At 70.9% G+C, this 55091-nt stretch carries 58 protein-coding genes and 1 pseudogene (1 of these 59 running past the window's edge); 38 read left to right on the forward strand and 21 right to left on the reverse strand.

Annotated features, from left to right (window positions below):
• Positions 1 to 173 (forward strand): annotated as a pseudogene (locus tag OAW74_RS08635) (IS30 family transposase); the annotation flags it as partial.
• 96 nt (positions 174 to 269) lie between these two features.
• Here OAW74_RS08635 and OAW74_RS08640 read toward each other — a convergent pair.
• Both OAW74_RS08640 and OAW74_RS08645 read right to left on the reverse strand, forming a co-directional pair.
• Entirely contained in the window at positions 270 to 602 is a 333-nt protein-coding gene (locus OAW74_RS08640; protein WP_262873961.1) for a carboxymuconolactone decarboxylase family protein, read from the reverse strand.
• The gene (locus OAW74_RS08645) at positions 599 to 1009 is read right to left on the reverse strand and encodes a (R)-mandelonitrile lyase (protein ID WP_262873962.1); all 411 of its coding nucleotides are present in this window, start codon (positions 1007 to 1009) and stop codon (positions 599 to 601) included. The genes OAW74_RS08640 and OAW74_RS08645 overlap by 4 nt, the downstream gene beginning before the upstream one ends.
• Positions 1010 to 1134: 125 nt before the next feature.
• Between OAW74_RS08645 and OAW74_RS08650 the strand changes: the two genes are divergently transcribed.
• Together OAW74_RS08650 and OAW74_RS08655 are read left to right on the forward strand one after the other, a co-directional pair.
• Entirely contained in the window at positions 1135 to 1362 is a 228-nt protein-coding gene (locus tag OAW74_RS08650; RefSeq protein WP_262873963.1) for an antitoxin, read from the forward strand.
• Entirely contained in the window at positions 1359 to 1787 is a 429-nt protein-coding gene (locus OAW74_RS08655; RefSeq protein WP_262873964.1) for a TA system VapC family ribonuclease toxin, read from the forward strand. Before OAW74_RS08650 ends, OAW74_RS08655 begins: the two co-directional genes overlap by 4 nt.
• A 47-nt stretch (positions 1788 to 1834) precedes the next feature.
• On the opposite strand, the gene OAW74_RS08660 is transcribed toward OAW74_RS08655, so the two are convergent.
• The 4 genes from OAW74_RS08660 to OAW74_RS08675 form a co-directional block, all read right to left on the reverse strand.
• Positions 1835 to 2821, reverse strand: a complete 987-nt coding sequence (locus OAW74_RS08660; protein ID WP_262873965.1) for an aldo/keto reductase — start codon at positions 2819 to 2821, stop codon at positions 1835 to 1837.
• A gap of 25 nt (positions 2822 to 2846) precedes the next feature.
• Positions 2847 to 3461, reverse strand: coding sequence for a GyrI-like domain-containing protein (locus OAW74_RS08665; protein ID WP_262873966.1), 615 nt, complete (start codon positions 3459 to 3461; stop codon positions 2847 to 2849).
• A gap of 40 nt (positions 3462 to 3501) precedes the next feature.
• Entirely contained in the window at positions 3502 to 4890 is a 1389-nt protein-coding gene (locus OAW74_RS08670) for an HNH endonuclease signature motif containing protein (protein ID WP_262873967.1), read from the reverse strand.
• A 170-nt stretch (positions 4891 to 5060) separates the two neighbouring features.
• The gene (locus OAW74_RS08675) at positions 5061 to 6350 is read right to left on the reverse strand and encodes an MFS transporter (protein ID WP_262873968.1); all 1290 of its coding nucleotides are present in this window, start codon (positions 6348 to 6350) and stop codon (positions 5061 to 5063) included.
• A 192-nt stretch (positions 6351 to 6542) separates the two neighbouring features.
• Here OAW74_RS08675 and OAW74_RS08680 point away from each other — a divergent pair, with 192 nt between their 5' ends.
• Positions 6543 to 8060, forward strand: coding sequence for an MATE family efflux transporter (locus OAW74_RS08680; RefSeq protein ID WP_262873969.1), 1518 nt, complete (start codon positions 6543 to 6545; stop codon positions 8058 to 8060).
• 34 nt (positions 8061 to 8094) lie between these two features.
• Positions 8095 to 8895: an alpha/beta fold hydrolase gene (locus tag OAW74_RS08685; RefSeq protein ID WP_262873970.1), complete on the forward strand. Its 801-nt coding sequence runs from the start codon at positions 8095 to 8097 to the stop codon at positions 8893 to 8895.
• Between the two features lie 167 nt (positions 8896 to 9062).
• On the opposite strand, the gene OAW74_RS08690 is transcribed toward OAW74_RS08685, so the two are convergent.
• Positions 9063 to 10019 (reverse strand): Gfo/Idh/MocA family protein, encoded by a 957-nt coding sequence (locus OAW74_RS08690; RefSeq protein WP_262873971.1) that lies wholly within the window; start codon positions 10017 to 10019, stop codon positions 9063 to 9065.
• Positions 10020 to 10103: 84 nt separating this feature from the next.
• Between OAW74_RS08690 and OAW74_RS08695 the strand changes: the two genes are divergently transcribed.
• Together OAW74_RS08695 and OAW74_RS08700 are read left to right on the forward strand one after the other, a co-directional pair.
• Positions 10104 to 10613, forward strand: a complete 510-nt coding sequence (locus OAW74_RS08695) for a MarR family winged helix-turn-helix transcriptional regulator (RefSeq protein WP_262873972.1) — start codon at positions 10104 to 10106, stop codon at positions 10611 to 10613.
• A 13-nt stretch (positions 10614 to 10626) separates the two neighbouring features.
• The gene (locus OAW74_RS08700; protein WP_262873973.1) at positions 10627 to 11427 is read left to right on the forward strand and encodes an SDR family NAD(P)-dependent oxidoreductase; all 801 of its coding nucleotides are present in this window, start codon (positions 10627 to 10629) and stop codon (positions 11425 to 11427) included.
• A gap of 34 nt (positions 11428 to 11461) precedes the next feature.
• Here the strand turns inward: OAW74_RS08700 and OAW74_RS08705 are convergent, their stop codons facing one another.
• Both OAW74_RS08705 and OAW74_RS08710 read right to left on the reverse strand, forming a co-directional pair.
• Positions 11462 to 12262 (reverse strand): methyltransferase domain-containing protein, encoded by an 801-nt coding sequence (locus tag OAW74_RS08705; RefSeq protein WP_262873974.1) that lies wholly within the window; start codon positions 12260 to 12262, stop codon positions 11462 to 11464.
• Positions 12263 to 12271: 9 nt separating this feature from the next.
• Positions 12272 to 14167 (reverse strand): amylosucrase, encoded by a 1896-nt coding sequence (locus OAW74_RS08710; protein WP_378733706.1) that lies wholly within the window; start codon positions 14165 to 14167, stop codon positions 12272 to 12274.
• A gap of 87 nt (positions 14168 to 14254) precedes the next feature.
• On the opposite strand from OAW74_RS08710, the gene OAW74_RS08715 reads away from it, so the two are divergent.
• Positions 14255 to 14839: an acyl-CoA synthetase gene (locus tag OAW74_RS08715; RefSeq protein WP_262873975.1), complete on the forward strand. Its 585-nt coding sequence runs from the start codon at positions 14255 to 14257 to the stop codon at positions 14837 to 14839.
• Complete coding sequence (locus OAW74_RS08720) at positions 14836 to 15180, forward strand: amino acid transporter (RefSeq protein WP_262873976.1); 345 nt, start codon at positions 14836 to 14838, stop codon at positions 15178 to 15180. Before OAW74_RS08715 ends, OAW74_RS08720 begins: the two co-directional genes overlap by 4 nt.
• Positions 15181 to 15324: 144 nt before the next feature.
• Here OAW74_RS08720 and purB read toward each other — a convergent pair whose 3' ends face one another.
• Entirely contained in the window at positions 15325 to 16704 is a 1380-nt protein-coding gene (gene purB, locus OAW74_RS08725) for an adenylosuccinate lyase (protein WP_262873977.1), read from the reverse strand.
• 35 nt (positions 16705 to 16739) lie between these two features.
• A complete protein-coding gene (locus tag OAW74_RS08730; protein ID WP_262873978.1) occupies positions 16740 to 17246 on the reverse strand; it encodes a low molecular weight protein-tyrosine-phosphatase in 507 nt (168 codons plus the stop codon).
• Positions 17247 to 17340: 94 nt separating this feature from the next.
• On the opposite strand from OAW74_RS08730, the gene OAW74_RS08735 reads away from it, so the two are divergent.
• Together OAW74_RS08735 and OAW74_RS08740 are read left to right on the forward strand one after the other, a co-directional pair.
• Positions 17341 to 17628: a hypothetical protein gene (locus OAW74_RS08735; RefSeq protein WP_262873979.1), complete on the forward strand. Its 288-nt coding sequence runs from the start codon at positions 17341 to 17343 to the stop codon at positions 17626 to 17628.
• Positions 17625 to 18800, forward strand: a complete 1176-nt coding sequence (locus tag OAW74_RS08740; protein ID WP_262873980.1) for a hypothetical protein — start codon at positions 17625 to 17627, stop codon at positions 18798 to 18800. Before OAW74_RS08735 ends, OAW74_RS08740 begins: the two co-directional genes overlap by 4 nt.
• Positions 18801 to 18804: 4 nt before the next feature.
• Here the strand turns inward: OAW74_RS08740 and OAW74_RS08745 are convergent, their stop codons facing one another.
• The gene (locus OAW74_RS08745) at positions 18805 to 19197 is read right to left on the reverse strand and encodes a phage holin family protein (RefSeq protein ID WP_262873981.1); all 393 of its coding nucleotides are present in this window, start codon (positions 19195 to 19197) and stop codon (positions 18805 to 18807) included.
• A 94-nt stretch (positions 19198 to 19291) separates the two neighbouring features.
• Between OAW74_RS08745 and OAW74_RS08750 the strand changes: the two genes are divergently transcribed.
• From OAW74_RS08750 to rpsN, 15 genes are all read left to right on the forward strand, one after another.
• Positions 19292 to 20404 carry a histidinol-phosphate transaminase gene (locus OAW74_RS08750; protein ID WP_262873982.1) on the forward strand — a complete coding sequence of 371 codons (1113 nt, stop codon included), beginning with the start codon at positions 19292 to 19294 and terminating at the stop codon, positions 20402 to 20404.
• 4 nt (positions 20405 to 20408) lie between these two features.
• Positions 20409 to 21536 (forward strand): thiamine pyrophosphate-dependent dehydrogenase E1 component subunit alpha, encoded by a 1128-nt coding sequence (locus OAW74_RS08755; RefSeq protein ID WP_262873983.1) that lies wholly within the window; start codon positions 20409 to 20411, stop codon positions 21534 to 21536.
• Positions 21533 to 22543, forward strand: a complete 1011-nt coding sequence (locus tag OAW74_RS08760) for an alpha-ketoacid dehydrogenase subunit beta (protein ID WP_262873984.1) — start codon at positions 21533 to 21535, stop codon at positions 22541 to 22543. Before OAW74_RS08755 ends, OAW74_RS08760 begins: the two co-directional genes overlap by 4 nt.
• 14 nt (positions 22544 to 22557) lie before the next feature.
• Positions 22558 to 23907 (forward strand): dihydrolipoamide acetyltransferase family protein, encoded by a 1350-nt coding sequence (locus OAW74_RS08765; RefSeq protein ID WP_262873985.1) that lies wholly within the window; start codon positions 22558 to 22560, stop codon positions 23905 to 23907.
• Positions 23908 to 24175: 268 nt separating this feature from the next.
• Entirely contained in the window at positions 24176 to 25177 is a 1002-nt protein-coding gene (locus OAW74_RS08770) for a metal ABC transporter solute-binding protein, Zn/Mn family (RefSeq protein WP_262873986.1), read from the forward strand.
• Positions 25174 to 26034: a metal ABC transporter ATP-binding protein gene (locus OAW74_RS08775; RefSeq protein ID WP_262873987.1), complete on the forward strand. Its 861-nt coding sequence runs from the start codon at positions 25174 to 25176 to the stop codon at positions 26032 to 26034. The genes OAW74_RS08770 and OAW74_RS08775 overlap by 4 nt, the downstream gene beginning before the upstream one ends.
• On the forward strand, positions 26031 to 26909 hold the full coding sequence (locus OAW74_RS08780) for a metal ABC transporter permease (RefSeq protein ID WP_262873988.1): 879 nt from the start codon (positions 26031 to 26033) through the stop codon (positions 26907 to 26909). Before OAW74_RS08775 ends, OAW74_RS08780 begins: the two co-directional genes overlap by 4 nt.
• 9 nt (positions 26910 to 26918) lie before the next feature.
• The gene (locus OAW74_RS08785) at positions 26919 to 27326 is read left to right on the forward strand and encodes a Fur family transcriptional regulator (protein WP_262873989.1); all 408 of its coding nucleotides are present in this window, start codon (positions 26919 to 26921) and stop codon (positions 27324 to 27326) included.
• The gene (locus OAW74_RS08790; RefSeq protein ID WP_378733712.1) at positions 27313 to 28359 is read left to right on the forward strand and encodes a permease; all 1047 of its coding nucleotides are present in this window, start codon (positions 27313 to 27315) and stop codon (positions 28357 to 28359) included. Before OAW74_RS08785 ends, OAW74_RS08790 begins: the two co-directional genes overlap by 14 nt.
• The gene (locus tag OAW74_RS08795) at positions 28349 to 29188 is read left to right on the forward strand and encodes a TIGR03943 family putative permease subunit (protein ID WP_262873990.1); all 840 of its coding nucleotides are present in this window, start codon (positions 28349 to 28351) and stop codon (positions 29186 to 29188) included. Before OAW74_RS08790 ends, OAW74_RS08795 begins: the two co-directional genes overlap by 11 nt.
• Positions 29178 to 30590 (forward strand): Ig-like domain-containing protein, encoded by a 1413-nt coding sequence (locus OAW74_RS08800; protein WP_262873991.1) that lies wholly within the window; start codon positions 29178 to 29180, stop codon positions 30588 to 30590. The genes OAW74_RS08795 and OAW74_RS08800 overlap by 11 nt, the downstream gene beginning before the upstream one ends.
• Complete coding sequence (locus OAW74_RS08805) at positions 30587 to 31273, forward strand: DNA-3-methyladenine glycosylase (RefSeq protein WP_262873992.1); 687 nt, start codon at positions 30587 to 30589, stop codon at positions 31271 to 31273. The genes OAW74_RS08800 and OAW74_RS08805 overlap by 4 nt, the downstream gene beginning before the upstream one ends.
• Positions 31274 to 31399: 126 nt before the next feature.
• A complete protein-coding gene (rpmB, locus tag OAW74_RS08810; protein WP_228179498.1) occupies positions 31400 to 31636 on the forward strand; it encodes a 50S ribosomal protein L28 in 237 nt (78 codons plus the stop codon).
• Positions 31636 to 31806 carry a 50S ribosomal protein L33 gene (rpmG, locus tag OAW74_RS08815; protein WP_005051772.1) on the forward strand — a complete coding sequence of 57 codons (171 nt, stop codon included), beginning with the start codon at positions 31636 to 31638 and terminating at the stop codon, positions 31804 to 31806. The genes rpmB and rpmG overlap by 1 nt, the downstream gene beginning before the upstream one ends.
• Positions 31807 to 31810: 4 nt before the next feature.
• Positions 31811 to 32116, forward strand: coding sequence for a 30S ribosomal protein S14 (gene rpsN / locus OAW74_RS08820; protein ID WP_262873993.1), 306 nt, complete (start codon positions 31811 to 31813; stop codon positions 32114 to 32116).
• Between the two features lie 122 nt (positions 32117 to 32238).
• Here the strand turns inward: rpsN and OAW74_RS08825 are convergent, their stop codons facing one another.
• Entirely contained in the window at positions 32239 to 33069 is an 831-nt protein-coding gene (locus OAW74_RS08825; protein ID WP_262873994.1) for an alpha/beta hydrolase, read from the reverse strand.
• A gap of 144 nt (positions 33070 to 33213) precedes the next feature.
• Here OAW74_RS08825 and OAW74_RS08830 point away from each other — a divergent pair, with 144 nt between their 5' ends.
• The 4 genes from OAW74_RS08830 (at position 33214) to OAW74_RS08845 (ending at position 37596) form a co-directional block, all read left to right on the forward strand.
• On the forward strand, positions 33214 to 33804 hold the full coding sequence (locus OAW74_RS08830) for a TetR/AcrR family transcriptional regulator (protein WP_262873995.1): 591 nt from the start codon (positions 33214 to 33216) through the stop codon (positions 33802 to 33804).
• A 51-nt stretch (positions 33805 to 33855) separates the two neighbouring features.
• Complete coding sequence (locus OAW74_RS08835) at positions 33856 to 34950, forward strand: alpha/beta hydrolase fold domain-containing protein (protein ID WP_262873996.1); 1095 nt, start codon at positions 33856 to 33858, stop codon at positions 34948 to 34950.
• A 192-nt stretch (positions 34951 to 35142) separates the two neighbouring features.
• The gene (locus OAW74_RS08840) at positions 35143 to 35430 is read left to right on the forward strand and encodes an HU family DNA-binding protein (protein WP_262874455.1); all 288 of its coding nucleotides are present in this window, start codon (positions 35143 to 35145) and stop codon (positions 35428 to 35430) included.
• A 189-nt stretch (positions 35431 to 35619) separates the two neighbouring features.
• Positions 35620 to 37596 (forward strand): bifunctional copper resistance protein CopD/cytochrome c oxidase assembly protein, encoded by a 1977-nt coding sequence (locus tag OAW74_RS08845; protein ID WP_262873997.1) that lies wholly within the window; start codon positions 35620 to 35622, stop codon positions 37594 to 37596.
• 33 nt (positions 37597 to 37629) lie between these two features.
• Here OAW74_RS08845 and OAW74_RS08850 read toward each other — a convergent pair whose 3' ends face one another.
• Positions 37630 to 38709 (reverse strand): hypothetical protein, encoded by a 1080-nt coding sequence (locus OAW74_RS08850; RefSeq protein ID WP_378733718.1) that lies wholly within the window; start codon positions 38707 to 38709, stop codon positions 37630 to 37632.
• A 72-nt stretch (positions 38710 to 38781) separates the two neighbouring features.
• On the opposite strand from OAW74_RS08850, the gene OAW74_RS08855 reads away from it, so the two are divergent.
• A complete protein-coding gene (locus tag OAW74_RS08855) occupies positions 38782 to 40161 on the forward strand; it encodes an ATP-dependent DNA helicase (protein ID WP_262873998.1) in 1380 nt (459 codons plus the stop codon).
• 15 nt (positions 40162 to 40176) lie between these two features.
• On the opposite strand, the gene OAW74_RS08860 is transcribed toward OAW74_RS08855, so the two are convergent.
• A complete protein-coding gene (locus OAW74_RS08860; RefSeq protein ID WP_262873999.1) occupies positions 40177 to 40833 on the reverse strand; it encodes a biliverdin-producing heme oxygenase in 657 nt (218 codons plus the stop codon).
• Between the two features lie 77 nt (positions 40834 to 40910).
• Positions 40911 to 41222, reverse strand: a complete 312-nt coding sequence (locus tag OAW74_RS08865; RefSeq protein WP_262874000.1) for a DUF2470 domain-containing protein — start codon at positions 41220 to 41222, stop codon at positions 40911 to 40913.
• Positions 41223 to 41301: 79 nt separating this feature from the next.
• Here OAW74_RS08865 and OAW74_RS08870 point away from each other — a divergent pair, with 79 nt between their 5' ends.
• Positions 41302 to 42576, forward strand: a complete 1275-nt coding sequence (locus tag OAW74_RS08870; protein ID WP_262874001.1) for a serine hydrolase domain-containing protein — start codon at positions 41302 to 41304, stop codon at positions 42574 to 42576.
• Complete coding sequence (locus tag OAW74_RS08875) at positions 42573 to 43454, forward strand: EamA family transporter (RefSeq protein ID WP_262874002.1); 882 nt, start codon at positions 42573 to 42575, stop codon at positions 43452 to 43454. The genes OAW74_RS08870 and OAW74_RS08875 overlap by 4 nt, the downstream gene beginning before the upstream one ends.
• Positions 43455 to 43472: 18 nt before the next feature.
• On the opposite strand, the gene OAW74_RS08880 is transcribed toward OAW74_RS08875, so the two are convergent.
• The gene (locus tag OAW74_RS08880) at positions 43473 to 44000 is read right to left on the reverse strand and encodes a hypothetical protein (protein ID WP_262874003.1); all 528 of its coding nucleotides are present in this window, start codon (positions 43998 to 44000) and stop codon (positions 43473 to 43475) included.
• A gap of 1 nt (position 44001) precedes the next feature.
• Complete coding sequence (locus OAW74_RS08885) at positions 44002 to 44652, reverse strand: TetR/AcrR family transcriptional regulator (protein ID WP_262874004.1); 651 nt, start codon at positions 44650 to 44652, stop codon at positions 44002 to 44004.
• Between the two features lie 86 nt (positions 44653 to 44738).
• On the opposite strand from OAW74_RS08885, the gene OAW74_RS08890 reads away from it, so the two are divergent.
• Positions 44739 to 45449: a Pr6Pr family membrane protein gene (locus tag OAW74_RS08890; protein WP_262874005.1), complete on the forward strand. Its 711-nt coding sequence runs from the start codon at positions 44739 to 44741 to the stop codon at positions 45447 to 45449.
• Here OAW74_RS08890 and OAW74_RS08895 read toward each other — a convergent pair.
• A complete protein-coding gene (locus OAW74_RS08895) occupies positions 45412 to 46047 on the reverse strand; it encodes a TetR/AcrR family transcriptional regulator (RefSeq protein WP_262874006.1) in 636 nt (211 codons plus the stop codon). The two genes, OAW74_RS08890 and OAW74_RS08895, sit on opposite strands and share 38 nt — an antisense overlap.
• 78 nt (positions 46048 to 46125) lie before the next feature.
• Here OAW74_RS08895 and OAW74_RS08900 point away from each other — a divergent pair, with 78 nt between their 5' ends.
• The 4 genes from OAW74_RS08900 (at position 46126) to OAW74_RS08915 (ending at position 53600) form a co-directional block, all read left to right on the forward strand.
• A complete protein-coding gene (locus OAW74_RS08900; RefSeq protein ID WP_262874007.1) occupies positions 46126 to 48777 on the forward strand; it encodes an alpha-L-rhamnosidase in 2652 nt (883 codons plus the stop codon).
• A gap of 72 nt (positions 48778 to 48849) precedes the next feature.
• Entirely contained in the window at positions 48850 to 50136 is a 1287-nt protein-coding gene (locus OAW74_RS08905; protein ID WP_262874008.1) for an MFS transporter, read from the forward strand.
• 64 nt (positions 50137 to 50200) lie between these two features.
• Positions 50201 to 52372, forward strand: coding sequence for a family 1 glycosylhydrolase (locus tag OAW74_RS08910; RefSeq protein ID WP_262874009.1), 2172 nt, complete (start codon positions 50201 to 50203; stop codon positions 52370 to 52372).
• Between the two features lie 118 nt (positions 52373 to 52490).
• Positions 52491 to 53600 (forward strand): fatty acid desaturase family protein, encoded by a 1110-nt coding sequence (locus tag OAW74_RS08915; protein ID WP_262874457.1) that lies wholly within the window; start codon positions 52491 to 52493, stop codon positions 53598 to 53600.
• A gap of 15 nt (positions 53601 to 53615) precedes the next feature.
• Here the strand turns inward: OAW74_RS08915 and OAW74_RS08920 are convergent, their stop codons facing one another.
• Positions 53616 to 54506, reverse strand: a complete 891-nt coding sequence (locus OAW74_RS08920) for an aldo/keto reductase (RefSeq protein WP_262874010.1) — start codon at positions 54504 to 54506, stop codon at positions 53616 to 53618.
• A gap of 55 nt (positions 54507 to 54561) precedes the next feature.
• Positions 54562 to 55091: the end of an MFS transporter gene (locus tag OAW74_RS08925; RefSeq protein WP_262874011.1), read on the reverse strand. 895 nt of this gene lie beyond the right edge of the window; only the last 530 of its 1425 coding nucleotides appear in the window; the start codon falls outside the window, past its right edge; the stop codon is at positions 54562 to 54564.

A 55091-nucleotide genomic window follows, 5' to 3' on the forward strand; every position in this document is an offset into this window, starting at 1 on the left:
AGTACTTCCCGAAAGGCACCGACCTCGCCGGCTACACCGCCGACTACCTCGACTACGTCGCCACCCAACTCAACAACCGGCCACGCATGACCCTCGACTGGAAAACCCCGACCGAAGCCCTCGAACAACTACTCTCAAACCCACCAGAAACCGGTGTTGCACTGACCGCCTGAATCCGCCCGCTGAAGTGACCTGTGTCGGCGAGATCTCCTGATCTCGCGGGGTGGGGGCTCGGGCGGCAGCAGCAGGGGAGGGCGGATGCTGCCCGCTCAGGAGCCGGCGGCATCCGCTTCTGCGAACACCTCGCGAGCCATGCCGATCGCGGCCATCGCGCGAGGCCAGCCGGCGTAGAACGCGAGGTGGGTGATCGCCTCGACGAGTTCGGCCTCGGTCGCGCCGTTGTCTCGGGCGAAGGCGAGGTGGAAGCGGAGCTGCTCGACGGCGCCGAGGGTCACGAGGGCGGCGACGGTGACGAGGCTGCGGTCGCGCTTGGCGAGCTCTGGACGCTTCCAGACCTCGTCGAAGAGCACGGCATCGGTGTAGTGGGCGAGCGCGGGGGCGATGTCGCCCACCGAGTCCTGCCCTCCGGTCCAGCCGGTCATGCGTCGGCCTTCCCTTCGAACTCGGTCTGGGTGACGTGCTCTTTCCACACGGTGGTGGCGGCGGGGTCGTCTGCGGCCTCGAGCATGGCGTAGTGCTCCATGAAGCACCCCGGCGCCGAGGCGTGCCAATGGTCCTGGCCGGGAGGGGTGTAGAGCGTCTGCCCCGGGTGGACCTCGATGATCTCGCCGTCGCGGGTGCCGAAGCGTGCGACGCCCTGCGTGACGTGCAGGTACTGCCCGCGCGCGTGCGAGTGCCACGCCGTGCGGGCTCCCGGGGCGAACCGCACGCGGGCGACCGTCATGCGCTGATCGCCTTCGTTCGGAGCGGCGATGGTGTCGACCCAGACGTCGCCGGTGAACTGGTCGGGCGAGGCCTTGGTCGTGGGGCGGGTGGGTTCGATATTCATGCGACTGCTCCTTCGGATCTGCGCATGCCCCACGCTAGGCATCGCGGAGCTCGCGCGGGAGGGGCTGGCGGAACCCCTCAGCATCCGCGCTTGTCGAGTGATGCGTGATGCGTGATGCTTGATGCATGCGCACCACAGTGACCATCGACGACGACGTGCTCGCAGCGGCGAAGCAGTTCGCGACCGCGCGGGGCATCACTCTGGGCGAAGCGCTCTCGCAGCTTGCGCGCGCGACGCTCACCGAGCGTCAGCGATTCGGCACGCGCAACGGCATCGTACTGCTGCCGGCCCCGCCGACCGCGGGCCGGCCCACGATCGACGACGTCAACGCGCTGCGAGACGACCTCGCATGACGGGGTATCTGCTCGACGTGAATGCGGTGATCGCCCTGATCGACCCGCTGCACGTGCACCACGATCGCGCGCACCGATGGTTCGCGGCGCGCGACGTCGGCGTATGGCACACCTGCCCCATCGTTCAGAACGGCGTCGTGCGGGTCGTGAGCCACCCGAAGTACCCCAATACTCAGCCGGCGCCCGTGGTGATCGCGAGCCTGTCGAGCCTCGCCGCGCGCGACGACCACGTGTTCCTGCCCGATTCGGTCAGTCTGCTCGACGCCTCGGTGCATACCGAGAGGCTGCTCGCAAGCGCCCAGGTCACCGACACCTATCTGCTGCATCTGGCCGCGTCGCACGACGCTCTGCTGGCCACGTTCGATAGCCGGCTGGTCACCGCGACGATCCCCTCGGGGGCCGCGACGCTGTTCCCCATTCCCTGAGCGGGCGCCCTGTCAGCCGGCGGCACGACCATGGTCGCGGGGGCGTGTCAGCGGCCGACGAGCTCCAGGTGCTGGGCGTTGTAGCGCTCGCCGGCCACGCCGATGCGCGCCGCGAGGGCGTCGAGGTCGGCGTGCTCGTCGGCCGAGAGCGCGACCGTGGTCGCGGCCGTGTTCTCTTCGATGCGCGAGACGCGCCGGGTGCCGGGGATCGGGACGATGAACGGATGCTGCGCCAGCAGCCACGCGAGCGCCACCTGCCCCGGCGTCGCATCCTTGGCGGCAGCGAGCCGGGACACATGCTCGACCAGCGCCCGATTGTGCGCGAGGTTGTCCGCCTCGAACCGCGGGACGGTCCGGCGGATGTCGCCCTCTGCGAACGAGGTCGACGTGTCGACGGTGCCGGTGAGGAACCCCTTGCCGAGCGGACTGAAGGGCACGAACCCGATGCCGAGCTCGGCGAGCGTCGGCAGCACCTCGGCCTCGGGATCGCGGGTCCACAGCGAGTACTCGCTCTGCACGGCGGTCACCGGGAACACGGCGTGCGCCGCGCGGATCGTCGCAGCCGACGCCTCCGACAGCCCGAAGTGGCGCACCTTGCCCTCGGCGACGAGTTCGCCCACCGTGCCGGCGACGTCTTCGATGGGCACCTCGGGGTCGACGCGGTGCTGGTAGAAGAGGTCGAGTGCCTCGGTGCGCAGGCGCGTCAGCGACGCCTCCGCGACGGCGCGGATCTGCTCGGGGCGACTGTCGAGCCCGACGCTCCTGCCGCCCTGGATCTTCCAGCCGAACTTCGTCGCGACGACGACCTCGTCGCGCACCGGCTCGAGCGCCTCTCCGACCAGCTCTTCGTTGACGTAGGGACCGTAGACCTCGGCCGTGTCGAAGAACGTGACGCCGAGATCGACCGCGGCGCGCAGCACCCCGATCATGTCGTCTCGGCTGCCCGGGTTGGGGCCGTAGCTCTGCGACATGCCCATGCAGCCGAGGCCGATGGCCGAGACGCGAAGGCCCTGTCCGAGGGTGCGGGTGTGCATTCGAGGGCTCCTTGAGTGGTCCTGGTCAGGCGCGCGCGACCGGCTGGCGCAAGATGGTCCGAAGCTTCTCGGGGGCCGTGCGGCGGGCGTCGTTGAGGTAGATCTCGTGGTGGCAGCCGCGCAGGGTGAGGCCCTCGGCAGGCAGGAACTCATCGTGCAGTCGGGCGAGCACAGGCGCCTCATCGTCGTACGACCCGACGTGCAGCGTCTGCACGACGAGGCCCTCGTCGAGGGTCTCGATGCGCAGCTCGCGGATGCGGGGAGCATCGCCCTTGCGTGCGACCTGGTCGACGGCCTCGGCGACCTGGTCGGCTGCGATCCAGTCGGGCACGAGGTTCAGCACCGTCCAGCTCCATGCCGACTTGTCACGGGCGGTCGTGAACGCGGCCATGTCGTCCGCCCACCAGAGGGCTTCGAGCGGCATGACGGCGTAGTCGCGGTCGAGCTCGCGTTTGCTGAAGAACTTGAGCCTGTAGGCGACCGGGAACAGGGCCGCGAGGGCGGCGGCGTAGTCGGCCGACGTGTTCGGGTCGCCGTGTCCGTCGATCATGAGGTATTGCAGCGGCGGCACCGTGATGACCTCGAATGCGCCGCGCCGCGCGCTGTAGGCCGGGATCCGCTTCTTCAGATCGAGCTTCACCCGGCCCACGGTAGCCCCACTCCCCGATTCGGCGACAGGTTCAGAAGGGTGGGAGGTGTCCGTCGTGGTGGTAGTCGGGCGGCACGAGCCAGGGTTCGCTGATGAACCGGCGGCGCAGGAGCAGTTCGTCGTCGGGCTCGAACCTGACGGTCGGCTCCGGCCGGTCGGTATGTCGCCGGCCGGAGGGGCTGGTCCACACCAGCACCCCGGCGGAGATCTGCTCGACCGTCCAGGCGGAGGCGCCCTTGAGTGTGTGGTGTCGCCTGCACAGATGAGCCAGGTTGCACACGCAGGTCTCCCCGCCCAGGGCGTGGTCGACGGTGTGGTCTACGTCGCAGCGGTGGACGGGCCGGCGGCATCCGGGAAAGCGGCACCGCTCGTCGCGTGCGGCGAGCATGCGCCGCATCGGCTTGCTCGGGCGGTAGCGATCGACTGAGAGCACCTGGCCCGTGAACGGGTGGGTGAGAAGGCGCTCCCACCAGGGGGCGTTCGCGGCCAGGATGCGGGCGGTGTCGCTGTCGATCGGGCCGTAGCCGGCGAGAAGACACGGCTCTTCGCTCTCGCCGATCATCGTGAGCACGGGAACCGTGACCTGCACGGTCGCCCGGATCGCCCCGGCCGCGTCGCCGGCGACGATCGTGTCGGGCGTGCCGCCCAGCAGCAGATCGGTGAACACGTCGGTGCGCGCCTGCGCGAGCGTGCGGGGATCGGCGTCGGGCCCTTCGCACGCCTGCTCCCCCTCGGCGCTCGCCCCGGCATCCGCGGACTCGCCTTCGTCGGCGGTCTGGGCCAGCACCGCCCGAGCCTGCGCCGTGAGTCGGTCGTCGATGCCGTGGGCGAGGGTGGCGGGCAGCACGGCCATGAGGCTCGCCATGCCGTCGGCCAGGTCGCGCACCTCGACACTGCGGTCGGCGACGGCCTGTGCGTGCCGCTCGTCGAGCGATACCGGGAGATAGCGCTCGGCGAGAACACGAACGATGGGGCCGAGTCGCCCGGGCGTCGTCTCGCGCGCCCGCGCCAGGGCGGCGGTGGTGAAGCGCTCGAGGTCGGCGGTGTCACGGATCGCGGCGCCGGCATCGTGGATCACCGCGACGTGCTGCCGCGAGATCTCGCCGGACTCGAGGGCGGCGACGAGCGGGGCGAAGCGCTCGCACAGATCACGGGCCTCGATCAGCAGTCGGGTGACGGTCCATTCGCTCAGTCGCGCCGCGCACGCGAGCTCGGCCACGAGCGAGCGGCGGGCGATCTCACGCGTGCTCGCTCTGCCGGTCCAGTCGGCGTCGGTCACCACCGTGCCGGCGCGGGCCAGCAGGTGCAGCTCCTGTGCGTCGGCCGCACCGCGCAGTCGCCGCAGCTCGGCGAACCCGTCGATGAACTCCTCGGTGCGCCTCGGGTCGGCCGGATGCGGCTCGGGAAGAGGGTGAGACATGGGAGGCTCCACGGTTCGAGGTGAGAGACCTGGCGCTTTCTGCGCCGCACTCGCCCCCGTGTGTCTTCACTCATCCCTGGACGGATGCTCCCGCATCCATCTCACTCACTCGCGTCTCTCTAGAACAAAACTACCATCCATGAGCGAGATGTCAAGTGCTATAACGCGATTCATCTCGCATCTATCTTCGATCCCACTGGTCTCTCGGGTCGTCGCACCGCGATCGACAGCAGCGCGGCGATGACGCAGAGCGCGGCGCCGCCCCACCACGCGTAGGTGTAGGTGCCGAGGGTGTCGCGCACGATGCCGGCCGCCAGTGCGGCGATCGCCGCGCCCACCTGGTGAGAGGCGAACACCCAGCCGAAGACGATCGTGCCGCGCTCGCCGAAGATCTCGCGACACAGCGCCGACGTCGGCGGCACCGTGGCGACCCAGTCGAGCCCGTAGATCACGACGAACAGCACCATGCTGGGGTGCACGACGTCGCTCAGCAGCACCGGCAGCAGCAGCAGGCCGACTCCGCGGAAGAGGTAGTAGGCCACCAGCAGCAGCCGCGGGTCGAACCGATCGGTGAGCCATCCCGAGGCGACGGTGCCGACGATGTCGAACACGCCGACGACGGCCAGGAGCCCTGCCGCGACCACCGTCGACATGCCGTGGTCGTGGGCGGACGGGATGAAGTGGATGCCGATGAGGCCGTTGGTCGTCGCTCCGCAGATCGCGAACGCCCCCGCGAGCGCCCAGAAGGCCGGGCGGCGCGCGGCGAAGGCGAGGCCCTCGAGCGCCCGACGGCCCGCGTGACCGGTGGGGCGCGGCGGCGCCACGAAGCTCGCGGCATCCGCACCGTAGGGCACCACGCCGCGGTCGGACGGATAGTCGCGCATCACGAGCCAGACGAGGGGGATCACCGCGAGCGCGGCGACGGCCACCAGCAGCGACGCGGGTCGCCAGCCCGCGGTCTCGGCGATGGCGGCCACCGGCGGCAGGAAGACCAGCTGCCCCGTCGCCGACCCCGCCGTGAGCATGCCCATCACGAGTCCGCGGCGTGCGACGAACCACCTGTTCGAGATCGTCGCGGCCAGCACGAGCGCCATCGACCCGGTGCCGAGACCGATGAGCACGCCCCAGAACACCAGCAGCTGCCACGACGCGGTCATGAACACGCTGCCGCCCGCGCCGAGGGCGACGAGGGCCAGAGCGCACACGACGACCTCGCGGATGCCGAAGCGATCCATGAGCGCCGCAGCGAACGGGGCGGTGAGGCCGTAGAGCAGCAGGTTGATGCTCACCGCGAGCGACATGACGCTCGTCGACCAGCCGAACTCGTCGTGCAGAGGCACCATGAGGGCGCCCGGCGCCGCGCGGAAGCCGGCGGCGGCCATCAGCGCGAGGAACGCGACGGCGGCCACCCACCACGCGGGGTGGATGCCACGCGAGGTCTCGGGTGCACGGTCGGTCACGGGGCCTCCTGCCGGAACGGGGTGCGCAATACATCATCGCGGCCCAGGGAGGGAGCGAAAAGCCACCGGGCATGGACAACACCCAGGCGAGTCGTGAGATGATGGAGGGTCAGCATCCGAATCGATTCGACAGTCGTCGAGAACGGACGCTGCCCCTCCTCCTCTCCACGCACGACCTCTCCGGGATCCACCATGTCCAAGACCCTCACGACCGGCAGCCCGTGGCGCGTCATCCTGGTGTTCGCGATCCCGCTGCTGATCGGCAACGTGGTGCAGCAGATGTACCAGTTCGCCGATGCGATCGTGGTCGGCCGGCACCTCGGGGTGAACTCGCTGGCAGCGGTCGGGGCGACCGGCAGCCTGCTCTTCCTCATGCTCGGATTCGTGTGGGGTCTGACGAGCGGCTTCGCGATCCCCACCGCTCAGGCGTTCGGTGCGCGCGACGGGCAGGCCGTCCGGCGCTCGGTGGCCGCCGGCACCCTGCTCACGGCCGGCACGACGCTGCTGCTCACGATCGGCGCGCCGCTGGTGAGCGAGCCGCTGCTGCGGCTGCTGCAGACGCCCGAGGTGCTCATGGCCGAGGCGACCGTGTTCGCCCAGGTGAGCTTCCTCGGCGCCGGCGCGATGCTCTTCTTCAACTACCTCGCCGCGATCATCCGCGCCATCGGCGACTCGCGCACGCCGCTCGTGTTCCTCACGGTTTCGTGTGCCCTGAACGTGGGGCTCGTCATCCTGATGGTCGGCCCGCTCGGCTGGGGTGTCGCGGGGGCGGCCCTGTCGACGGTGATCGCGCAGGCCGTCTCGGTCGTGCTGTGCCTCGAGTTCGTCCGTCGCCGCGTTCCCGCCCTGCACATGCGTCGCAGCGACTGGCGCGTCAGCCGCGCCGACCTCGCCGATCACCTGCGACTCGGACTTCCGATGGGCTTCCAGGCGTCGATCATCGCGATCGGCACGATCGCCGTGCAGGTGGCGCTGAACACCTTGGGCGCCGACGCCGTCGCCGCCTACACGACCGCCTCGCGCGTCGACGGACTCGCCGTCGCCCTGCTGCAGTCGCTCGGACTCGCCGTCTCGATGTTCGCGGCGCAGAACTTCGGCGGACGCCGGCCCGACCGTGTCCGCCGCGGCGTCGTGCAGGGCACCGGCATCGCGATCGTCGCCTCGCTCGTGCTCGGCGCGCTGCTGATCGTCTTCGGCAGCGTGCTCGTGCGCATGTTCATCGGCGACGGGTCACCAGAGGTCGTCGATCTCGCGGCGCAGATGCTCGTGATCAACGGCGCCTCGTACACGGCGCTGGGCGTGCTGTTCGTGCTCCGTGGGGCGCTGCAGGGGCTCGGCCACACGCTCGTGCCCACCGTCACGGGCGTGGTCGAACTCATCATGCGCGTGGGCGCCGCCGTCGTGCTCGGCGGGCTCTTCGGCTACGTCGGCGTCGTCTGGAGCAACCCACTCGCGTGGGCGGGAGCGGCCGTGCTGCTGATCCCGGCCTATATCCGCGAGCACCGGCGTCTCGGTCGCATGCCGATCAGCCCCGACGCACCGACCCCCACGACCCCGATCGCCGTGGTCGGGCCCGTCGACGGCTCGATGGTCGTCGATGCCGTCGTCACCGCCCCCGTGCCGGTCGTGGCGCCGCCTCGGCGAGGCATCGACCGGATGCTGCCGCGCCGCAGCCGCGCGGGCGCCCGCGGCCGCGTCGACTCGCGCTGACGCCCCGGCCCCGATTCGGCGGAAGAATGGGGGGATGAGCGACGCCCTCCCGCAGCTGACGCAGATGCCCGACCCGCAGTACGTGATGGTCGGCGACGGGCATCGCATCGCGACGTACTCCTGGGGCGACGACGACCTGCCGACCATCGTCGTGGTGCACGGCTTCGCCTCGAGCACGAAGGACAACTGGGTCGCCACGGGCTGGGTGCGCGACCTGCAGCGGGCCGGCTACCGCGTGCTCGGACTCGACCAGCGCGGGCACGGCGCGAGCGACAAGCCGCACGATCCCCGCGACTACTCGGTGCGCGCGCTCGCCTCCGATGTCGAGGCGGTGCTCGACACCTACCTCATCGACTCGGCCTTCTATGTCGGCTACTCGCTCGGCGCCCGCGTCGGCTGGGAGGTCGTGCAGGATCTGCCCGACCGCATCGGCCGTGCCGTGCTCGGAGGGGTGCCGGACGGCATCCCGCTCGCGCGCCTCGACATCGACCAGGTGCGCGCGCTCATCGAACACGGCACCGAGGTGACCGACCGGGTGACCCAGAACTACATCGCCCTCACCGAGCGCGTGCCCGGCAACGACCTGCGTGCCCTCTTGGCGATCGCGAGCGGCATGCGCACCTCGCGCACCGTCGACCCCGACCCCGCGCACGCGCCGAGCCAGCCCGTGCTGTTCGCGACCGGATCGCTCGACGCCATCATCGAGGGCTCCAAGGCGCTCGCCGCCGCGTGCCCGCAGGGCCGGTTCGTCGAGATCCCCGGCCGGCACCACTTCAACGCCCCCGGCTCGCGGGTGTTCCGCGAGGCCGCGATCGCCTTCCTCGGCGAGGCCTGACCCGCCGCACCCGCGCTTTCGCGCGCTGAGCCCGCAGCATCCGCGCTTTCGCGGTCGCTGAGCCCCGCAGCATCCGTCCATCTGTCGGAGGCGTGGGGCGGGATGCGGCTGGTGGGGCTGTTGAGGCGCAGGCGGCGCAGGCATCCGACGGATGGACGAGCCGCGGGTCAGGCCATGGCGCCGCGGGCGGCCTCGATGAGGCGCAGCGTGGATGCGGTCAGAGCGTGGTCGCGGGCAGCATCCGCGCCGCCGGCGATGAGCACGGCGAAGCGCTCGACCTCGCCGGCCAGGTCGAGCTCTGGCGCGTCGACGGTGTGCGTCTCGACGGTGCCGTCGCGGCGGACGAGCCGCACCGACCGCGCGCCCGAGACGTGGTCGATCACCAGGGTGCCGTCTTCGCCCTGGATCTCGCTGGGGAGCTGGGTCGTCGAGATCTTGGAGTACTCCAGCGACACGGCGAAGCCGGGGTAGCGGGCCAGCAGCGTGCCCGCGCCGTCGACGCCGGAGGCGACCGGGATCACCTCGGAAGCGACCCGCTCGGGCTCGCCGAAGAGGGTGAGCATGGCGTGGATGCAGTAGACCCCGAGGTCCATGAGACCGCCGCCGGCCATCGCCGGGTCGAACATGTTGACGCGCTCGCCGGCGAGCACGAGGTCGTAGCGCGACGACCGAGACTGGTAGCGCAGCGAGGCGGCGCGGAGCACGCCGACCTCGGGCAGCAGCGACCGCACGAGCGCCGTGCCGCGGTCGTATTCGGTGCGCATCGCCTCGAGCAGCACGACCCCCGCCGCATCGGCGAGAGCCACGAGCTCGAGCCACTCCGCCTCGGTCGGAACCGCGGGCTTCTCGACCAGCACGTGCTTGCCGGCCGCGATCGCGCGCCGGGCCTGTGAGCCGTGCGCGCTGTTGGGCGAGGCGATGTAGATCGCGTCGACGTCGGATGCCGTCAGCACCGCCTCGAGGTCGTCGCTCGCCCATTCCGCCCCGTAGTCGGCCGCGGCCTGTTGGGCCTTGGCGAGGTCGCGCGAGTACACGGCCTGCACCCGCACGCCCTCGACGCGCGAGACGGCCTCGACGAGCATGCCGGTGATCATGCTCGTGCCGATGGTGGCGATGCGGATCATGGGGGCCTCCGTTCGGGTGCTCCCGCGATTCTTTCAGATCCGAACTTGATTGCCGCAGGCAACTATCGGGCGTATCATGACGTCATGAGCGAAGCCGCCCGCGAGACCACGATGCTGGCCGCCCTCACCCGGCTCATCTCGCGCTGGTCGACCGCATCGACGCAGCGCGCGATCGCCGAAGGCGTCGGCGTGACGCTCGACGCCGCCGACATCCGGGCCGTCTACGTGCTCGGACTGCACGGCGGCGCCGCTCGCCCGAGCGAACTCGCCGACGAGCTGTCGCTCACCCGGCCGACGATGTCGAAGCTGCTCGCCCGCCTCGCCGCGGCCGGCCTCATCGACCGCGAAGGCGACCCCACCGACGGCCGCGCGTCGAGGGTCGCGCTCTCGGACGAGGGAGCGGCGGTGTTCGAGCGTCTGTTCGGCGCCGGCGTTCAGCTCGTGCGCGAGGCGCTCGCCGACTGGCCGGCGGCCGACGCCGCCGCGATCGCCACGCTGCTCCCCCGCTTCGTCGACGCCGTCGTCGGCGAGACCCGACTCGTGCCGGCAGAACCCGACACCCGCACCGCGGTCGAGGAGGCCGCATCCGAATGAAGGAGACACACTCATGACCCGCACCTACGTCGTCACCGGCTCGGCGTCCGGCATCGGCGCGACCACGACCCGCATCCTGCGCGAGCGCGGCGAGACCGTGATCGGCATCGACCTGCGCGACGCCGAGGTCGAAGCCGACCTGTCGACCGCAGAGGGCCGCGCCGCGGCCGCTGCGAAGGCGACCGAGCTGGCCGGCGGCACGATCGACGCCGTCATCGCGTGCGCCGGCATCTCGGCGCCGATCCCCAAGACGATCTCGATCAACTACTTCGGCGTGACCGAACTGCTCACGGCGCTGCTGCCCGCCCTCGCCGGCTCGGAGGCGCCGCGCGCCGCCGTGGTGTCGTCGATGGCCTCGCTGCAGCCGAACTCCGCCGAGATGGTCGAGGCCGCGCTCGCCGGCGACGAGCCTCGGGCCCTCGAGATCGCCGAAGGGCTCGCCGCCCAGGGGCCGATGGTCGGCTACCTCGTCTACCCGTCGTCGAAGCGCGCGCTCGCCCGCTGGGTGCGGCGCAGCTCGATCGCACCGGAGTGGGCGGGCGCCGGCATCCCGCTGAACGCCGTCGCCCCCGGCACCGTGCTCACCCCGATGACAGCCGACCTGCTCGCGACGCCCGAGGGCGCCGCGATGGTCGACGGCGCCGTGCCGATGCCGCTGAACTACCACCAGCCGCCCGAGTCGATCGCGCACCTGCTCATCTGGCTCACGAGCGTGGAGAACACGCACATGGCCGGGCAGGTCATCTACGACGACGGCGGGGCCGACGCGACCCTCCGCGGCGACGACATCTGGTCGTGGGCAGACCAGAGCTGATCGCGACCGACGGCGCCGGACGGATGCGGCGGCCTCAGCCGCGGGCGAGCACCTCGCCGTGCGGCATGAGCAGCCAGCCGTCCGGCGCCGCGGCCCACTCCTGCCAGCCCGCGCGGATGCGCTCCAGACGCGCCGTGTCGGCCAGGCCCAGCGCGACGGCGCGCTCGGCGAACGCCGACTGCACGACGCGGTCGGCCCACATGCCGCCCCACCACGCGCGATCGTCGTCGCCCTCGTAGAGCCAGACCGACGCCGACGCCTGCACCTCGGCGAACCCGGCCTCGTGCGCCCACGCCTTGAGGTGCCGGCCGGCGGCGGGCTCGCCGCTCGTGCCGCGGTGCACCGCCAGATACAGCTCCAGCCAGTCGTCGAGGGCGGGAAGCCGCGGGAACCAGATGACGCCCTCGTAGTCCACATCGCGGGCGGCGACGAGGCCCTCGGGCCCCGCCACCCGGCGGAACACCCGCAGTGCGTCGACGGGCCGCTCCAGGTGCTGCAGCACCTGATGGGCGTGCACGACGTCGAACGAAGCGTCGGCCGAGCTGAGCGCGTAGGCGTCGTCGACGGCGAACTCGACGGCCGGCAGCCCCCGCGTCACCCGTGCGACCTCGGCCTGCGCGACGACGTCGGCGGCGGCATCCACTCCGCGCACCCTGCCGGGTGCCACGCGCTCGGCCAGATCGAGCGTGATCGTGCCGGGGCCGGCGCCGACGTCGAGCACGCTCATTCCCTCCCGCAGGTGCGGCAGCAGGTAGGCCGCCGAGTTCTCGGCCGTGCGCCAGCGGTGCGAGCGCAGCACGCTCTCGTGGTGTCCGTGCGTGTAGGCGCCTGTCATCGGCCCAGCCTAGAGGGCGCGCACCCGCAGCCAGCGGAAGCCGTGCGCCGGCAGCCGCACGCCGCGCGCGAGGTCGATCTGCTCGTCGGCGACGGCGTCGCGGGCCTCACGAGCGAACCCCGAGAGGGTGAGCGCGTCGATCGCGACCTCGTGGTCTGCGACGTTGGCGAGCACCAGCATCCGCGTCTCGTCGGCGCCGGGGCGCTGGAACGACACCACCGATGGATGCGAGGTCGTGAAGTCGACGAGGGCGTTGCCGCCGAATTCGGGCGAGGCGGCGCGCACGGCGATGAGCCGGCGGATGCGCCGATAGACGCGGCCGGCGACCGTGTCACGGTCGAAGCGTGCCGCGTAGGCGGCTGCGGGCCGGGCGGGCCGGTGCACCCAGCGACTGTCGCCCGCGCGGTGCTCGTCGTCGGTGAAGCCGTAGTCGTTGAGCTGGGCGACCTCGTCGCCGAGGAAGAGCAGCGGGATGCCGCCGGTCGCCATCGCGAGGGCATGGGCGAGCACGACCCGGTCCTCGCCCCCCTCGTCGCCGCGCTCGATGCCCGCCAGCGACGCCGTCGTTCCCGCCACACGGGCGTCGCCGGTGTCGGGGTTCTCCTGGAAGGGCATGCCGGCGGCGAAGCTGCCGGGGAAGCGGCCGATGTAGAAGTCGTTGAGAAAGCGCCGGTGCGGGTAGCCCTCGATGCCGAGCTCTGCGGCGTCTTCGTCGGCGAAGGTCCAGCCGATGTCGTCGTGGCTGCGCACGTAGTTCACCCACGCGGTGCCGGCGGGCAGCGCGTGGCGGCGCACGAGGGCCTGCTGCAGCAGCCGTGCGTCGCGGGTGGCCAGCGCCTCCCATGTGAGCGCCATCTGCAGCGGGTTGTACGAGAGCTCGCATTCCTCGGGCGAAATATAGTCGAGCACTTCGTCGGGGTGCACGATGGCCTCCGACTTGAACAGCACGGCGGGAGCGGCGATGCGCAGCACCGCGTTGAACGCCTGCAGCAGCAGGTGCGCCTCGGGGAGCGACTCGCTCGGGGTGCCCAGTTGCTTCCATATGAACGCGACGGCATCCATCCGGAGGACCTCGACGCCGACGTTCGCGAGAAAGAGCAGCTCGCCCGCCATCGCCGTGAAGACGGCCGGGTTGGCGTAGTTGAGATCCCACTGGAAGTGGTAGAACGTCGACCAGATCCAGCGCCCGTCGGGCAGCTGTACGAACGACCCCCGGTGGTCGTCGGGGAAGATCTCGCGCGTGGTGCGCTCGTACTGATCGGGCAGGGTTCGATCGGGGAAGATCAGGTAGAAGTCCTCGAAGCCGGGCACGCCCTCGACGGCCTTGCGCGCCCACGCGTGCTCGTTCGAGGTGTGATTGAAGATGAAGTCGATGACCAGCGAGATGCCCGCCGCGCGCAGCTCGGCGGCCAGGTTTCGCAGCTCGTCCATCGTGCCGAGCCGAGGCTCCACCGTGCGGTAGTCCGACACGGCATAGCCGCCGTCGTTGTTGCCGGCGGGGCCCGGGAACAGCGGCATGAGGTGCAGATAGGTGAGCCCGAGCTCCTGGAAGTACGGGATCGCCTCGCGGATGCCGGCGAGGTCGCCCGCGAAGCGGTCGACGTAGCAGACGCCGCCCAGCATCCGCTCCGACGCGAACCACTCGGGATCGGCCGAGCGGCGCTCGTCGAGCGCGACGAGGTCGTCCGCTCTCTCGGCGGCCGCGTCGGCGGCGATCCGCAGCAGCGCCGCGAGGTGCTCGAACCCGTCGGGGTGGGCGCCGTAGAGCTGCGAGAACAGTCCGTGCAGCCGAGGGAACTGCTCGTGCAGGCGCGCGAGCACGTCGGGAGCGGGCTGGGGGTGGTCGCCGCCGAGCCGCGCCAACACGCGGGCCAGGTCGCCGGTCGCATCGTCGAGACGGGTCACGCGCTCAGCCTAGGGGCCGGCGGCAGGGCCTGCGGCGCGCACGACCTAGACTGGAGGGGTCCCTGTCGTGCCGCAGAAATCGTCGTCGTGACCGCATCACCCACCCCCCGCACCTTCGAGGTGCGCCACGTGCAGCTCGTGCGTGCGCTGTTCGCAGCGCTCGCCGCCGTGATGATCACCTTCTCGACCGACCACTCCGCCGCCGTCGGCCTCGCCGTCTTCAGCGGCTTCGCGATCGCGACCGCCCTCGTGCACCTCGTCTCGGTGTGGCTCGTCTTTCCCGCAGACCACCGCTGGCCGTCGGTGGTGCTGGGCATCCTGTGCCTGCTCGCGGGCATGGCCGGCGGCATCCCGGCCCTGCGCAACGACACGCTGTTCTTCGTGCTCGTGATCGTGTGGGCGCTGGCGACCGGCCTGGTCGAGACGATCGTGGGCTGGCGCGCACGCGCCGAGTCGCGCGACACGTTCGTCGTGGGTGTCATCACGCTCGCGCTGGGCGTGGCGATGCTGTTCGTCTCGCCGCAGTTCTCGCTCGCCTACGCGGTCGAAGGCCACGACTTCACGCTCACCGGCACGACCATCGGCGTGGGCGTGTTCGGCGCCTACGCGGCGATCATCGCGGTCTACCTCGGAATCGCCGGGTTCTCGCCGCGCAAGGAGGTGTCGGCGTGACCGACGACAAGCCCACCCGCCGCGACCTGATGAAGCCGGCGCAGCTCGTGGGGCTCGCCTTCGTCGCCGCGCTGTTCGCCGGCATCGTGACGCTCGTGTCGATGGGCTTCTTCCAGTCGCGCTTCGACGGTCAGAACATGCACGCGCTCGTGGTCGCCGGAGTCGTCGCCGGCATCACGTTCATCGTCGTGCTGCTGGGTATCGCGCTGCTGCTGCTGGCGGTCGATCCGGCCGACGTGCAGAAGACGGTCGACCGGCCGGTGCTGCTCGACCCCGAGGCGGGCGGCGAGCCGAAGGCGAAGCCCGAGGCCGGCGCCTCCGGCCACACCCCCGAGCGCTGATCCGCCGCGGGGTTTCGCCACCGCAGGTGGGTTTCGCGCCGAGACCCGCACTGCCGCTCGAGACCCGCGGGCGTGCGAGCGGTCTGAGTGCGGGCGGTGGGTTTCGCGCGCCGAGAGGGGGCTCTCAGCGAGCGGATGCTGGAGTTACAGCTCGTCGACCAGGCGGTCGGCCAGGCCCGTGTAAGTCGCCGGGGTGAGCGCGAGCAGGCGCTCCTTGGCGGCATCGCCGATGTCGAGTCCTCGCACGAACTCGGCGAGCTCTGGTCCGCCGACGCGGCGACCGCGGGTGAGGTCTTTCAGCAGCGCGTAGGGGTCGGTGATCTGCGAGCGGCCGGCGGCGATCTCGGCGCGCACGACGGTCTGGATGGCCTCTGCCAGCACCTCCCAGTTGGCGTCGAGGTCGGCCAGCAGCGCCTGGCGGGCCAGCGAGATCTCGCCCAGGCCCCGCCCGAGGTTGTCGAGGGCCAGCAGCGAGTGGCCGAAGGCGACGCCGATGTTGCGCTGGGTCGTCGAGTCGGTGAGGTCGCGCTGCATCCGCGAGGTGACGAGGGTCTGCGACAGTGTCGCGAGCAGACCGCCCGCGATCTCGAGGTTGGCCTCGGCGTTCTCGAAGCGGATGGGGTTGATCTTGTGCGGCATCGTCGACGACCCGGTGGCGCCGGCGATCGGGATCTGGGTGAAGAAGCCGATCGAGATGTAGGTCCAGATGTCGGTGGCGAGGTTGTGCAGGATGCCGCCGGCGTGGCGCACCCGGTCGTACAGCTCGACCTGCCAGTCGTGCGACTCGATCTGCGTGGTCAGCACGTTGAATCCGAGGCCCAGACCCTCGATGAACGAGCGCGACAGCTCGGGCCAGTCGACGTCGGGCTCGGCGGCGAGATGAGCCGACCACGTGCCGGTCGCACCCGAGAACTTGGCGAGGTAGTCGCCGGACTCGATCTGGGCGGCCACGCGCTCGAGGCGCCAGGCGAACACGGCGAGCTCCTTGCCCATCGTCGAGGGCGTCGCCGGCTGCCCGTGCGTGCGCGAGAGCATCGCGGCATCGCGGTGCTCGACGGCCAGCGCCGAGATCTTCTCGATCACGGCGCGCAGCTTCGGCAGCCACACCTGCTGCACGGCGCGCTGCACCGTGAGGGCGTAGGAGGTGGAGTTGATGTCTTCGCTCGTGCAGGCGAAGTGGGTGAGCTCGGCGACGGCGTCGAGGCCCAGCGTCGAGAGCCGGTCTCGCACGAGGTATTCGACGGCCTTGACGTCGTGGCGGGTCACCGCCTCCTTGTCGGCGAGCCAGTCGATCTCGGCCTGACCGAACTCGAGGTACAGCGCCCTCAGGCGCGCCTTGTCGTCACCCGACAGGGGCGACGCGCCGAACAGCGACCGGTCGGTGAGGGCGATGAGCCACTCGACCTCGACCTCGACCCGCGCACGGTTCAGGCCCGCCTCGGAGAGGAAGTCGGCGAGGCCCGAGACGGCGGCGCGATAGCGGCCGTCGAGGGGGCTCAGGGGCTGGGGGGGCAGAGCAGACACGGGGACTCCGTTCGGAACGCGCCGCGCCGCGGCCCTCAGCGGGCCGTGCGGATCGCGGGTTCGAGCTGCCGGAAGAGCGCCCGGCTCGCGTTCTCGATCATACCGAGCACCTCGTCGAACATCCCCGGCCCCGCGTAGTACGGGTCGGGCACGTCGAGGGTCGTGGCCGACGGGTCGAACGACAGCAACAGCGCGATCTTGTCGGCATCCGCCTCGTCGCGCGCCCAGCCGCGAAGGATGCGCTCGTGACTGCGGTCGAGGGCGACGACGAGATCGTTGCGGTCGAAGTCGGCGTGGGCGAACTGCCGGGCGCGGTGCAGCGAGCCGTTGTAGCCGCGGCGCTCAAGCGCGTCGATCGTGCGGTGGTCGGCGCGCTCGCCGACGTGCCAGTCGCCGGTGCCCGAACTGGTCGACACCACCCGCTCGCCCATCCCCACCGATTCGGCGAACCAGCGGAACACCACCTCGGCCATCGGCGAGCGGCAGATGTTGCCGGTGCACACGAACACCACCCTGAAGGGCTCGGCGCCGCTGGCTGACATAGGCCCATTGTGGGGGGTGGGCGGCCTTCCTGCACAGCCGACGCCCTCGATCAGGTGTGCCCCGATCGGTGCGAGGAGCTCCCACGAGCGCGCCATGCCCTCCACACTCGATGCCGTGACCTCGTTCGACCTGCTCGTCGCGACCGAGATCGCGCTGCGCCGGCTCGCCGATGCACGCGACCTGCTGGCCGCCGCCGGCTGTCGCTGCGCGTCGGTGGCGGCAGCGACTCATTGGGAGTCGGAGGCAGCCAGGGCGTTCGCCCGGCGGGCGGATCGGTGGTGCGCAGACGTCTCGCTGCTCGTCGGCTGCGTCGACGACGCCGTCGACCGGGTGCGCTGGCTGGGCCTGAGCCTGGCCGTGCCGCCGCCCGAGCCGCGATGAGCGACCTCGAGGTGCGCGGCGGCGGCTCCGTCGTCGTCGACCCGGTCACCCTCATGCGGGCCGCCGACGGGTTCGATGCACTCGCGACCGACCTCGACGGGGCGCGGATGCTGGTGGCCACCGCATCCGATCAGCTCTTCTCGGCCGACCGCTCGGCGCTGCCGGTCACGGGGCAGATCATGGAGCTGCTCGACCGGCCGCTGCGCGAGGCCATGGCCGAGGCGCGGGCCATCGCCGCCGATCTTCGGGCGGCCACCTGGCTGTACGAGTCGGCCGACGAGGGCGCGCGGCGCGCCCTCACCTGGTGGAGCGAGCTGGCCGTGCAGGCCGGCAGAGGGCCGACGCTGGTCAGCCCGCTGCTGGGTGCGGCATCGTCCCTCGGCGTCGCGCTGTTCGCGCACGGCCTCGATGCCGGCCGGGCCGGCCGCATCCCCGGCACGGCGAGGCTCGAGGGCCCAGCCGAGCCCGTGCGCCTGCGCGCTCGCCCGACGGCCCAGGCGCGGGCGCCCTCGTCCCTCGCCGAGATGACCCGGCGCATGCCCACCGGCGATGAGCGCGTGCGGGTCGAGCGCTACACGATGCCCGACGGCAGCAGGCAGTTCGCGGTCTACATCTCCGGCACCCGTTCGCTCGCGACCACCGGCGGCAGCGAGCCGTTCGACATGCGGTCGAATCTGCAGCTCTACGCCGGCCTTCGCTCCGCGTCGTACGACGCCGCCCTCGAGGCGCTGCGCCGCTCGGGTGCCCACGCGGGAGACGTCGTGCACATCGCGGGGCACTCCCAGGGGGCGATGGCGGGCGCCCGTGTGGCCCTCGAGGGGCCCTACCGCACCCGCACGCTGATCTCGATCGGCAGTCCGGTGCAGGCAGAGGTCGGCGCCCAGACGCTGAGCGTCGCGCTGCGGCACACCGACGATCCGGTCGCCGCGCTCGCCGGAGGCGGCGGCGACGAGCCCGTCGGGGCACCGGGAAGCTTCATCGCCGAGCGCACGGCGAACCCCGACGACGCCCTGCTCGACCTCGACGGCCACGGCATCGCGGCCTATGCGCAGACGGCGCACCTTCTCGACGCCTCGGTCGATCCCCGCATGGATGCGGTGCGCGAGCTGCTGCACGAGCTCGCCGGCGCAGCATCCGTCGAGGTCTTCTCGTATGCGGCGGAGCGGCCGTGACCTCTCAGCGCCGCGACTGCGGACGCAGCAGGATGCCGAAGACCCAGTTGATGAGCGAGATGATCAGCGCAGCGACCACGCCCCACCAGAAGTCCTCGACCCGCAGTCCCCAGTTCCACCAGTGCGTGAGCCACGCGGTCAGCCACAGCAGGAAGCCGTTGATGATCAGCGAGATGAGCCCGAGGGTCAGGATGTAGAGGGGGAACGCCACGATCTTGATGACCGTGCCGATGATCGTGTTGACGATCGCGAAGACGGCGGCGACGGCCAGCAGGGTCAGCACCAGCTGCAGGGTCTCGCCGGGCGGGAAGGCGATCACGGTCACCGTCAGGGTCGGGATGAGCGTGACGACCCAGATGGCGAACGCATTGACGACGACGCGAATCAGAAAGCGCATAGTGCGCACAGTGTCGCACGCCGCAACCGGCGAGGGAATACATGGCTGGCCGCGGATTTCTTCGTGTCGCGCGAGCCGCTCGTAGACTCGGGGCGTGACCGACGCCGCCGACTTCCCCGTTCGCGTGCGCCCCGAGATCGCCGCGCTCCCGCCGTATCGGCAGGGCAAGCAGGCCGGCGCCGAGGCGTTCAAGCTCTCGAGCAACGAGAACCCGTTCGATCCGCTGCCCGGCGTCGTCGAGGCGCTGCAGGCGACCACGGGCGTCAACCGCTACCCCGACGCCTCTGCCGCGCGGCTGCGGGAGCGCCTCGCCGAGCGCTTCGGGGTGACCTCCGACCGCGTGCACATCGGGGCCGGCAGCGTGTCGATCCTCTACCAGCTCGTGCAGGCGGTGAGCGGCCCCGGCGACGAGATCGTGTTCGCGTGGCGCTCGTTCGAGGCCTACCCGGGGCTCGCCGTGGTCGCCGGCTCCACCGCCGTGCAGGTGCCGCTGCTGCCCGATGCGCGGCACGACCTCGACGCCATGGCCGACGCGATCACCGAGCGCACCCGCGCCGTGATCGTGTGCACCCCCAACAACCCCACCGGCCCCATCGTGACGCAGGCCGAGTTCGACGCGTTCGTCGAGAAGGTTCCCGCCGACGTGCTGGTGATCCTCGACGAGGCCTACGCCGAGTTCGTCACGGCACCGGATGCCGTCGACGGCATGCGGCTGCCGGGCGGCGCCGGCCGCGACAACGTGGTGGTGCTGCGCACCTTCTCGAAGGCCTTCGGGCTCGCGGGACTGCGCGTCGGCTACGCCGTCGGCCACCCGAGGATCCTGGACGCCGCCCGCAGCACCGGCATCCCGCTGTCGGTCACTGCGCAGGCGGAGGAGGCGGCCCTGGCGAGCCTCGACGCCGAGCACGCGCTGCAGGAGCGCGTCGCCGTCATCGCCGAGCGCCGCGACCGGCTCGCGGCGGGCCTTCGCGCGGCGGGCTGGAACGTGCCCGACGCGCAGGGCAACTTCGTGTGGCTGCCCGCGGGCGAGCACGCGCTCGCGTTCGCGGCGGCCTTCGAAGAGGCGGGGCTGATCGTCCGCCCCTTCGCCGGCGACGGTGTGCGCATCTCGGTGGGCGAAGAGGAAGCTGTCGAGAAGATACTGCGGATCGCCGCATCCGTTGTAGACCACCTTCCGGAGGGGCACCCCGGGCGCGGGCTAGCGTAGAGCAATGGCCCACGACGACCCTGGTCTCGTCCGCGTGCTCGCGGCCGACGGGACGCTCGCCCCGACCCCGGCCGCCGAGCCCTATCTGGAGCTCGTCGACGCCCTCACCGACGCCGATCTCGAGCTGTTCTACCGCGACATGGTCTCGATCCGCGCGTTCGACCGCGAGGCGACGAATCTGCAGCGGCAGGGCCAGCTGGCCCTCTGGCCGCCGAGCTTCGGGCAGGAGGCCGCGCAGGTCGGCTCTGCGCGCGCCGCGCGAGTGCAGGACCACCTGTTCCCCTCGTATCGGGAGCACGTGGTCTGCCGCATCCGCGGTGTCGACCCCGTCGACATCATCCGCGTCATGCGCGGACTGACGCACGGCGGCTGGGACCCGTTCGACCCCAAGAACGGCAACACGCACATCTACACCCTCGTGCTGGGCTCGCAGACCCTGCACGCGACGGGCCTCGCGATGGGGCTCGTCTTCGACGGCAGGTGCGGCACCGGCGACCCCGAGCGCGACGAGGCTGTCGTCGTCTACTACGGCGACGGCGCATCGAGCCAGGGCGACGTGCACGAGGCGATGGTGTTCGCCGCGAGCTACAACACCCCCGAGGTCTTCTTCCTGCAGAACAACCACTGGGCCATCTCGGTGCCCGTGGCCACGCAGTCGAAGGCGCCCCTCTTCCGCCGGGGCGAGGGATACGGCATGCCGTCGGTGCAGGTCGACGGCAACGACGTGCTCGCCAGCTACGCCGTCAGCAAGGCGGCCCTCGACGAGGCGCGTGCGGGCGCCGGCCCCCGCGCCATCGAGGCGCTCACCTACCGGATGGGGGCGCACACCACGAGCGACGACCCCACGAAGTACCGCACCTCCGACGAGGAGGAGTCGTGGGCGCAGCGCGACCCCATCGCGCGGCTGCGGGCGCACCTGGTGGCGAAGGGCGCCACCGACGCGTTCTTCGCCGATGCCGAGGAGGAGGCCAGGGCCCTCGCCGACGACGTGCGCACGCGCACGCTGGCCCTCGGCGGCATCGAGGCCGACAGCATGTTCGCCCACGTGTACTCCGATCCGCATCCGCTCATCGATCAGGAGCGGCAGTGGCTCGCCGACTACGAGGCGTCGTACGAGGAGGGGGCGTCATGACCGTGATCGAGACCGCGCCCGCGGCATCCGCCGTGCAGAGCATGCCGCTGGGCAAGGCGCTGAACGCCGGCCTTCGCCGCGCGCTCGCCGAGAGCGACCGCGTCCTGCTGATGGGCGAGGACATCGGCCGCCTCGGCGGCGTCTTCCGCGTGACCGAGGGGCTGCAGGCCGAGTTCGGCGAGCAGCGCGTGCTCGACACGCCGCTGGCCGAGTCCGGCATCCTCGGCACGGCGATCGGCCTGGCGATGGGCGGGTTCCGCCCCGTCGTCGAGATCCAGTTCGACGGGTTCGTCTTCCCCGCGTTCGACCAGATCACGACGCAGCTGGCCAAGATCACCAACCGCCACGAGGGCGCGCTGTCGATGCCCGTCGTGATCCGCATCCCCTACGGCGGGCACATCGGAGCCGTCGAGCACCACCAGGAGAGCCCCGAGACGTACTTCGCGCATACCCCAGGCATCCGCGTCGTGTCGCCGTCGACCGCCAACGACGCGTACTGGATGATCCAGGAGGCGATCGCCTCGAACGACCCCGTGGTGTTCCTCGAGCCCAAGAGCAAGTACTGGCAGAAGGGCGAGGTCGACACGGCCGCCCCCGCGCTGCCGCTGCACGCGTCTCGGATCGTGCGCCGCGGCACCGATGTGACCCTCGTCGGCCACGGCGCGATGGTGACGACCCTGCTGCAGGCGGCTGCGCTCGCCGAGGGCGAGGGGGTCTCGGCCGAGGTGGTCGACCTGCGCTCGCTGTCGCCGGTGGACTACGGCCCCTTGCTCGACTCGGTGCGCCGCACCGGCCGCATGGTCTATGCGCAGGAGGCGCCGGGGTTCGTCTCGCTCGGGTCTGAGATCGCCGCGACCGTCATGGAGAAGGCGTTCTACGCCCTCGAGGCCCCCGTGCTGCGGGTGTCGGGCTTCGATGTGCCGTTCCCCCCTGCCAAGCTCGAGGGCACCTACCTGCCCGACGCCGACCGCATCCTCGAGGCCGTGGACCGCGCCCTCGCCTACTGATCGTTGGAGTGACGATGAGCCAGACGTTCGTTCTGCCCGACGTGGGCGAGGGTCTCACCGAGGCCGAGATCGTGCAGTGGCGCGTCGCGCCGGGCGACCAGGTCGCCGTCAACGACGTGATCGTCGAGATCGAGACGGCCAAGTCGCTCGTCGAGCTGCCCTCGCCGTTCGCGGGGGTCGTCGGCGAGCTGCTCGTCGCCGAGGGCGCGACCGTCGAGGTCGGGGCGCCGATCATCACGATCGCGGGAGCGGATGCCGCCCCCTCCGTCGTCGGCCAGTCCGAGCACGGCGAGCCTGCGGCCGCCGAGTCCGAGGGCGAAGGGGCGGTGCTGGTCGGCTACGGCACCGGCGGTGCCGTGCAGTCGCGCCGCCGCAAGCCCGCCCAGGCGCCCGTGAAGTCCTCGGTCGGGGTGGTGGCAAAGCCCCCCATCCGCAAGCTCGCCCGTGACCTCGGCGTCGACCTGGCCGATGTGACCCCCAGCGGTGCCGCCGGCGAGGTCACGCGAGACGACGTCGTGGGGCACGCGTCGCAGGCATCGGTCTTCCGCAACATCCAGACGCCGGAGTGGCCGCAGGTGCGGGAAGAGACGATTCCGGTCGCGCCGCAGGCGGCAGCATCCGCCCCCGCCTCGGCGGCCGCGGTCGCCGAGGCGAACGGGGAGCGCGAGGAGACGATCCCGGTGCGGGGCGTGCGCAAGGCGACCTCGTCGGCGATGGTGCGCTCGGCCTACACGGCGCCGCACGTGTCGGTGTGGACCGACGTCGACGCGACCCGCACGATGGAGCTGGTCAAGCGGCTCAAGGCCTCGCCCGACTTCGCCGACGTCAAGATCTCGCCGCTGCTGATCATGGCGCGCGCCGTGATCTGGGCCGTGCGCCGCACGCCGATGATCAACGCCGCCTGGATCGACACGGAAGACGGCGGCGCCGAGATCCAGGTGCGCCACTACGTCAACCTCGGCATCGCGGCGGCGACGCCCCGTGGGCTGCTGGTGCCGAACATCAAGGAGGCGCAGAGCCTCAACATGCGCGAGCTCGCGGCCGCGCTCGAGAAGCTCACGCTCACGGCGCGCGAGGGCAGGACGACCCCCGCCGACCAGCAGCACGGCACCATCACGATCACCAACATCGGCGTGTTCGGGATGGATGCCGGCACTCCCATCATCAACCCCGGCGAGTCGGCGATCATCGCGATGGGTGCGATCCGCCAGAAGCCGTGGGTCGTCGACGGCGAGGTGCGGCCGCGGTGGGTGACGACCGTCTCGGGCTCGTTCGACCATCGCGTCATCGACGGCGACGGCGTCAGCCGGTTCGTGGCCGACGTCGCCTCCGTGCTCGAAGAGCCCGCGCTGCTGCTGGACTGACTGTCGCCCGCGTGTCGACGTCGCCGCGCCGCGCCCCGGCCGCCTCCGAGTACCACTTCAGTCGTCACGTATGGCGGCCTGAGGAGCGATGACGTCGCCATCTGTGACGACTGAACTTCAGGCCACCGCGCTCGGTCGTCATATATGGCGACCTGTGGAGCTCTGGGGGTCGCCATCTGTGACGACTGAAGGATCGAGCGGCGAGGCGCCTGGGGTCGGCGTGCAGCCCCGATTTGAGAATGATTATCAATAGACGTAGGGTCGAAGCATGACCTCGCGCCGCCTCGTCGTTCCGGCCGCCCTTGCGGCAGCATCCGCTCTCGTGCTCACCGGCTGCGCCGGCGACGCGACGACGGACGAGACCACCGGCATCTCGGTCGTCACCTCGACGAACGTCTACGGCGACATCGCCTCGGCGATCGGCGGCGACCTCGTCTCGGTCACCGCGATCATCGACTCGGGTGCGCTCGACCCGCACTCCTACGAGGTGAGCGCGCGCGACGAGCTCACGATCAGCCGCGCCGATCTCATCGTCTCGAACGGCGGCGGTTACGACCCGTTCGTCGACACCGCGATCGAGGCGACCGCCGCTGCGGCGCCGCAGCTGCTCGCCGTCGAGTACTCGCACGACTGGCCGGAGAACGAGGGGCACGATCACGACGACGACGCCTCGGCGGGATCGGCGACAGAAGACGCGGACGACGACCACGACCACGACGACCACGCCGGGCACGACCACGTCGAGGGCTTCAATGAGCACGTCTGGTACGACCCGCACACCGTCGAGCACCTCGCCGAGGCCATCGCCGACGAGCTGGGCGACCTCGACCCCGCGAACGCCGAGACGTATGCCGCGAATCTCGCGGAGTTCACCGAGGGTATCGAGGGTCTCGAGTCCGACCTGGCCGACATCGCCGCCGCGCACGGGGGCGAGAAGGTGTTCGTGACCGAGCCCGTGCCGCTGTATCTCACGGCCGCCGCGGAGCTCGAGAACGTGACCCCCGACGCGTTCAGCGAGGCGGTCGAAGAGGGCAACGACGTCGCGCCCGCCACGCTGCTCGAGTCGATGCGGCTCATCGATTCCGGCGACGTCGCCGTCGTCATCGCCAACGCGCAGACCGGCGGTGCCGAGACGACGACGATCACCGACGAGGCGCAGACGCAGGGGATTCCGGTGCTCGAGTTCACAGAGACCCTGCCCGACGGCCAGACTTACCTCTCGTGGATGCAGCAGAACATCGCCGCGCTGATGACGGCGCTCTCGGCGTGAGCGAGGCCCCGCTCGAGATCCGCGGCGCGGCCCTGCGCCGCGAGGGCCGCGAGCTGTGGAGCGGGCTCGACCTCACCGTCGCCCCAGGCGAACTGATCGCCGTGCTCGGTCCGAGCGGGTCCGGCAAGACCACGCTGCTGCGCGCGATCCTGGGCCTCGAACCCCTCAGCGAAGGATCGATCACGGCCCTCGGCGAGCCCGTTCGGCGCAAGGGCAACCGCCGCATCGGGTATGTGCCGCAGCAGCGGCCGCTCCCCCGTGACGTATCGCTGCGCGGGCGCGACCTCATCGGACTCGGCGTCGACGGGCACCGGTTCGGCTTTCCCGTGCATCGCAAGACGGATGCTGCCCGCATCGACCGGCTGATCGACGCCGTCGGCGCGCGAGACTTCGCCGACCGCCCCGTGGGCGTGCTCTCGGGCGGCGAGCAGCAGCGGCTGCGCGTGGGGCAGGCCCTCGCCGACACCCCTCGACTGCTGCTGTGCGACGAACCGCTCACGAGCCTCGACCTCGCCAACCAGCAGGCCGTCATCGGGCTCATCGACCGGCACCGCACCGAGGCGCAGGCCGGCGTGCTGCTGGTCACCCACGACATCAACCCGGTGCTCGAGCAGGTCGACCGCATCCTCTACCTCGCGAACGGCCGCTTCACACTGGGCACGCCAGAAGAGGTGCTGACCAGCGAGACCCTCACCGCCCTCTACGGCGCGCCGGTCTACGTCATGCACGCCGGCGATCGGCTCGTCGTCGTGGGTGCGCCCGACGCCGAGGAGTCCCACCACCACCATCACCACCATCACGCGCACGACGATCACCCCGACGACCACACCGACACCGGAACGGTGGCGTTCGCATGAACTGGGCAGACATCGCCGACGCCATGTTCGGCGGCATCGCCGACTACGGCGACATCCTCGCCCTCGTGTCGAACTCCGTCATCGCCGGCGCCGTGCTCGGCATCGTCGGCGGACTCATCGGCGTCTTCGTGATGCAGCGCGACATGGCCTTCGCCGTGCACGGCATCAGCGAGCTGTCGTTCGCGGGCGCCGCCGCGGCCCTGCTGATCGGGGTCGACGTCGTGACGGGCTCGATCGTCGGCTCGCTCATCGCCGCGGCCCTCATCGGGGTGCTCGGCGCCCGCGCGCGCGACCGCAACTCGATCATCGGCGTGCTCATGCCCTTCGGCCTGGGCCTGGGGATCCTCTTCCTCTCGCTCTACAACGGACGCAGCGCCAACCGGTTCAGCCTGCTCACCGGTCAGATCGTCTCGGTGCAGAACAGTCAGCTGGGCTGGCTCATCGGCATCAGCCTGTTCGTCGTCGTCGGGCTGCTGTGGATCTGGCGTCCGCTGCGGTTCGATTCGCTCGACCCGCAGTCGGCGGCCGCCCGCGGTGTGCCGACCACCGCCGTCTCACTCATGTTCATGCTGCTGCTCGGACTCATCGTCGCCGTCGCCGTGCACATCATCGGGGCGCTGCTGGTGATGGCGCTGCTGGTGACCCCCGCCGCCGCGGCGATGCGGGTGGCGTCAGGGCCGGTCAGTGTGCCGCTGCTGTCGGCGCTGTTCGGCTTCACGGCCGCAGTCGGCGGCATCCTGATCGCCGTCATGGGCACGCTGCCGGTGAGTCCCTACATCACGACGATCTCGTTCGTGATCTATCTCGTGTGCCGGGGCATCGGCGCCCGCCGCGGCAGGGTCGACGCCCAGCCCACGCTCACCCCCGCTCGGTAGACTCGCGCCATGACCCAGCGCAACACCTGGCAGCGCGAGCGCGTGCGCGAAGCGCTCGCCGATGCGCCGGGGTTCGTGAGCGCCCAGACCCTGCACGCCACCCTGCGAGACGAGAACACCGGCATCGGCCTCGCCACCGTCTACCGCACCCTCTCCGGCCTGGCCGCCGCCGGTGCCGCCGATTCGCTGCAGAGCCCCGAGGGCGAGGCGCTGTACCGGGCGTGTGCGACCAGCGGCCACCACCATCACCTCATCTGCCGATCGTGCGGTCGCGCCGTCGAGATCGAGGCGACCGAGGTCGAGCAGTGGGCGAAGACGGTTGCGGCCACCCACGGGTTCACCGCCGCCGAGCACGTCGTCGACATCTTCGGGCTGTGCAGCGACTGCAGCCAGGTGAGCGAGCGTGCCGGCGACTGAACCGCGTCAGCGCGCCGTCGCCCCGCGCTCGGCGCGGCTCGCACCCAGCCGCACGACGCGCACGCTGGCCGGCATCGGACTCGGCGTCGGGGTCATCGTAGTGCTCTTCGCCATCGACGCCCTCGCCCCGACGCTGTTCCCCGCCTCGCTGTCGACCCGCACTCAAGACGGACTCACACTCGCCCTGAGCGTGCTCATCGAGTCGCTGCCGTTCGTCGCGCTCGGAGTCGTGCTCTCGATCGTCGTGCAGGTGTGGGTGCCGCCCGGGCTGATCGAACGGTTCATGCCCCGACGGGCATGGGCTCGCCGGGCGGTGCTGTCGCTGCTCGGGATGATCGTGCCGGTGTGCGAGTGCGGCAACGTGCCGTTCGCCCGCGGCCTGCTGATGCGCGGCTTCACGCCCTCCGAGACCCTCACCTTCCTCATCGCCGCCCCGATCGTGAATCCGATCGTGATCATCACGACCCACCAGGCCTTCGGCTTCGACGACGGGATACTCGTGTGGCGGCTCGTGGGCGGCTATCTGATCGCGAACCTCATCGGCTGGCTGTACTCGCGGCATCCCGATCCCGACGCGCTGCTGACCGACCGCTTCCGCGACACGTGCGCCCTCGTCGTCGACGAACCTGGCTCGAAGGGCCGGCGCAGCATCGCGCAGCTCGTCATCGAGCTGCGCGCCGTCATGCCCGCTCTCGTGATCGGCTCGGCGCTGGCCGGCGCCGTGCAGGTGCTCGTGCCGCGCGAGGCGCTCGTCGCGATCGGGTCGAACCCGGCGCTGTCGATCGTCGCGATGATGGTGCTGGCGATGGTCGTGTCGATCTGCTCGAACGTCGACGCGTTCTTCGCGCTCTCGTTCGCCTCGACGTTCACGCCCGGCTCGATCGTCGCCTTCCTTCTCGTGGGGCCCCTCGTCGACGTCAAGATGCTCGCCCTCATGCGCACGACCTTCACCACCCGCACCCTGGCGGGCATCGTCGCCGTCGTCGTGCTGGCGGCGTTCGCGATCGGCACGGTGGTGAACCTTGTCGCCTGAGCACACGCACGTCTCTCCGGCCCGTGCCCTGGCTGCCCGGTGGCTCGGCGTCGGGCTCGCCTCGGTGCTCGCCGTCGTCACGCTCGGCCTCGCGCTGACGGGCCGGCTGGGGCTCTACATCAACCCCGACTCCACATGGTTCGCGGTCGGCATGTCGCTGGTCGTGCTCGCTGGGGCGGCGCTCAGCTTCACCCTGCCCCTGGGCGCGGAGTCCGATCACGGCCACGATCACGGCGACGGGCAGCACACGACGGATGCTGGCGGGTCGGGCGACGCCTCGACACGCGCGGCGACCGGGGGCACCCGCTCGGCGGCCCACTCGCCGCGGCGGACACTCGGCACGGCGGCCACCGCCGTCGGCGGCGTCGCCGCGTCGGGCGTCGTGCTGCTCGCGCTGGTGACCCCGCCCGCGACCCTCTCGGCCGAACTCGCCATGTCGCGCGACGTCGGCACGGCGCCGCTGTTCGGCGGCACCGATGTCGTGGCGCTCGCCACGACCGGTGACACGGCGTCGTTCGGAGTGGGCGAGTGGGCGGCCGTGTTCGCGACGGCGACCAATCCCGACGCCTTCGACGGCGACCCGGTGACCCTCACGGGCTTCGTCACCGACGGCTCGTCGGGCGGATTCGATCTCACCCGCCTCGTGATCACGCACTGCGTCATCGACGCGCAGCCGGCGAGCCTGCCGGTCGCCTCGACCGGCGAGGCGGGCGAGACCGGGCAGTGGGTCACCGTGACGGGAACGGTGCGCTCGACCTCGGAGGGTCTCGTGATCGACGCCGCCACCGTCGAGCAGATCGACGAGCCCGAGGACCCGTATGAGTTCTGACTCGCGCCGCGTCCGGTCGCGGCGGCGTCGTGGGCGCGCGTTCGCGCTGTCGCTGGCCGTCGTGATCGTCGCGCTCGCCGTCGTGGGCCTGGGCGCGGCCGCTCTCGGCACCGCCCAGGGGCCGCGGGTCACCGACGTGCAGGTCGATCCGGAGGCGGCGGTGACCGCATCCGGTTCGCGATTGATCGTGACCACGACCCAGGCGCTCGCGCCCGTCGATACCGCCCAGGTGACGGTGGAGCCCGAGGTGGCCTTCACCGTCGACACGTCGGGGCGCACCGTCGGCGTGCAGTTCGCCCGCCCCCTCGACGACGACACCGACTACACCGTGACGATCGCCGATGTGCGCGGAGCAGGCGGAGGGCAGCCGGCGACCCTCACGCAGACGTTCCGCACCCCCGCGGCCCAGGTGCACCTGCTGCAGCGCGGCGACGACGGCGACACGATCTTCCGCACCGACCTCACCGGCGAAGAGGCGCTGCCGGTGTTCACGCACGCGCACATCGAGGACTACCGGGCGACCTCGTCGCACCTGGTCGTCTCGGTGCGCACCGACGACGACCGCGCGCAGCTGCTCGTGATGGGCCTCGACGGCAGCGACCCGCAGCAGATGACCCTCCCCGGAGACGGCGTCGTGTCGAACCTCCAGACCGCCGACCGGGGCGATGTGATCGGCTACACGTTCTCCGACGCGTCGCTCGGCGCCGACGGCGGTCGTGAGAGCCTGCTGTTCACCGCGTCGCTCAAGTCGCCCGACGCCGACCCCACCGCGGTGGAGGTCTCCGGCGCCGACCCCCGCGTCGCCGAGTGGCGCTTCGTGCCCGACACCGACAGCATCCTGCTGCTCTCATTCGACGGCACGCTGCTGCTGACCGGCCCGACCGGAGAAGACGCGACCGCCCTGGGCAGCGCTCTGGGCATCGAGGGCATCGCGCGCGGCTCGTCGGTCGCCGTCGTCGACCGCGCAGAAGGGCTCGTCGACATCGACCTGACCGACGCGAGCGAGCACGCGCTCGTCGAGGCCGAGGGCCTCGGCCCGGTCTCGCAGGTCACGCCGGTAGCGGGCTCCGGCACGGTGCGCACCGCCGCGATCCTCGGCGACAGCGGCCTGCCGGTGGGTACGACCGTGGCGCTGGTGGCCGACGACGGCACCACGCGGGTGCTCGCCGACCTCGACGGCGCAGACGCCGTGCTGCAGACCTGCACGTCGCCGAGCGGGCGGTATGCGGCCGTCACCGTCGCCCCCGATGCCGTCGACAACCCCTACGACACCTACCTGCTGCCGATGCCGGCCGCCGTCGAGACGCGGGTCTTCGACCTGCGCGAAGGCGAAGGTGCGGACCCCGTCGTCGCCCTCAGCGGCTTCGCGGTGTCATGGTGCCAGGCGCCGGTCGGGTCATGACGGATGCCGTGCGCCCCGCGGCCCGCGAAGATCTCGTCGCGCTGCCGCTGGTCGTCGCCCCTCGCCTGCTCGGCGGGCACCTGACGACGGTCGTCGACGGGGCCGAGGTCGTGCTGCGCATCACGGAGGTCGAGGCCTATCACGGCCGCGGCACGGGCGAGGTGCCAGACCCCGGGTCGCACGCGCGCATGGGCCCCACGGCGCGCAACGCCACGATGTGGGGCGAACCCGGGCACCTCTACGTGTATCTGAGCCACGGCATCCACTCGTGCGTCAACGTCGTGTGCGCACCCGATGGGGTCGCCGGCGGAATCCTGCTGCGCGCGGGCGAGGTGCTCTCCGGCGCGGATGCCGCCACCGCACGCCGCGTCGCGCGTGGAGGTGTCGTGCGCGCGGCACGCGACCTCGCCCGAGGACCGGGCAGGCTCGGCGATGCCGTGGGCCTGCGGCATCCGTTCCACGACGGCATCGACGCGATCGCCGGCACGCCGCTCGCGGGAGCGGTCGCCCGCCTCGACCTCGCCGTCGACCCCGTGGCACCGATCGCCAGCGGGCCACGCGTGGGGGTCGCCGGCGTCGCGGGCACCGACGCCTTTCCGTGGCGGTTCTGGATCCCCGGCGATGCCACGGTCTCGCCCTTCCGCTGGGGCCGCGGGGCGGGGCCTTCCGCCGTGCTAGACTGACTCTTTGTCTGCGCGCACTCCAGCACGCAGTTCGTACCCCCCACCGAAGCCAATCGGTGATCGGGGTGCAGACAAGGGATCTTGGGTGGGGCCGTCCGGCCTCACGGTACAGAAGGAGTAATCACCATGGCAGCAGTGTGCCAGGTGACCGGAGCGGTTCCCGGCTTCGGTCACAACATCTCGCACTCGCACCGCCGGACGAAGCGTCGCTTCGACCCGAACGTGCAGAAGAAGACCTACTACGTGCCCTCGCTCGGTCGTAAGGTCACCCTCAACGTGTCCGCCAAGGGCATCAAGGTGATCGACGCGCGCGGCATCGAGTCGGTCGTGAAGGACCTGATCGCGAAGGGTGTGAAGCTCTGATGGCCAAGAAGGCACAGGACGTCCGTCCGATCATCAAGCTGCGTTCGACCGCCGGCACGGGGTACACCTACGTGACGCGCAAGAACCGCCGCAACAACCCCGACCGCATCGTGCTCAAGAAGTACGACCCGGTGATCCGCAAGCACGTCGAATTCCGAGAGGAGCGCTGATCTCATGGCCAAGAAGAGCAAGATCGCGCGCAACAAGCAGCGCCAGGAGGTCGTCGACCGCTACGCGGCGAAGCGCCTCGAGCTGAAGAAGGCCCTGGTCGACCCCAACTCGACCGACGAGCAGCGTGAGGCGGCCCGCGTCGGGCTGCAGAAGCTGCCCCGCAACGCGTCGCCCGTGCGTCTGCGTTCGCGCGACGTCATCGACGGCCGCCCCCGCGGTGTGCTCACGAAGTTCGGCATCTCGCGTGTCCGCTTCCGTGACATGGCCCACCGTGGCGAGCTGCCCGGCGTGACCAAGTCGAGCTGGTAAGCAACAGCATCCACGTCGAAACCCCCCTCTCACGCTGAGACCCAGCGCGGAGAGGGGGGTTTCGCCTTGTGTGCCGGGCTTCGGCGAGCGGGGGCCGGGTTTCGGCGAGCGGATGCTGCCGCTCAGGCCGCCGCGGGCTGCTGCGCGTGCTCGAGCGCCCAGGCCAGGGCGTAGTCGGCGACCTCTTCCCAGCCGTCCTGGCTCACGATGCGGTGGGTGCGGCCCGGCCACTCCTTGTAGTCCACGACGGCGGGGCTGCCGGTCGAGCGGTACTTCTTGACGAGCGCCTTGCCGATCGCCGGCGGCACGACGTGGTCGATCTCGCCGGTCATGATCAGCAGCGGCGCGCGGTCGGCGCGGTCGTAGTCGACGTGGGTGACGCCGTTCTTCTCGTTGAGCACCGACGTGACGCCCTCGAAGAACACCCGGTTGTACGAGTTGACGGCGTACTCCTTCCACAGCTTGTCGGACTCGCTGCGGGGAAGGTCGTTGCCGAACGTGAAATGGAAGTGCCGCTTGCTCAGCGGCTTGGCGCCGTTGCGGCCGAACGGGTTCGACAGGATCGGCGTGCCCGTCCACAGGGTCGAGGCCGGCAGTGCGGTCACACCGGCGGTCTGCCCCGGTTCGACGCCCACGTAGGCGACGCCGAGGCCGCGGTCGGCGAGCATCTGGGTGATGACTCCCCCGAACGAGTGGCCCATGATGATGGGCTTCTGGGGCAGCGCGCGGATGATGCGCTCGTAGTGGTCGGCGATCTGCTTGAGGCCGACGCCCTTGAGGGCCGCCGGGTTCGAGCGGATGTCGTCGACGGTGCGGTCGTCGATCCCGGGCCAGCCGGGGACGATCACGTCGTGGCCGGCGGCGCGGAAGCGCTCCGCCCACGTGTCCCAGCTCGTCGGGGTCATCCACAGTCCGTGGATGAGGACGATGGGGGTCTTGGTCGTGCTGGTCATGTCGATCTCCTTGAGTGGGTGGTGCTCTGTGTGGTGTGCGGAGCCGGGGGCTCCCGGCTGATGTATCCTGATGGTAGACCGAACGTTCTATCTACGCAAGAGTATTCCCGAAATCGATGACACGATGGTCCCGCAGGAGGAAACATGAGCAACAGCCCCACCGATGAGACCGGGGTCGTCCGCGCACCCAGCGCGCGGCAGCGCCTGCTGAACGCTGCGACCGACCTCTTCTACCGAGAGGGCATCCACTCGGTCGGCGTGGATCGCGTCATCGAGCAGGCGGGGGTCACCCGCGCCACGATGTACAAGCAGTTCGCCGGCAAGGAGGGGCTCGTGCTGGCCTATCTGCAGGGGGAGGATGCGCGGCTGCGCGAGCTCTTCGCGGCAGCCGGAGCGCAGTCCGACGACCCCGCGGTGCTCGTCGACCTCGTGATCGAGGGGATCGTCGACGACATCCGCACGCGCCACACGCGCGGCTGCCCCTTCATCAACGCGGCCGCCGAGTACCCCGACGAGGGACCGGTGCGCGAGCTCATCGCCGACCACCGCGAGTGGTTCCGCTCGACGCTCGAGCAGTTGGCGTCGGCCGCAGGGCTGACCGGTGCGCGCGACGTCGCCGCATCCCTCGTCCTGCTGCGCGATGCCGCGCTCGTCGGCGGCTACCTCGACGGCAGCGACCGCACGGCAGACGCCTTCCGCCGCACTGCCCGCGAGGTCGTGGCCGCCGCGCGCTGAGCCCGCCGGGGTCGTACGCTCGGGAGACACCGAGCACCGAGGGGAGGCGCCGTGCCGCTGGATCCGTTCTTCGCCGAGCGCCTGAGGGTGCATCGGCGGTACCTCCTCGGCCGCGCGTGGTCCGACCTGCGCGCCCGCGTGCGGGTCGCGTGGCGGTTCGGACGAGAGGATGCGGCGACCCCGGCCGTCTCGTCCGCTCCGGCGGCAGCATCCGCTGCGCGGGGCGAGGCGTCCGCGCCCACCCTCTCTCGCCCGGCGCAGCTGCGCGCCACGCACCGGCGTGCGGCGCTCGCGTGGGACCGCACCGAGCAGAAGACCGTTGGCCTGCCCGGACCGCCGCTGCGCATCACCGAGCACACGGTCGCCGTCGACGGCGCGCCCGACGTGCGCGTGCGCATCTACCACCCCGATGCGACAGGCCCGGTGCCCGCCTGCCTCACCTTCTTCGGGGGAGCGTTCCGCATCGGCGGGATCGACTATCCGACGACGGATGCGGCGTGCCGCCGCCGCGCCGCGTCCGCGGGAGTCGCGATGGTCGCCGTCGAGTACGCGCTCGCACCCGAGCACCGCTACCCGGTCGCCGTCGAACAGGCCCACGCCGCCCTGCTCTGGCTGCACCGGGAGGCCGAGACGCTGGGCGTCGACCGTGAACGGCTCGGCGTCGCCGGCACCTCCGCGGGGGCCGCGATCGCCGCCGCGCTTACGCTCGTGAACCGGGATCGCGAGCGGCTGCCGCTGCGGCTGCAGGTGCTCGAGGTGCCGGTGACCGACCTCACCGGCCGCCATCTCGATCTGCGCCCGACGTGGGCCCTCGGCATCCCCAGTCTGATCGCCTTGCGCGAGCTGCGCTCGATCGCACGCACCTACCTCGCCCGGCCGGAGCAGGCGCGGGAGCAGCTCGCGTCTCCGCTGCGGGCGGCCTCGCACGCCGACCTCCCATCGGCCGTCATCCTGACGGCGGAGTACGACCCGCTCCGAGGCGACGGAGCGGCCTACGCCGCGGCGCTGCGACGGGCGGGGGTCGAGGCCAGCGCCGTGCGCTACCTGGGCGTCACCCACGACATCCCGATCTTCGTCGGCGCGCTCGAGGCCGCACGTCGGTGGGAAGACGACGTCGTGCGGGCGTTGCGGCGACTGCACGTCTGAGACCTCACCAGTCACATCCGACACATCGTTGACGGCAACACGCCGAGAGAATGACCTCTGATGGCCCGAAATCCGCGTGATTCCGCGGAACGTGGGTATATTCAGGGCTGGTCGTACGACCACCGGAGGGCATCGGCGCTCCGGATCCGCAATGAAACGATGGCGACGATCCGTCGCCTGGAGGACAACAACATGGCCGACAAGACCATCACCAAGACCGAGCTCGTTGCGAGCATCGCCAGCGCGACCGGTGAGAGCCAGGCGAAGGTGTCGAGCGTTCTCGACTCGCTCTTCTCGACGGTCTCCGACGCCGTCGCCGCTGGCAACAAGGTCTCCATCCCCGGCTGGCTCTCGTTCGAGCAGGTCGCCACGTCGGCCCGCACCGGCCGCAACCCGCAGACCGGCGCCGAGATCTCGATCCCGGCCGGCAAGCGCGTCAAGGTGACCGCCGGCTCCAAGCTCAAGGCCGCGGTCAAGTAAGACCTCTCCTGCCTCGAAGGGGGATGCCGCCACCGGCGGCATCCCCCTTCTGCCTCCCCCCGCCGTTCCCCCCCCCCCGCACATCCCCGCAACTTGGCAGCTTTGGTCGCCGTCACCCCGCTCGCAACGGCAACAGCTGCCAAGTCGCGGAAGGCAGGGGAGCGCACGAGGGCCGCGTAGGCTGGTTCGGTGACTCCGCGCGTGCTGCGGGCCGCCGGCCCCGCGATCCTCATCGCCGCGGCACTGGTCGCCGCGATCTGGGCGCTGGCCGTCGGCGGCGGTGCCGCGCCGCTCGTGATCGGCGACCCTGGTCCCCTCGTGCGCTGGGGGCTGCCGCTGGCGAACCTCGCGGTCAATCTGACCGCAGCCGGCACCGTCGGCTCGCTCGTGGCCGCCCTCTATGCCCTGCGCTCGGGCACCCGCGAGTTCGACGCCGCCCTCGATCTCGCCTCGATCAGCGCCGCGATCTTCACGGTCGCCGCCGCCGCGACGGGGTTCCTCACCTTCATCGACGCCTTCAACCCCACGGTCAACGCCGGCGCCGAGTTCGGCGCGCAGCTGGGCCGCTATCTCGTCGAGACCGAGGCCGGGCGGGCATGGCTCATCACCACGATCGCGGCTGCCGTGCTCACGGTGCTGACCTTCGCCGTGCGCGGCTGGACCTCCACGCTGCTGGTAGCGATCCTCGCCGTGGCCGCCCTCGTGCCGATGGGAACGCTCGGGCACTCCGGCGACGAGGCGAACCACAACGCCGCAACCATGGCGATCGTGCTGCACATCATCGCCGCCGCCGTGTGGCTCGGCGGGCTCGTGCTCGTCGTCGTCGTGCGCGCCGTCGTCGACCGCGACGAGATCGCGGTCGTGCTCACGCGCTACTCGTCGATCGCGCTGGTCGCCTTCCTCGTGGTCGCGATCTCGGGCACGGTGCGCGCCGCCGTCGGACTCAGCTCGCTCGCCGACCTCGCCACGCCGTACGGCAGCATCCTCGTCGTCAAGATCGTCGCCCTCGTCGCGCTCGGCGTTCTCGGCGCGGTCTACCGCCGCCGGCTCATCGGGCGCCTGCACGACGACCGCCCCGCCCGCCGCTTCTGGAGCCTGATCGCGCTCGAACTCGCCTTCATGGGCATCGCCAGCGGCGCCGCCGCGGCCCTGGCCCAGACGCCTCCTCCGGTCGATGCCACCCTCCCGACCGCGCAGACGCCGGCGCAGATCCTCACGGGTGCGCTGCTGCCGCCCGAACTGACGCTCGAGCGCTGGCTCACGACATGGGAGGTCGACCTGCTCTGGGCGTTCGCCGCCGGATTCGGGCTGTTCTTCTATCTCGCGGGCGTGTGGCGCCTGCGCCGCCGCGGCGACCGCTGGCCCGTCTACCGCACGGTGCTCTGGACGGCGGGGATGCTGCTGCTTCTCTGGGTGACCTGCGGGCCGGTCAACGCGTACCAGGACTACCTGTTCAGCGTGCACATGCTCGGCCACATGCTGCTGACTATGGCCATCCCGCTGCTGCTCGTCTCGGGCGCACCGGTGACCCTCGCCCTGCGGGCGATCCGCAAGCGCGACGACGGCACCCGCGGCGGGCGCGAGTGGATCCTCTGGGCCGTGCACACGCCGTTCTCGCGGGTCGTCACCAACCCGTTCTTCGCGGCGGCGATGTTCATCGGGTCGCTGTGGATCTTCTACTACACCGACCTGTTCCGCTGGTCGCTCTACGAGCACATCGGGCACGAGTGGATGACGGCGCACTTCCTGATCAGCGGGTACCTCTTCGTGCTCTCGCTCATCGGCGCAGACCCGGTGCCCTACCGGGCCCCCTACCCGTTCCGCCTGCTCACCCTCATCGCCGTCATGGCGATGCACGCCTTCTTCGGCATCGCGATCATGATGCAGTCGGGGCTCATGGTCTCGGAGTGGTTCGGCGCGATGGGGCGCACGTGGGGCGCGACCCCGCTCGAAGACCAGTACGTCGGCGGCGGAGTGGCGTGGTCGATCGGCGAGATCCCCACCCTGATCCTCGCGATCACCGTGGCGATCCAGTGGAGCCGCTCCGACGAGCGCGCGCAGCGCCGCGCCGACCGGCACGCCGACCGCACGGGCGATGCCGAACTCGACGCCTACAACGCCAGGCTCGCGGCCCTCGCCGAGCGCGACGCCCGCCGCGGCGGCTGACGAGAGGGCGGATGCGGCAGCATCCGCTTGCGATCAGCTCGCGTCGATGCCGGTGATCTGAATCGACGCCGTGCCGTCGGGGAGCACTTCGATGTCGCCGGTGACGACGAACGGCACGTCGTCGACGACCTCGCTGATCGAGCCGTCGAACAGCGACTGGATCTGCACCGTGATGCGGGCGACGCCCTGGGTGGCCGGGATCTTCCAGTCCGCACCGTCGGGCTCGACGGTGACGGTGGGCTGCACGGCGATCGTCCATTCGGGCAGCGACGCGATGCGGTCTTCGACGTAGTACCCGAACGGACACCCCGTGGGCTGCAGCACCTGCTGCGTCGCGCAGTCGGAGAGGAACTCGGCGACGCTGGACTGCACGACCGACACGAACTCGTCGGTGGGCTCGGCCTGCACCTTGACGGGGATATCGGCGAAGGGGCTGTCAGAGAGCACGGCCACTCCAGGTGTCGCCGAGATCTCGGAGTCGACCGAGACCGAATAGATGCCGGGCGAGAACACGAGCAGCGACACCGGCGCGGTCGGGTCGGCATCGAGCCCGTCGGGCGAGACCTGCCGCTTGTCGAGGGCGAAGCCGTTGACGTCGAAGCTCATCGATCCGCGCACCGTGAGATCGAGCACCGCGAGCGGGCTGGTGGCGAACCGCCACGTGGGCACGACGCCGATGAAGCCGCTGCGCGCCACCTCGAACGTGGTGCGGCCAGGGTGGCCGCCGGCCGTATAGGCGACGGTCACGTGCGCCGTGTCGCCAGAGGCCTCTTCGCCCACGACCTCGACGTCGCCGAGTGCGGCGAGGGCATCGCGGCGCAGCAGCACGTCGGAGGCGTACTCGTCGAGGCCCGACGCGGCGAGGTCGGCCGAGCTCACGGCGACTCCCGGAATCGCCAGGGCGTCGGCCGCGCGGCCGCTGGAGAGCAGCTCGAGGTAGCGCTCGACGAAGGCCGTGGGGCTGTAGAGCTCGCGGTAGAGGGCCGCCGCCCCGGCGCCGAGTGCGCCCAGCAGCACGAGGCCGACCAGCCCCAGCAGGGTCAGATCCCACGCCAGAGAGCGGCGCCTGCGTCGCGGCGCCGCCGACGGCTCGTCCATCGCCCCCTGGACCACCGCACCAGTCTATGAATCCACACCTGGGAGAGCGCACCGAGGGCGACCGCTCCGCGCGGCTAGCATGAATCGGTGACCGCGCCCCCTCTCTCCGCCGAGCAGGAGGCGCTGTTCCGGCTCATCGAAGACACCCGCGAGCACGTCTTCGTGACGGGGCGGGCGGGAACGGGCAAGTCGACGCTGCTGCAGCACCTGGCCTGGAACACGCAGAAGCAGATCGCGGTGTGCGCGCCGACGGGTGTGGCCGCGCTCAACGTCGAGGGGCAGACGATCCATTCGCTGTTCCGACTGCCGATCGGGCTCATCGCCGCGTCGGAGATCGATCAGTCCGACGCCACCCGCAAGATCCTCAATGCCATCGACACCCTCGTGATCGATGAGATCTCTATGGTCAACGCCGACCTGATGGATGCCATGGACCGCGCTCTGCGGCAGGCGCGGGGCCGGCGGGCAGAGCCGTTCGGCGGGGTGCAGATCGTGATGTTCGGCGATCCGTACCAGCTGGCCCCGGTGCCGCCGCGGGGCGACGAGCTGCGGTACATCCGCGACCATTACCGCTCGTTCTGGTTCTTCGATGCGAAGGTGTGGACCGGCGGCGACGCCGCCATCGCCGACGGCCCGGCGCTCGACGGCTTCGCGGAGCTCGGTCCGTTCGGTGCGCACCTGAACATCCGCGAGCTCACCGAGATCCATCGCCAGGCAGACCCAGCTTTCAAGGCCATGCTCAACGCGGTGCGGCACGGCCGGGTCACCGCCGACATCGCCCAGGTGCTCAACGACACCGGTGCCCGCACACCCCCGGAACAGGTCGAGGGTGAACCGCCGATCATCACGCTGGCCACGCGCAACGACATCGTCAACAACATCAACCGCCGTCACCTCGACGCGCTGCCGGGGCGTGCCCAGACCGCCAGCGCCGAGATCAGCGGAGACTTCGGGAGGGGCGAGGCAGGATACCCGGCCGACGCCGAACTCAAGCTCAAGGTGGGCGCGCAGGTGATGTTCCTGCGCAACGACGTCGGCGGATACCCCGAGCCGCCTCGGTGGGTCAACGGCACCATCGGCACCGTCACGCGGATCGCCGGCGGCACCGTGCGCGTCGACGTCGACGGCGAGGAGCACGACGTCGAACCGGCCGTGTGGGAGAGGTTCCGCTACGCCTACGATCCGGGTTCACGCTCGCTCACGCGCGACATCGTCGCGGAGTTCACCCAGTTCCCGCTGCGGCTCGCGTGGGCCGTCACGATCCACAAGTCTCAGGGCAAGACCTACGAGCGCGCGATCGTCGACCTCGGGTCGGGGGCGTTCGCTCCCGGCCAGACTTACGTCGCGCTCTCTCGGCTCACGTCGCTCGACGGCCTCTACCTGTCGCGGCCGCTGCGCCCGAGCGACATCCGGGTCGACCCCGACGTGCGGCGATTTATGGCTCGACGGGATGCAGCAGCATCCTGATTCCGGATGCCGGCCTCAGGCGACCTGCTGCGCCGCTTTGGCCGCGGCGAGGTCGACGAACAGGTCGGTGTTGAACTGGTAGGCCACCAGCACCTCGTCGATGACCCGCTCCTGCTCGGCGGCGTCCCACGGGGCGGCGTCGAGCTGCTCGCGGTAGACGTCTTTGAAGGCACGGGGGTCGGCGATGTCGCCGAAGATGTAGAAGCCGATGCCGTTCGTGTCGAAGCCGAAGCGGCGCGCCATGAGCTTGCCGATGAACTGGCCGCCCGACAGGTCGCCGAGGTAGCGCGTGTAGTGGTGGGCGACGAAGCCGCCCGCCCAGGTGGCGCCGACCTTGTTGATGCGCTCGACGTAGCGGCGGGTCGTCGGGAGCGGCTCGATGCGCTCTCGCCAATCGGCGCCGATGAGGAACTCGAGGTCGGCTTCGAGGGCAGGGAGTCGCGTGAGCTTCTCGCTGATGAAGACGGCGGCGACCGGGTCGTTGCGCATGCGGTCGGCCGCGGCCTCGAGGGCCTCGTAGATGAACCAGTGCTGCACCACGAGGGCGACATAGTCGTCGCGGGTGCCTTCGCCCTTCATGAGATCGGACATGAAGCCGGCGCCCTCGCTCGAGGAGTGGGCGCCGCTGGAGCGCTCGCGCAGGGCGGTGGAGAACGGGATCGGGTCGCTCATGGGAGCCATCATACCTTGAGATAAGCTGAACCTAAGTAAAAATCTCGTGACACGATGCCCAGCGTGGGCTGTGAGCGTCAGGAGTGCGGGCGGGGCTCCACGCCGAGTGCGGCGCACGCGGCATCGTAGAGGGCCACGATCTCGCGGCGCACCTCGCGGCGCTCGGTGATGGGTCCACCCGGCCACGGCACATCGACGTCGAGCTCGGCACCGTCGGCGAGAGTCGCCCGCCACTGCCCGCCGTCGCCGTCGAAGCCCGTCATCGTCGCCGCCACCACATCCGCGTCGAGCGCGAACGCACGTGCGATCAGCACGTTGTCGTCGCCGTGGTCGTTGTTCATGTGGCCGAGCACGCCGGCGAGGGCATCGGGGTCGAAGCGGTGCGTCATCCCCCCAGATTACGGGGCCGTGCCCGGGCGGAAGCGCGGCGTGTGTTTGAATCTATGTGAGCCACCGGGGGGTGAGATCATGAGGCAGTTCACCGGCAAGCGCGGCGCGATCGCCGCCGCAGCGGCATGCCTGATGGTCGTCATGACACTGAGCGGCTGCGCGCAGGCTCCCACCGTGAGCATCGATCTGCCCGAGCAGGCCGCCGGGGCTTTCCCAGACGACACGACCCAGCAGATGCAGGATGCGGTCTCGCACGCCATGGCGGCGGCGGGCGCTTCGGGCGCGATCGTCGGGGTCTGGGCGCCGTGGAGCGGATCATGGGTGGCCGGAGTCGGCACGCAGTCCTTCGCCGACGACACCCCCGTCTCTGTCGACGACAGGTTCCACGTGGCCGACGTCACGCGTGCGATGACCTGCGACATCCTCTACGACCTCGACGCGCAGAAGAAGCTCGACGCCGATGCCAGCGTCACCGACTACGTCGGCGGGGTGGCCCAGCTCGAAGACATCACCCTGCGCCAGCTGTGCGACTCGACCTCCGGCCTGGGCACCTACGAGGGTCAGCTGCTCTCGTCGTGGCTGCGCACTCCCGATCGTGCGTGGAATCCGCGAGAGCTGGCCGCCTACGGCATCGGCAAGCGCAACGGCCAGACGCCGGGCACCGCCTACCGCAGCTCCGACGCCGGCTACCTGCTGCTCGGCCTCGCGCTCGAGCGGGCGAGCGGGATGACGGCGCAGGAGCTCGTCGACGAGTACATCGCCGAGCCGCTCGCGCTCGAGAAGACCGCGCTGCCGGCGGCGGCCTCGTCGGGGCTCGAAGGCGACGACGTGCTCACCGGCCTGTTCACGAAGAAGGTCAAGGGCAAGCGGCAGTGCACCGAGCCGACCGAGGTGACCGGCACCTCGTCGAGCGTGGGCTTCACCGATTCGGGGGTCGTCTCGGACGTCGCCGATCTGGGGCGGTATGCGCAGGCCCTCGCGACCGACGCACTGCTGCCGAAGGGAAGCGACCGCTACGCGCAGATCTACCCCGCATCATCGAAGGCGCAGTCGTGGGATCAGCGCAGCGGCGGAACGGTGCGCATGGGGTCGATGGTCGGCCAGTACGGCGCCGTTCCCGGCTACGCCACCTCGGCGTTCTCGGACCCGGCCTCGGGGCTGACCGTCGTCGTGGCGCTGAACAACTCGGCCGCCGGGGGCAAGATGGCCGCCTACCTCTCCTGGGAGCTCGCGGCGCTCGCGTCGAAAGCGCCCGCGGCATCGGGTGAGACCGCGCCCGACGCCGGGCTCCCCTGGACGGCCGAGCAGCAGCACGACAAGCTCGCCGACGCCGCGATCTGCAGCACCGAGTGAGCGCGCGCACATCGGGCACCGCGCCGGCGGTGCTGCTGGTCGCGGTCGGACTCGCGTGCCAGGAGGTCGGGGCATCGCTCGCGGTGCTGCTGTTCGACGACGTCGGGCCGCTCGGCATGGTGATGCTGCGCCTCGTCTTCTCGGCGATCGTGCTGCTGGCCATCGCGCGGCCCACGCTGCGAGGACACGGCCGCGACGGATGGGTCTCGGTGGCGCTGTTCGGGCTCGTGCTGGCCCTGATGAACGGCCTGTTCTACCTCGCGCTCGAGCGGCTGCCGCTCGGCGTCACCGTGACGATCGAGGTGCTCGGGCCGCTCGTGCTCTCGATCGTCGCCGCCCGCCGCGCCTCGGCGTGGCTGTGGGCGGCTCTCGCATTCTGCGGCGTGCTCGCCCTCGGCGGGGGAGCGGGGTGGGGCAGCCTCGACCCGATCGGCGTGCTGTTCGCGCTCGGCGCCGCGGCGAGCTGGGCCTTCTACATCCTGGCGTCGGCGCGCGTGGGCCGGCAGTTCCCCCAGCTCGACGGACTCGCCCTGGCCATGACCGTTGGCGCGCTCGTGGCGCTGCCGTTCGGCATCATCCAGGCCCAGCACGCGCTGCTGCGCGTCGACCTGCTGGCCATCGGCGCCGCCGTCGCGGTGCTGTCGTCAACCATCCCCTACGCCCTCGAGCTCATCGCCCTGCGGCGCCTGCCGGCGGCGGTCTTCGCGATCCTCATGAGCCTGTCGCCGGCGACCGCGGCGCTCGCCGGCTTCGTGCTGCTCGGCCAGCAGCTCGCGCCGCTGCAGCTGGCGGGCGTCGCGCTGGTCATCGCCGCGTCGATCGGCGCCGTGCGTTCGTCGGCTCGCGCCGCGGGCGAGGTGGCGGAGCCGCTCGGCTGACGAACGGCGGATGCTGACTCAGCCGTGTGCGAGCAGCTGCAGGCCGACGACGGCCAGGCCCAGGGCGGCCTCGGCTCCGAGGGCGATCACCCGCTGCCAGAAGGTGAGGTCGACCCGTCGGATCGCCGCGTACCCGATGGCCACGAGCGCGACGATCAGGGCGATCGTGGATGCCCGGAGGGCGGCATCCGTCGTCCACACCCCGACGACCGCGAGCACCAGGAACACGAACGGCAGCGCCAGCGCCCCGAGGGCGCCGAAGCTCGAGGCCACCATCTCGCGCAGCTGCTGTCTCGTGGGGAGGGCTTCGTGGGCGACGAGGTGCGCGACGACGTCGGCGACGAACACCGCGAGCAGCACGGCGAACACGGTGACCGCGAGGGTGCTCAGAGCGGTGGTCGCCTCGATGTGGCCGTGTGCATGCATCGCGACGATGACCGCGAGCCCGGTGAAGGTGAGATAGATGCGCTCCTTGAGCACCGCGGCGCGCAACTCGCGCGTCTCGACATCGGGGTGCTCCCGGCGCATGCGGCGGCGTCGGCTCATTTCAGCCCCTCTGCAGTGCGGCGGCGGGTGCGACCTGGCCGAGCAGCAGCTCGCGCGCGGCGATGATCCGCTGCTCGAACAGCACGCTGAACGACTCGGTGTCGCGGGAGAGGAAGTCGCTCATCGCGGCGCGCGCGAGGGCGCCCACGAGGTGGGCGGCCAGGTCGGCGCGCAGGTCGCCCTCCGCGAGCTGCTCGCGCTGCTCGATGAGGCGCACGTCGAACAGCTCGCGCTCGCGGGCCTGCTCGAGCAGTCGCTGCAGCAGCCGCGGCTCTGCTTCGATCGCGGCGCGCAGCTCTGAGACCGCATCGCCGGTGAGATCCAGAGCTTTCCAGCGCTCCTCATGCAGCAGCGCCAGGTCGGCGACCAGCGTCGGCGACAGTTCTCGGTGGGTGCCGGCGTCGCCTCCGGCGAGAAAGCGGGCAACGGCGGCCGCATCCGATCGATCGAGCGGGATGCCGAGCACGGCGTCGTCTTTCGAGGCGAAGTAGTTGAAGAACGTGCGGCGCGAGATCGCCGCCTCGCTGCACACCTCCTCGACGGTGAACCCCGCAAGCCCGCGCTCCGCCGTCAGGCGCCGGGTGAGTCGCACCAGGGTGCGCGTCGTCTCGGAGCGGCGGCGTTCGCGAAGGGTATCTGCACCATCGAGCATGGAGTGCAGTATTGCACTCTCGGTTCTATCGTGCAAACCACGCGTCGTGCGGGGGAGGGGCGCGGCGCGCCCCCTACATTGATGCCGTGGTCATCCGTCTGCGCTGGGCAGCGCTCGTCTATCGCACGGTCGCCGTGGGTCTCATCGCCACGGGCATCGTGCGGGTCGCCGGGCTGTTCTCGCCGCATCCGTCGCTCAACGCCTTTCTCTACTACACGGTGCTCAGCAATGTGCTGTGTCTGGTGTGGATGACATGGAGCGGCGTGCGCACCGCGGTCGACATCGCCGCAGACGGCGCCCGCGGCACATCGACTCCGTCGGCGCGGGTGGCCGGTGCCGTCATGGAGGCGATCACCGTGACGATGCTGATCTACCTCTTCGTGCTGGTGCCGAGCCTCTTCACCCAGCCCGGGGCATACGAGCCCTTCACTCTGACCGACAACCTCGTGCACATCGTGACGCCGGTGCTCGTGATCGTCGACTGGCTGCTGTTCGTGCCGAAGGGCAGGTTCGCCTGGTACGACCCGCTGCTGTGGACGCTGGCGCCCTACGCCTATCTCGTCTTCGCGTACGCGTTCGGGGCGCTGGGCGGCCGGTTCGCACCCGGCGTGCGCTATCCGTATCCGTTCATGGACGTCGAGGTGCTCGGTGTGGCCGGGGTGGCGACGTGGATCGCGGGGCTGACGGTCGCCCTCGTCGCGGTGGGCTATGTCTACGTGGTGATCGACCGCGTGCTGGGCGTGGTGGCAGAGCGTGCGCTCAGGTCGAGAGCGACACCGGCACGCCCGCGACGGTGATCGTGGGGATCAGGCGCTCGAGGTGCCCTCGGATGATGCCGACGAGGTCGATCGCACCCTGCGAGATCACCCACTGCAGCTGAACGCCGTCGGAGACGGCGATGCACTCGCGCGCGATGTCGACGTAGTCGAGGTCTGCGCGCAGCAGGCCCTCCGCGACGCCGAGCTGGAACGCCTCGGTCAGCTCGCCGACCACGCGCGCATACCGCTCCTGATACAGCGAGTGCGCAGGGCTGGAGGGGTCGGCGGCCTCCGCCGAGACGAGCACGAACAACTGGGCCAATGCCGGCTGCTCGGCGAAGCGCGCCGTGATTCTGATCATCATGCGCAGGGGCCCGAGCCCGTCGGCATCGGTCGACGAGGAGTCGGCGATCTCGTGTGCCACATCGAAGCGGCGGTCGGCGATCGCCAGCAGCAGATGCTGCTTCGTGGGGAAGTGGTGGGTGAGCCCGGGGGTCGTGAGCCCCACCGTGCGCGCGATCTCGGCGAGCGAGGTCTGCGAGTAGCCGGCCTCGGCGAACTTCTCGGCGGCGGCATCGAGGATCTCGTCCCGGCGACGGCGTCCCACGGCATACGAGCCGCGCTTGGTCGATCCCACAGTGGCAAAGGTACCTACTATCGCTTGCAAATGAAAACCTGTGATGTAAGGTATTCACGATTCGAGCGAAGGAGCGCGATGGACGAGCAGGGCTGCCGTGATCTGCGGGTGGAGCATCTCCACGCGCCGATCGCCGTGGGCGCCGACGCTCCGCGCTTCTCGTGGATCGCCGATCATGCCCAGGCGTCGTACCGCCTCATCGTGCGCGATCGCCGCGGCGACCTGCAGTGGGACAGCGGGCTCGTCGCGAGCGCCGAGACCTCGCTCATCGAGTACGCCGGGCGACGGCTGCGCTCCGACGCCGACTACGGCTGGACGGTGGAGAGCCGGGATGCTGCCGGCGCACTGCTCACCGGCTCGTCGCGGTTCGGCACGGCGCTGCTGGCAGCGGGCGATTGGGTCGCGCCGTGGATCGAGCCGGAACAGCAGCCCACCGCGATCGAGCGATGGACGCTGCGGGACTGGATCACAGGCTCGGTCGACGACACCGCTCCCGCCGAACGCCTTCGCCCCGCGCAGCTGCTGCGTCAGGAGTTCACCCTCGCGGTCCAGCCGGTGCGCGCACGACTGTTCGTGACGGCGCACGGTGTGTACCAGGCGACGATGAACGGCCGCGCGGTCGGCGACGAGGTGCTCGCCCCCGGGTTCGACAGCTATCTGCACCGCATCTGCGTGCAGTGCCACGACGTCACCGATCTCGTCACGGCGGGGCAGAACGTGCTCGGCGTCGCGCTCGCCGACGGATGGTGGGCGGGCCGCATCGGCATCACCGGGTCGAGCGCCCAGTTCGGCGACCGCACGGCGGCGACGTGGCAGCTGCACGTCGAGCTGCCGGGTGGCCAGACCCGCCGCATCCGCTCCGCCGGCGACGTGCGCAGCGCACCCGGCCCGTGGCGCTACGCCGACCTGTTCGTGGGGGAGTGCTACGACGCCCGCGCCGTGCCGACGGGGTGGGACGAGCCCGGCTTCGATGCCGCGGCATGGGCCCCGGTGACCACGACCGCCGAGCCGACCGCGGCGCTGACCCCCTTCACGGGCGAGCCGATCCGTCGGATCGGCGAGCTGCCCGCCGTCTCGGTGCGACGTGCCGGCGACGTGTTCGTCGTCGACTTCGGGCAGGTGATCGCCGGCCGCGTGCGGCTGAGCCTCTCGGGGCTCGCGGCGGGGCAGGCGATCACGATCGAGCACACCGAGACCCTCGGCGCCGACGGCGAATGGTTCGACAACATCGTCGGCATCAACAAAGACCAGGCTGACGTGTTCGTCTCGGCTGGCGGCGCGCACGAGACCTACGAGCCGACGTTCACCTACCACGGCTTCCGCTACGCGCGCATCGCAGGCGTCGCCGTGCTGACCGCCGACGACATCGTCGCGGTGGTGATCGGCAGCGACCTCGAGTACACCGGGCGCTTCGCCACCTCGGATGCCCGGCTCAACCGCCTGCACGAGAACGCGGTGTGGAGCATGAAGGGCAACTTCGTGTCGGTGCCCACCGACTGCCCGCAGCGCGAGAAGGTCGGATGGACCGGTGACGCGCAGGCGTTCGCCCCCGCCGCGGCGAGCAACGCCCTGGTCGCGCCGTTCTTCTCGCGCTGGCTCGCAAACCTGCGCGCCGATCAGCTGCCCGGCGGCGCCGTGCCGATCACCTCTCCCCGGTCGCCCTTCGACGCGGCCGCCGCCGCACAGGCCACCGGAATCGGCGGCATCGTGCACGCGGCGGGCTGGTCGGATGCGATCGCGTTCGTGCCGTGGACCATCTACGAGCACTGCGGCGACCGCCGCGTGCTCGCAGACAACCTCGACGCCGTGCTGGCCTGGGTCGCGTTCCAACGGCGGCAGAGCGAGACGGGCGACTGGGGCGACCAGTTCGGCGACTGGCTGGCGCCGTCGACCCTCGAGGGGCTGCCGCCGCACGAGGCGATCCTCGTCGCGCCGACGCTGACCGGCGCACTGCTCGCCCCCATGTTCCAGGCTCAGACGCTCACGATCGCGGCCCGCATGTGCCGGGTGCTCGGCAGAGCGCCGCAGGCCGACGAACTCGCGGCGCGCGCCGCCGCGGTGCGATCGGACTTCGCGGCCGCGCACATCGACGCGCACGGCGACCTGCCGGTGCGGCTGCAGGGCGTCTACACCCTCGCCCTCGCGTTCGACATGGTGCCTCCGGCGCTGCGCGAGCGCACCGCCGACCGGCTCGCGACCCTCGTGCGCGAGCGCGGCGACCGCCTCGACACAGGCTTTCTCTCGGTGCCCTATCTGCTCGACGTGCTCTGGGAGTCGGGGCATCGCGACCTCGCCCGTCGCGTGCTGTGGCAGCACCGGATGCCGTCGTGGCTGTACGAAGTGGATGCGGGTGCCACCACGATCTGGGAGTCGTGGGACGCCGTCGGCACCGACGGCACGCCCCGTGCGGTCTCGTTCAACCACTACGCCTTCGGGTGCGTCGACGACTGGCTCTACCGGAGGGTCGCCGGCATCCGCCCCCTCGCCCCCGGCTATCGCAGGGCGGTCATCGAGCCGGATCTCGAGGCCGGCGTCACCTCGGTGCACGCCTCGGTCCCCACTCCCTACGGTCCGATCACCCTCGACTGGCAGCACACCGGCGACGGCGCCCGGATCACCTGCGCCGTGCCGCACGGCGTCGAGGCCGAGCTCGTGCTCGGAGGGGAGCGCACGGCGCTGCATCCGGGTGAATCCACCCACGTCCGAGCCCACACACCTGTCCTGACCTGACGCACCGGAACAACTGAACACTCCACCACCCGAAGCCGGCCATGGCGGCCGGCCGCACGCAAGGAAGCGCACATGACCTCGATCGACTCGCACGACGCACCCGACGTCGACACCACTCCACAGGAGTGGCCCAACCCGCGCCGCGGGTTCCTCTTCTTCCTCGGCTTCGCCGCGATCGCGGCCGGCATGGCGCAGCTCGTGCCCGCCGTGCTGACGCTCTCGCTGAAGGCGAACCTGCTCGACCCCGAGAACGCCACGACGATCCTGTCGATCACCGTCGCCATCGCCGCCGTCTTCGGCCTTGTCGCCGCGCCGGTGTTCGGCCGCGTGAGCGACCGCATCACCTGGCGCACCGGGCGCCGTCGCCCGCTGCTGATCCTGGGCGCGATCCTCTTCCTCATCGGCGCGCCGCTGAGCTTCGCCGCGACGAACACAGCCACTCTGACTGTCGGCGGCATCATCACGGTGCTCGGCTTCACCGCCGTGACCGTCGCGTGCACGGCGATCCTCGCCGACCAGTACTCGCCCGACCGCCGCGGTCCGGCATCCGCCCTGGTCGGTCTGAGCCTGCCCGTGGGAGCGGTCATCGGCCTGTTCCTCGCGCAGCTCGTGTCGGGGTCGCTGCTCGCGCAGTTCCTCATCCCCGCCGTCATCGGCGCCGTCGGCGCACTGCTCCTCGCCCTGCGCCTCCCCGACCGCGTCATCACGCGCGACGAGGTGCCCGCCCTCACCGCCCGCGACTTCTTCGGCACCTTCTGGGTCAACCCCGTGAAGCACCCGTCGTTCGGGTGGGCGTGGTGGAGCCGTCTGCTGATCTTCTTCGGTGTCGCCGCCGTGCAGGCCTACCAGGCGTTCTACCTGATCCTGGGTCTCGGGTTCACGCCGGCGGAAGTGTCGGGCGCCGTGTTCCTGTCGACCCTCGTGCTCACCGCGATGGCGCTCGTCTTCGCCCCGATCGCCGGCAAGCTCTCCGACAAGCTCGGCCGTCGCAAGCCGTTCGTCATCGTGGCCGCCCTCATCTTCGCGATCGGGCTCGTGATCGTCACCTTCGCGACCGACTACACGACGTTCCTCATCGCGATGGCCGTCATCGGTCTCGGCCAGGGCGTCTACTTCGCCGTCGACCTGGCCCTGATCAGCGAGATCCTGCCCGACAAGAAGAACATCGCGAAAGACATGGGCATCATGGGCCTGGCGAGCACCCTGCCGTCGTCGATCGTGCCCGCCGTGGCGCCCATCCTGCTTGCGATCGGCGCATCGGCCGAGCACCCGCAGAACTTCCCGGCGCTCTTCCTCACCGGCGCGATCGCGGGCCTGCTCGGCGCGGCGTTCATCATCCCCATCAAGAAGGTCAAGTAACCCGTCGCGCACCGCTCCGCCTGCCCGGAGCGGTGCGCGACCCCCTCGATTCGGAGTCATTCGCATGTCCCTCGCCTTTCCCCCCGGGTTCCTCTGGGGAGTCGCCACCGCAGGCCACCAGGTCGAAGGCGGCGACACCGCCAGCGACACCTCGTTCCTCGAGCAGGTCGCCCCCACCGTCTTCCAGCAGCCGTCGGGCGATGCCTGCCGTTCGTGGGAGCTGTGGCAGACCGACCTCGACCTGGCCGCGGGGCTGGGGCTGAACGCGTTCCGCTTCTCGGTCGAATGGGCGCGGATCGAGCCCGTGCCCGGCGAGTTCTCCGAAGACGCCCTCGACCACTACGCGGCTGTCGTCGACGGATGCTGCGCCCGAGGCCTCGCGCCGGTGATCACCCTCAGCCACTTCACGAGCCCGCACTGGTTCGCGATGCGCGGTGCCTGGCTCGACCCAGAGGCGCCAGAGCTGTTCGCCCGCTTCACCCGGAGGGTCATCGAGCGCCTGGGCGGCAGCATCCGCGCCGTCGTCACCTTCAACGAGCCCAACCTGCCCGAGATGCTCACGTGGAGCGGGCTGCCGCCGTTCGTCGCCGAGCTCGAGCGGGCGACCCTCGAAGCGGCAGGCCGTGCGGCGGGCGTAGAGCGGTATCGCACCGGCAACGTCATGATCCCCGAGGACTTCCCGGGGATGCGGGAGGGCATGACCCGTGCGCACCTCGCCGCCAAGCAGGTCATCGCCGAGCTGCGACCCGACCTCGAGGTGGGGCTGTCGATCTCGATGGCCGACGACGTGGCGCTCCCCGGCGGCGAGGCCCTGCGCGACCGCAAGCGCGCCGAGGCCTACGACTACTGGCTGCGGCTGGCGGCCGACGACGACTTCATCGGCGTGCAGAACTACGAGCGGCTTGTCTACGGACCCGACGGCCTCGTGCGACCCGCTGCCGGCACCGCGCTCAACGAGATGGGCTCGGCCGTCGAGCCGCAGTCGCTGCGCGGCGCCGTCGAGTACGCCTACGCGGTGAGCGGGGTGCCGGTGTTCGTCACCGAGCACGGCGTCAGCACCGACGACGACACGCTGCGCGCGGGTCTGCTCGAGCCTGCGCTGGAGGGGCTCGCCGCCGCGATGGCCGGGGGCGTGCCCGTGCTCGGGTACTGCCACTGGACCCTCATGGACAACTTCGAGTGGATCTTCGGCTACACGCGTCAGCTGGGGCTGTTCTCGGTCGACCGGGGGAGCTTCGCGCGCATCCCGAAGCCGAGCGCGGCCGTGTATGCCGAGCTCGTGGGGCGTGCGCGCGCAGCGGCGGAGCCCGGGTTCCAGCCGCCGGCGTTCTCCGCCCCCGGCGAGGCCGAGCGGCAGCATCCGGCGCGCGCGGTCGTGCATCCGGCGCTGACCTACGCGATGCCCGACGGCTACCGTCCGCTGCAGCTCGACCTGTACGTGCCCTCGGAGCGCACGGGGCCGGTGCCCTGCGTCGTGTGGATCCACGGCGGGGCGTGGCTGTTCGGCACGCGACTCGCGCCGCCGGAGTACTGGCCGGCGGGGAGCCTCTTCCAGTCGCTCATCGACCGGGGCCTGGCGGTCGCATCTATCGACTATCGGCACTCGCGCGAGGCGTCGTTCCCGGCGCAGCTGCACGACGCGAAGGCCGCCGTCAGGTATCTGCGCCGCTTCGCCGGCGAGCTCGGCATCGATGCCGCCGCGATCGGCGTGTGGGGCGAGTCGGCCGGAGGTCACCTGGCCGCGCTGCTCGCTCTCGTCGACGCACCCGAGCTCGAGGGCGACGCGGGCGTGACCGGCGAGAGCTCGGCCGTCGCCGCCGCCGTCGTGTTCTACGGCGTCGCCGACGTCGACACCATGCCGTCGTTCCGCGACACCATGCCGGCGGAATGGATCGAGAACCTCGAGTCGCAGGGCACCGCCGAGCCGATCGACGTGCTGCTCGCCGGCTCGCCCTATCCGCCCGCAGAGGCGAGAAGGCTCGTCTCGCCGGTGCACCACGTGCGCGCCGACGCTCCGCCGTTCCTGCTGGTGCACGGCGAAGACGACGGGCTGGTGCCGTTCAGCCAGAGCGAACAGCTGCTCGGGGCGCTGCGCGACGCCGGTGCGTCGGCCGAGCTCCTCGCGGTGCCCGGTGCCGACCACGTCTTCGTCGGCACCGACCCGCTGGCGCAGATCGAGCGAGGCGCGGACTTCTTGCGGGAGCAGCTCGTGCGCGAGCCCGCAGCGCGGCGGTAGCTGCCCGACGAGGGCTGTATGCCGTTTCGCTCATACACCTCCCCGTACGGTGGGGGCAGCGATGGGCATCCGCCCCTGGCTTTCACCGGCCTTACGGTCCTGATGAAACGGGTGCGCCATCTCTTCACCCACCGTCTCCACCCACCGCCTCGGTCCGGTGCGCCAGACCTATGCCGGCACCGCCGAGTTCCCCCCGATGACCAAGGCGTACACCGAGGTCGCGCAGGTCGTCCGCGAGAGCGGACTGCTGCGGCGCACGCCCTGGTTCTACGCGTTCGTCGGCATGGCGGTCGCGCTCGGATTCGGCGGCGCGATCACCGGATTCGTGCTGCTCGGGCATAGCTGGTTCCAGCTGCTCATCGCCGCAGCGCTCGGCATCCTGTTCACGCAGGTCGCGTTCCTCGGACACGAGGCCGCCCATCGGCAGATCCTGGCTTCGGGGCCGGCGAACGACCGGCTCGCGCGGGTGCTCGCGAACGGGGTCGTCGGCATGAGCTACTCGTGGTGGACGTCGAAGCACACGCGCCATCACGCCAATCCCAACCGCGTCGGCAGAGACCCCGACATCGAGGTCGACACCATCTCGTTCCTCGATGAGGATGCTGCGCAGGCGCGCGGCATCCGTCGCCTGATCACGGGGCGCCAGGGATGGCTGTTCTTCCCGCTGCTCACGCTCGAGGGGCTGAACCTCCACTTCCTGGCGCTGCGGCACCTGCTCGGGCGGCAGGCCGTGAAGGGACGATGGATCGAGCTCGCTCTGATCGCGGTGCGGTTCGCGGTGATCTGGACGCCGGTGTTCGTCTTCCTGCCCCTGGGCATTGCCTTCGCCTTTTTCGGCGTGCAGCTGGCGGTCTTCGGCGTCTACATGGGCGCCTCGTTCGCGCCCAACCACAAGGGCATGGCGATCATCGCGAAAGATGCCAAGCTCGACTTCTTCAGCAAGCAGGTGCGCACCTCACGCAACATCAGCGGCGGATGGTGGGCGACGTGGCTCATGGGCGGACTGAACTACCAGATCGAGCACCACCTCTTCCCGAATATGCCCAGACCGCACCTTGCGCGGGCGCGCGAGATCGTGATCGACCAGTGCCGCGCACTCGGCGTCCCCTACACCGAGACGACGCTGTGGCGCTCGTACGGCATCGTCATCGCGTACCTGAACCGCGTCGGGCTCGCCGCGCGCGACCCCTTCGACTGCCCGATGGTGAGCACCTACCGCCGCGTCTGAGCCCCCCGCGCGCGGTCAGTCCTCGGGGATGGGGAACAGCATCCGCTCGTCGAATTCGCGGTCAGGATCGGGCCCGTTGCCGTGGCCGGTGTCGAGCGCGTCGATCCGGGCGAGTTCGTCGGGGGAGAGTTCGAAGTCGAAGACGTCGAAGTTCTCAGCGACGCGCTCCGACTTGGTCGACTTCGGAATGGCCGAGCGGCCCTGCTGCAGGTGCCAGCGGAGCATGATCTGCGCAGTCGACCTGCCGTGCGCTTCGCCCAGCGCGACGAGCACGGGATCCTGCATGACGTTTCGTCGCTCGTCGCCCCACGGGCCTGGGTAGAAGGTGATGCCGCCGATCGGCGACCAGGCCTGTGTCAGGATGCCTCGCGCGGCGTGCGCGCGCTGGAGAGCGGGCTGCGAGTGGTACGGATGCAGCTCGACCTGGTTGACGGCGGGCACGATCCCGACCTCCGCCAGCAGGCGGTCGAGGGCGGCCTCGGTGAAGTTGCTCACGCCGATCGCACGGACCCTGCCGTCGGCGAGGAGGGTCTCGAGCGCGCGGTAGGCGGCGATCGTGCGGTCGAACAGGTTGGCGGCCTGCTGGTGCAGGATCAGCAGGTCGAGCTGCTCCACGCCGAGCTTTCTGGTCGACTTCTCCCAGGCGTGCAGGGTCTCGTCGTACCCGTAGTCGCTCGGCCACACCTTGGTCTCGACGAAGATCTCGTCGCGATCGAGGCCGGAGCGACGGATGCCCTCGCCGACCTGGCGCTCGTTGCCGTAGGCGGCCGCGGTGTCGATGTGGCGGTAGCCGACCGCCAACGCGGTCTCGACGGCAGCGGTGGTCTCCTCCGGCGGGCTCTGGAACACGCCCAGGCCGATCGGGGGGATGCGGACACCGTTGTTGAGGATCAGTTCTGCGCTCACGCCGGCAACGCTACGCGCGGGCTCCGGCGCGAGTAAGGCCCTGGCAGTACCTGGTTCACGACGCCTTCTCGGCGACGGCGGTGCTCGCACTCTCGGCGGTGCGCGAGGGCCGCAAGAGCGCGGCCGGTGCGATGAGAGCCAGCACGACGACCAGGGCCGCGGCGAGGAACAGACTCGCCGTGGTGAGCGCCGCCGAGGCCTGAGCGGTGATGATCGCGGCCGTGCCGGTTGTGCCGGGCGTCGCTGCGGCGGCCGCGGCCACGAGGATTCCGAGGCCGAGCGACGAGCCCATCTGGTGGAACGTGTTCACGACTCCCGACGCCGCTCCCGCATCCTGCGCGGTCGCGCCGGCGAGGCCGAAGGTCGTCATGGGGGCGAACGCGAACCCCTGACCGGCGCCGAGCAGCAGCATCGGCAGGGCGACGGCGGTGAGGTAGTCGCCGTCCTCGGTGATCCGGCTGAGCCAGATCATGCCGGCCAGCGTGAGCACCGCGCCGACGATGAGGATCGGCGGGTCGCCGAAGCGGCGGACCAGCCAGGGGATGCCCATCGCGACGACGAAGTTGACGAGCGTCATCGGCAGGA

The organism is Microbacterium fluvii, from assembly GCF_025515205.1.
GTDB classification, from domain to species: Bacteria; Actinomycetota; Actinomycetes; order Actinomycetales; family Microbacteriaceae; genus Microbacterium; species Microbacterium fluvii.

What these genes read in the sequence shown, in the direction of transcription:
- OAW74_RS08640 (WP_262873961.1), bottom strand. Translation starts at nt 602, where the DNA reads ATGACCGGCTGGACCGGAGGGCAGGACTCGGTGGGCGACATCGCCCCC.
- OAW74_RS08645 (WP_262873962.1), bottom strand. Translation starts at nt 1,009, where the DNA reads ATGAATATCGAACCCACCCGCCCCACGACCAAGGCCTCGCCCGACCAG.
- OAW74_RS08650 (WP_262873963.1), top strand. Translation starts at nt 1,135, where the DNA reads ATGCGCACCACAGTGACCATCGACGACGACGTGCTCGCAGCGGCGAAG.
- OAW74_RS08655 (WP_262873964.1), top strand. Translation starts at nt 1,359, where the DNA reads ATGACGGGGTATCTGCTCGACGTGAATGCGGTGATCGCCCTGATCGAC.
- OAW74_RS08660 (WP_262873965.1), bottom strand. Translation starts at nt 2,821, where the DNA reads ATGCACACCCGCACCCTCGGACAGGGCCTTCGCGTCTCGGCCATCGGC.
- OAW74_RS08670 (WP_262873967.1), bottom strand. Translation starts at nt 4,890, where the DNA reads ATGTCTCACCCTCTTCCCGAGCCGCATCCGGCCGACCCGAGGCGCACC.
- OAW74_RS08680 (WP_262873969.1), top strand. Translation starts at nt 6,543, where the DNA reads ATGTCCAAGACCCTCACGACCGGCAGCCCGTGGCGCGTCATCCTGGTG.
- OAW74_RS08685 (WP_262873970.1), top strand. Translation starts at nt 8,095, where the DNA reads ATGAGCGACGCCCTCCCGCAGCTGACGCAGATGCCCGACCCGCAGTAC.
- OAW74_RS08690 (WP_262873971.1), bottom strand. Translation starts at nt 10,019, where the DNA reads ATGATCCGCATCGCCACCATCGGCACGAGCATGATCACCGGCATGCTC.
- OAW74_RS08695 (WP_262873972.1), top strand. Translation starts at nt 10,104, where the DNA reads ATGAGCGAAGCCGCCCGCGAGACCACGATGCTGGCCGCCCTCACCCGG.
- OAW74_RS08700 (WP_262873973.1), top strand. Translation starts at nt 10,627, where the DNA reads ATGACCCGCACCTACGTCGTCACCGGCTCGGCGTCCGGCATCGGCGCG.
- OAW74_RS08705 (WP_262873974.1), bottom strand. Translation starts at nt 12,262, where the DNA reads ATGACAGGCGCCTACACGCACGGACACCACGAGAGCGTGCTGCGCTCG.
- OAW74_RS08730 (WP_262873978.1), bottom strand. Translation starts at nt 17,246, where the DNA reads ATGTCAGCCAGCGGCGCCGAGCCCTTCAGGGTGGTGTTCGTGTGCACC.
- OAW74_RS08735 (WP_262873979.1), top strand. Translation starts at nt 17,341, where the DNA reads ATGCCCTCCACACTCGATGCCGTGACCTCGTTCGACCTGCTCGTCGCG.
- OAW74_RS08740 (WP_262873980.1), top strand. Translation starts at nt 17,625, where the DNA reads ATGAGCGACCTCGAGGTGCGCGGCGGCGGCTCCGTCGTCGTCGACCCG.
- OAW74_RS08745 (WP_262873981.1), bottom strand. Translation starts at nt 19,197, where the DNA reads ATGCGCTTTCTGATTCGCGTCGTCGTCAATGCGTTCGCCATCTGGGTC.
- OAW74_RS08755 (WP_262873983.1), top strand. Translation starts at nt 20,409, where the DNA reads ATGGCCCACGACGACCCTGGTCTCGTCCGCGTGCTCGCGGCCGACGGG.
- OAW74_RS08760 (WP_262873984.1), top strand. Translation starts at nt 21,533, where the DNA reads ATGACCGTGATCGAGACCGCGCCCGCGGCATCCGCCGTGCAGAGCATG.
- OAW74_RS08765 (WP_262873985.1), top strand. Translation starts at nt 22,558, where the DNA reads ATGAGCCAGACGTTCGTTCTGCCCGACGTGGGCGAGGGTCTCACCGAG.
- OAW74_RS08770 (WP_262873986.1), top strand. Translation starts at nt 24,176, where the DNA reads ATGACCTCGCGCCGCCTCGTCGTTCCGGCCGCCCTTGCGGCAGCATCC.
- OAW74_RS08780 (WP_262873988.1), top strand. Translation starts at nt 26,031, where the DNA reads ATGAACTGGGCAGACATCGCCGACGCCATGTTCGGCGGCATCGCCGAC.
- OAW74_RS08785 (WP_262873989.1), top strand. Translation starts at nt 26,919, where the DNA reads ATGACCCAGCGCAACACCTGGCAGCGCGAGCGCGTGCGCGAAGCGCTC.
- OAW74_RS08800 (WP_262873991.1), top strand. Translation starts at nt 29,178, where the DNA reads ATGAGTTCTGACTCGCGCCGCGTCCGGTCGCGGCGGCGTCGTGGGCGC.
- OAW74_RS08805 (WP_262873992.1), top strand. Translation starts at nt 30,587, where the DNA reads ATGACGGATGCCGTGCGCCCCGCGGCCCGCGAAGATCTCGTCGCGCTG.
- rpmB (WP_228179498.1), top strand. Translation starts at nt 31,400, where the DNA reads ATGGCAGCAGTGTGCCAGGTGACCGGAGCGGTTCCCGGCTTCGGTCAC.
- rpmG (WP_005051772.1), top strand. Translation starts at nt 31,636, where the DNA reads ATGGCCAAGAAGGCACAGGACGTCCGTCCGATCATCAAGCTGCGTTCG.
- rpsN (WP_262873993.1), top strand. Translation starts at nt 31,811, where the DNA reads ATGGCCAAGAAGAGCAAGATCGCGCGCAACAAGCAGCGCCAGGAGGTC.
- OAW74_RS08825 (WP_262873994.1), bottom strand. Translation starts at nt 33,069, where the DNA reads ATGACCAGCACGACCAAGACCCCCATCGTCCTCATCCACGGACTGTGG.
- OAW74_RS08830 (WP_262873995.1), top strand. Translation starts at nt 33,214, where the DNA reads ATGAGCAACAGCCCCACCGATGAGACCGGGGTCGTCCGCGCACCCAGC.
- OAW74_RS08840 (WP_262874455.1), top strand. Translation starts at nt 35,143, where the DNA reads ATGGCCGACAAGACCATCACCAAGACCGAGCTCGTTGCGAGCATCGCC.
- OAW74_RS08860 (WP_262873999.1), bottom strand. Translation starts at nt 40,833, where the DNA reads ATGAGCGACCCGATCCCGTTCTCCACCGCCCTGCGCGAGCGCTCCAGC.
- OAW74_RS08865 (WP_262874000.1), bottom strand. Translation starts at nt 41,222, where the DNA reads ATGACGCACCGCTTCGACCCCGATGCCCTCGCCGGCGTGCTCGGCCAC.
- OAW74_RS08870 (WP_262874001.1), top strand. Translation starts at nt 41,302, where the DNA reads ATGAGGCAGTTCACCGGCAAGCGCGGCGCGATCGCCGCCGCAGCGGCA.
- OAW74_RS08880 (WP_262874003.1), bottom strand. Translation starts at nt 44,000, where the DNA reads ATGAGCCGACGCCGCCGCATGCGCCGGGAGCACCCCGATGTCGAGACG.
- OAW74_RS08885 (WP_262874004.1), bottom strand. Translation starts at nt 44,652, where the DNA reads ATGCTCGATGGTGCAGATACCCTTCGCGAACGCCGCCGCTCCGAGACG.
- OAW74_RS08900 (WP_262874007.1), top strand. Translation starts at nt 46,126, where the DNA reads ATGGACGAGCAGGGCTGCCGTGATCTGCGGGTGGAGCATCTCCACGCG.
- OAW74_RS08905 (WP_262874008.1), top strand. Translation starts at nt 48,850, where the DNA reads ATGACCTCGATCGACTCGCACGACGCACCCGACGTCGACACCACTCCA.
- OAW74_RS08910 (WP_262874009.1), top strand. Translation starts at nt 50,201, where the DNA reads ATGTCCCTCGCCTTTCCCCCCGGGTTCCTCTGGGGAGTCGCCACCGCA.